Source organism: Aeromonas sp. R7-5 (assembly GCF_040908015.1).
GTDB classification, from domain to species: domain Bacteria; phylum Pseudomonadota; class Gammaproteobacteria; order Enterobacterales; family Aeromonadaceae; genus Aeromonas; species Aeromonas caviae.
The window spans coordinates 1-57192 of the sequence record NZ_JBFOCZ010000034.1; the positions used below are offsets into that span (position 1 = coordinate 1).

46 protein-coding genes, 3 tRNA genes and 1 pseudogene are annotated in these 57192 nt (G+C 65.1%); 32 read left to right on the forward strand and 18 right to left on the reverse strand.

Annotation, left to right across the window (positions count from 1 at the left end; genetic code table 11):
- Window positions 1-3224: cadherin domain-containing protein (locus AB5Y53_RS19005; protein ID WP_368182905.1), on the reverse strand; the 3224-nt coding region annotated here is incomplete at its 3' end.
- Window positions 3225-3561: 337 nt separating this feature from the next.
- On the opposite strand from AB5Y53_RS19005, the gene ppk2 reads away from it, so the two are divergent.
- The 3 genes from ppk2 (at window position 3562) to AB5Y53_RS19020 (ending at window position 5776) form a co-directional block, all read left to right on the forward strand.
- Window positions 3562-4386 (forward strand): polyphosphate kinase 2, encoded by an 825-nt coding sequence (gene ppk2 / locus AB5Y53_RS19010; protein ID WP_010673303.1) that lies wholly within the window; start codon window positions 3562-3564, stop codon window positions 4384-4386.
- Window positions 4387-4545: 159 nt separating this feature from the next.
- Window positions 4546-5604 carry a PQQ-dependent sugar dehydrogenase gene (locus AB5Y53_RS19015; RefSeq protein ID WP_368182908.1) on the forward strand — a complete coding sequence of 353 codons (1059 nt, stop codon included), beginning with the start codon at window positions 4546-4548 and terminating at the stop codon, window positions 5602-5604.
- A gap of 16 nt (window positions 5605-5620) precedes the next feature.
- The gene (locus AB5Y53_RS19020) at window positions 5621-5776 is read left to right on the forward strand and encodes an entericidin A/B family lipoprotein (RefSeq protein WP_010673301.1); all 156 of its coding nucleotides are present in this window, start codon (window positions 5621-5623) and stop codon (window positions 5774-5776) included.
- Window positions 5777-5821: 45 nt separating this feature from the next.
- Here the strand turns inward: AB5Y53_RS19020 and AB5Y53_RS19025 are convergent, their stop codons facing one another.
- Window positions 5822-6616 carry a DeoR/GlpR family DNA-binding transcription regulator gene (locus AB5Y53_RS19025; RefSeq protein ID WP_010673300.1) on the reverse strand — a complete coding sequence of 265 codons (795 nt, stop codon included), beginning with the start codon at window positions 6614-6616 and terminating at the stop codon, window positions 5822-5824.
- Window positions 6617-6872: 256 nt separating this feature from the next.
- Between AB5Y53_RS19025 and ltnD the strand changes: the two genes are divergently transcribed.
- The 10 genes from ltnD to AB5Y53_RS19075 all read left to right on the forward strand — a co-directional run bounded on the left by ltnD (window position 6873) and on the right by AB5Y53_RS19075 (window position 18912).
- On the forward strand, window positions 6873-7781 hold the full coding sequence (gene ltnD / locus AB5Y53_RS19030; RefSeq protein ID WP_368182910.1) for an L-threonate dehydrogenase: 909 nt from the start codon (window positions 6873-6875) through the stop codon (window positions 7779-7781).
- The gene (otnK, locus tag AB5Y53_RS19035; RefSeq protein ID WP_368182912.1) at window positions 7778-9028 is read left to right on the forward strand and encodes a 3-oxo-tetronate kinase; all 1251 of its coding nucleotides are present in this window, start codon (window positions 7778-7780) and stop codon (window positions 9026-9028) included. Before ltnD ends, otnK begins: the two co-directional genes overlap by 4 nt.
- Window positions 9021-9653 (forward strand): aldolase, encoded by a 633-nt coding sequence (locus AB5Y53_RS19040; RefSeq protein WP_368182914.1) that lies wholly within the window; start codon window positions 9021-9023, stop codon window positions 9651-9653. The genes otnK and AB5Y53_RS19040 overlap by 8 nt, the downstream gene beginning before the upstream one ends.
- Window positions 9650-10423: a 2-oxo-tetronate isomerase gene (gene otnI, locus AB5Y53_RS19045; protein WP_042864307.1), complete on the forward strand. Its 774-nt coding sequence runs from the start codon at window positions 9650-9652 to the stop codon at window positions 10421-10423. The genes AB5Y53_RS19040 and otnI overlap by 4 nt, the downstream gene beginning before the upstream one ends.
- A gap of 11 nt (window positions 10424-10434) precedes the next feature.
- Window positions 10435-11409, forward strand: coding sequence for a D-erythronate dehydrogenase (denD, locus tag AB5Y53_RS19050; RefSeq protein WP_368182915.1), 975 nt, complete (start codon window positions 10435-10437; stop codon window positions 11407-11409).
- Window positions 11406-12911 (forward strand): GntP family permease, encoded by a 1506-nt coding sequence (locus tag AB5Y53_RS19055; RefSeq protein WP_368182917.1) that lies wholly within the window; start codon window positions 11406-11408, stop codon window positions 12909-12911. Before denD ends, AB5Y53_RS19055 begins: the two co-directional genes overlap by 4 nt.
- 86 nt (window positions 12912-12997) lie before the next feature.
- A complete protein-coding gene (locus AB5Y53_RS19060) occupies window positions 12998-13888 on the forward strand; it encodes a DMT family transporter (RefSeq protein WP_039041063.1) in 891 nt (296 codons plus the stop codon).
- Window positions 13889-13947: 59 nt separating this feature from the next.
- Window positions 13948-15885: a methyl-accepting chemotaxis protein gene (locus tag AB5Y53_RS19065; RefSeq protein WP_368182919.1), complete on the forward strand. Its 1938-nt coding sequence runs from the start codon at window positions 13948-13950 to the stop codon at window positions 15883-15885.
- 681 nt (window positions 15886-16566) lie between these two features.
- A complete protein-coding gene (locus AB5Y53_RS19070; protein ID WP_010673291.1) occupies window positions 16567-17967 on the forward strand; it encodes an OprD family outer membrane porin in 1401 nt (466 codons plus the stop codon).
- A gap of 114 nt (window positions 17968-18081) precedes the next feature.
- Window positions 18082-18912 (forward strand): SDR family oxidoreductase, encoded by an 831-nt coding sequence (locus AB5Y53_RS19075; RefSeq protein ID WP_368182922.1) that lies wholly within the window; start codon window positions 18082-18084, stop codon window positions 18910-18912.
- A 60-nt stretch (window positions 18913-18972) separates the two neighbouring features.
- Here AB5Y53_RS19075 and AB5Y53_RS19080 read toward each other — a convergent pair whose 3' ends face one another.
- Window positions 18973-19305, reverse strand: coding sequence for a DUF1904 family protein (locus AB5Y53_RS19080; RefSeq protein WP_041214640.1), 333 nt, complete (start codon window positions 19303-19305; stop codon window positions 18973-18975).
- A gap of 70 nt (window positions 19306-19375) precedes the next feature.
- Here AB5Y53_RS19080 and AB5Y53_RS19085 point away from each other — a divergent pair, with 70 nt between their 5' ends.
- The 6 genes from AB5Y53_RS19085 (at window position 19376) to AB5Y53_RS19110 (ending at window position 24972) form a co-directional block, all read left to right on the forward strand.
- The gene (locus AB5Y53_RS19085; protein ID WP_368182923.1) at window positions 19376-20263 is read left to right on the forward strand and encodes a TraB/GumN family protein; all 888 of its coding nucleotides are present in this window, start codon (window positions 19376-19378) and stop codon (window positions 20261-20263) included.
- Between the two features lie 155 nt (window positions 20264-20418).
- Complete coding sequence (locus tag AB5Y53_RS19090) at window positions 20419-20568, forward strand: DUF3149 domain-containing protein (RefSeq protein WP_010673287.1); 150 nt, start codon at window positions 20419-20421, stop codon at window positions 20566-20568.
- A gap of 116 nt (window positions 20569-20684) precedes the next feature.
- Window positions 20685-21266, forward strand: coding sequence for a DNA endonuclease SmrA (gene smrA / locus AB5Y53_RS19095; protein WP_368182926.1), 582 nt, complete (start codon window positions 20685-20687; stop codon window positions 21264-21266).
- Window positions 21267-21372: 106 nt separating this feature from the next.
- On the forward strand, window positions 21373-22851 hold the full coding sequence (locus AB5Y53_RS19100) for a carboxypeptidase M32 (RefSeq protein ID WP_324046490.1): 1479 nt from the start codon (window positions 21373-21375) through the stop codon (window positions 22849-22851).
- Window positions 22852-22990: 139 nt separating this feature from the next.
- Window positions 22991-24499, forward strand: coding sequence for an AlkA N-terminal domain-containing protein (locus AB5Y53_RS19105; protein ID WP_368182929.1), 1509 nt, complete (start codon window positions 22991-22993; stop codon window positions 24497-24499).
- A complete protein-coding gene (locus tag AB5Y53_RS19110; protein WP_167825293.1) occupies window positions 24496-24972 on the forward strand; it encodes a methylated-DNA--[protein]-cysteine S-methyltransferase in 477 nt (158 codons plus the stop codon). The genes AB5Y53_RS19105 and AB5Y53_RS19110 overlap by 4 nt, the downstream gene beginning before the upstream one ends.
- A 22-nt stretch (window positions 24973-24994) precedes the next feature.
- Here the strand turns inward: AB5Y53_RS19110 and AB5Y53_RS19115 are convergent, their stop codons facing one another.
- The 6 genes from AB5Y53_RS19115 to AB5Y53_RS19140 all read right to left on the reverse strand — a co-directional run bounded on the left by AB5Y53_RS19115 (window position 24995) and on the right by AB5Y53_RS19140 (window position 30255).
- Window positions 24995-25660: a class I SAM-dependent methyltransferase gene (locus tag AB5Y53_RS19115; RefSeq protein ID WP_368182931.1), complete on the reverse strand. Its 666-nt coding sequence runs from the start codon at window positions 25658-25660 to the stop codon at window positions 24995-24997.
- A gap of 111 nt (window positions 25661-25771) precedes the next feature.
- Complete coding sequence (locus AB5Y53_RS19120) at window positions 25772-26029, reverse strand: DUF1272 domain-containing protein (RefSeq protein WP_368182934.1); 258 nt, start codon at window positions 26027-26029, stop codon at window positions 25772-25774.
- A 44-nt stretch (window positions 26030-26073) separates the two neighbouring features.
- Complete coding sequence (locus tag AB5Y53_RS19125) at window positions 26074-26403, reverse strand: DHCW motif cupin fold protein (RefSeq protein ID WP_039041054.1); 330 nt, start codon at window positions 26401-26403, stop codon at window positions 26074-26076.
- A 117-nt stretch (window positions 26404-26520) separates the two neighbouring features.
- Window positions 26521-28383: a U32 family peptidase gene (locus tag AB5Y53_RS19130; RefSeq protein ID WP_368182935.1), complete on the reverse strand. Its 1863-nt coding sequence runs from the start codon at window positions 28381-28383 to the stop codon at window positions 26521-26523.
- Window positions 28384-28561: 178 nt separating this feature from the next.
- Complete coding sequence (locus AB5Y53_RS19135) at window positions 28562-29173, reverse strand: LysE family translocator (protein ID WP_039041052.1); 612 nt, start codon at window positions 29171-29173, stop codon at window positions 28562-28564.
- Between the two features lie 128 nt (window positions 29174-29301).
- A complete protein-coding gene (locus tag AB5Y53_RS19140; protein WP_103260722.1) occupies window positions 29302-30255 on the reverse strand; it encodes a LysR family transcriptional regulator in 954 nt (317 codons plus the stop codon).
- A gap of 200 nt (window positions 30256-30455) precedes the next feature.
- Between AB5Y53_RS19140 and AB5Y53_RS19145 the strand changes: the two genes are divergently transcribed.
- From AB5Y53_RS19145 to AB5Y53_RS19175, 7 genes and pseudogenes are all read left to right on the forward strand, one after another.
- Window positions 30456-31544, forward strand: a complete 1089-nt coding sequence (locus AB5Y53_RS19145; RefSeq protein WP_210600426.1) for a ketoacyl-ACP synthase III — start codon at window positions 30456-30458, stop codon at window positions 31542-31544.
- A gap of 223 nt (window positions 31545-31767) precedes the next feature.
- Window positions 31768-31852: transfer RNA gene (locus tag AB5Y53_RS19150), tRNA-Tyr, on the forward strand.
- 42 nt (window positions 31853-31894) lie between these two features.
- A tRNA-Tyr gene (locus AB5Y53_RS19155) sits at window positions 31895-31979 on the forward strand.
- Window positions 31980-32010: 31 nt separating this feature from the next.
- Window positions 32011-32095 (forward strand) — tRNA-Tyr (locus tag AB5Y53_RS19160).
- Window positions 32096-32231: 136 nt separating this feature from the next.
- Window positions 32232-32504 (forward strand): hypothetical protein, encoded by a 273-nt coding sequence (locus tag AB5Y53_RS19165; RefSeq protein ID WP_049636154.1) that lies wholly within the window; start codon window positions 32232-32234, stop codon window positions 32502-32504.
- A gap of 108 nt (window positions 32505-32612) precedes the next feature.
- Window positions 32613-33344 carry an EAL domain-containing protein gene (locus tag AB5Y53_RS19170; RefSeq protein WP_368182936.1) on the forward strand — a complete coding sequence of 244 codons (732 nt, stop codon included), beginning with the start codon at window positions 32613-32615 and terminating at the stop codon, window positions 33342-33344.
- An 82-nt stretch (window positions 33345-33426) separates the two neighbouring features.
- Window positions 33427-34732: pseudogene (locus tag AB5Y53_RS19175) on the forward strand (endonuclease/exonuclease/phosphatase family protein).
- A 56-nt stretch (window positions 34733-34788) separates the two neighbouring features.
- Here the strand turns inward: AB5Y53_RS19175 and AB5Y53_RS19180 are convergent.
- Genes AB5Y53_RS19180 through dsrO form a run of 3 tightly spaced genes read right to left on the reverse strand, consistent with a single transcriptional unit; the run spans window position 34789 to window position 39780 of the window.
- Complete coding sequence (locus AB5Y53_RS19180) at window positions 34789-37896, reverse strand: tetrathionate reductase subunit A (RefSeq protein WP_368182939.1); 3108 nt, start codon at window positions 37894-37896, stop codon at window positions 34789-34791.
- A complete protein-coding gene (nrfD, locus tag AB5Y53_RS19185; protein WP_368182940.1) occupies window positions 37896-39002 on the reverse strand; it encodes an NrfD/PsrC family molybdoenzyme membrane anchor subunit in 1107 nt (368 codons plus the stop codon). The genes AB5Y53_RS19180 and nrfD overlap by 1 nt, the downstream gene beginning before the upstream one ends.
- Window positions 38992-39780, reverse strand: coding sequence for a sulfate reduction electron transfer complex DsrMKJOP subunit DsrO (gene dsrO, locus AB5Y53_RS19190; RefSeq protein ID WP_103260727.1), 789 nt, complete (start codon window positions 39778-39780; stop codon window positions 38992-38994). The genes nrfD and dsrO overlap by 11 nt, the downstream gene beginning before the upstream one ends.
- A gap of 259 nt (window positions 39781-40039) precedes the next feature.
- Here dsrO and AB5Y53_RS19195 point away from each other — a divergent pair, with 259 nt between their 5' ends.
- From AB5Y53_RS19195 to pepE, 3 genes are all read left to right on the forward strand, one after another.
- Window positions 40040-41947 carry a PhnD/SsuA/transferrin family substrate-binding protein gene (locus AB5Y53_RS19195; protein ID WP_368183001.1) on the forward strand — a complete coding sequence of 636 codons (1908 nt, stop codon included), beginning with the start codon at window positions 40040-40042 and terminating at the stop codon, window positions 41945-41947.
- Window position 41948: 1 nt separating this feature from the next.
- Entirely contained in the window at window positions 41949-42560 is a 612-nt protein-coding gene (locus AB5Y53_RS19200; protein WP_368182941.1) for a response regulator transcription factor, read from the forward strand.
- Window positions 42561-42680: 120 nt separating this feature from the next.
- Entirely contained in the window at window positions 42681-43409 is a 729-nt protein-coding gene (gene pepE / locus AB5Y53_RS19205) for a dipeptidase PepE (protein ID WP_069651801.1), read from the forward strand.
- A gap of 66 nt (window positions 43410-43475) precedes the next feature.
- On the opposite strand, the gene AB5Y53_RS19210 is transcribed toward pepE, so the two are convergent.
- From AB5Y53_RS19210 to AB5Y53_RS19220, 3 genes are read right to left on the reverse strand one after another with little or no spacing between them, the layout of a single operon-like run.
- The gene (locus AB5Y53_RS19210) at window positions 43476-45014 is read right to left on the reverse strand and encodes a DHA2 family efflux MFS transporter permease subunit (protein ID WP_368182942.1); all 1539 of its coding nucleotides are present in this window, start codon (window positions 45012-45014) and stop codon (window positions 43476-43478) included.
- Between the two features lies 1 nt (window position 45015).
- Window positions 45016-46083, reverse strand: coding sequence for an efflux RND transporter periplasmic adaptor subunit (locus AB5Y53_RS19215; RefSeq protein WP_368182943.1), 1068 nt, complete (start codon window positions 46081-46083; stop codon window positions 45016-45018).
- 37 nt (window positions 46084-46120) lie between these two features.
- Window positions 46121-46549: a MarR family winged helix-turn-helix transcriptional regulator gene (locus tag AB5Y53_RS19220; protein WP_010673264.1), complete on the reverse strand. Its 429-nt coding sequence runs from the start codon at window positions 46547-46549 to the stop codon at window positions 46121-46123.
- A 122-nt stretch (window positions 46550-46671) separates the two neighbouring features.
- On the opposite strand from AB5Y53_RS19220, the gene fumC reads away from it, so the two are divergent.
- On the forward strand, window positions 46672-48063 hold the full coding sequence (gene fumC / locus AB5Y53_RS19225; protein ID WP_368182945.1) for a class II fumarate hydratase: 1392 nt from the start codon (window positions 46672-46674) through the stop codon (window positions 48061-48063).
- A gap of 126 nt (window positions 48064-48189) precedes the next feature.
- Here fumC and AB5Y53_RS19230 read toward each other — a convergent pair whose 3' ends face one another.
- Window positions 48190-48627, reverse strand: a complete 438-nt coding sequence (locus tag AB5Y53_RS19230) for a VOC family protein (protein WP_041211205.1) — start codon at window positions 48625-48627, stop codon at window positions 48190-48192.
- Between the two features lie 398 nt (window positions 48628-49025).
- Between AB5Y53_RS19230 and putA the strand changes: the two genes are divergently transcribed.
- Window positions 49026-52973, forward strand: coding sequence for a trifunctional transcriptional regulator/proline dehydrogenase/L-glutamate gamma-semialdehyde dehydrogenase (gene putA / locus AB5Y53_RS19235; protein ID WP_368182947.1), 3948 nt, complete (start codon window positions 49026-49028; stop codon window positions 52971-52973).
- Between the two features lie 157 nt (window positions 52974-53130).
- On the opposite strand, the gene alr is transcribed toward putA, so the two are convergent.
- Window positions 53131-54204: an alanine racemase gene (gene alr, locus AB5Y53_RS19240; protein WP_368182948.1), complete on the reverse strand. Its 1074-nt coding sequence runs from the start codon at window positions 54202-54204 to the stop codon at window positions 53131-53133.
- Between the two features lie 138 nt (window positions 54205-54342).
- Window positions 54343-55737, reverse strand: coding sequence for a replicative DNA helicase (gene dnaB, locus AB5Y53_RS19245; protein WP_039040054.1), 1395 nt, complete (start codon window positions 55735-55737; stop codon window positions 54343-54345).
- A gap of 421 nt (window positions 55738-56158) precedes the next feature.
- Here dnaB and AB5Y53_RS19250 point away from each other — a divergent pair, with 421 nt between their 5' ends.
- A complete protein-coding gene (locus tag AB5Y53_RS19250; RefSeq protein ID WP_010673257.1) occupies window positions 56159-57013 on the forward strand; it encodes a Tim44 domain-containing protein in 855 nt (284 codons plus the stop codon).
- Window positions 57014-57192 lie beyond the last annotated feature (179 nt).

A 57192-nucleotide genomic window follows, 5' to 3' on the forward strand; every position in this document is an offset into this window, starting at 1 on the left:
CCCGTGGCGGCATCGATGCTGAACAGCGCCGCGTCCGCTCCCGCCTTCAGGCTGTAGCTGGTGCTGCCGGTCGAGACGTCGCCGCTGTCGGTGCTGGTGACGGTATAGACCACCTGCCCGGCACCGCTGTTCTCATCGATGGCGCTGGCCGTGGTCCCCGAGGTAATGGTCGGCGCCACTTCGTCCAGGTTATTGATGCCCAAGGTGATCACCTGCTCGCTGGCGTTGCCCGCCGCATCGGTGGCCACCACGGTGAAGCTGTAGCTGGCCTTGGTCTCGTAGTCCGGGTTGCCCGTCAGGGTCACGGCACCCGTGGCAGCATTGATGCTGAACAGCGCCGCGTCCGCTCCCGCCTTCAGGCTGTAGCTGGTGCTGCCGGTCGAGATGTCGCCGCTGTCGGTGCTGGTCACGGTGTAAACCACCTGCCCGGCGCCGCTGTTTTCATCGATGGCGCTGGCCGTGGTCCCCGAGGTGATGGTCGGGGCCACTTCGTCCAGGTTGTTGACCCCCAAGGTGACCACCTGCTCGCTGGCGTTGCCTGCCGCATCGGTGGCCACCACGGTGAAGCTGTAGCTTCCCTTGGTCTCGTAGTCCGGGTTTCCAATCAGGGTCACCGCGCCCGTGGTGGCATTGATGCTGAACAGCGCCGCGTCCGCTCCCGCCTTCAGGCTGTAGCTGGTACTGCCGGTCGAGACGTCGCCGCTGTCGGTGCTGGTGACGGTGTAAACGACTTGGCCTGCACCACTGTTCTCGCTGATAGCTGTTGCGGTAGCAGCGGAGGTAATGGTCGGGGCTGTGTCATCCAGGTTGTTGATACCCAAGGTGACCACCTGCTCGCTGGCATTGCCCGCAGCATCGGTCGCCACCACGGTGAAGCTGTAGCTGGCCTTGGTCTCGTAGTCCGGGTTGCCCGTCAGGGTCACCGCACCTGTGGTGGCATCGATGCTGAACAGCGCCGCGTCCGCTCCCGCCTTCAGGCTGTAGCTGGTGCTACCGGTCGAGACGTCGCCGCTGTCGGTGCTGGTCACGGTATAGACCACCTGCCCGGCACCGCTGTTCTCATCGATGGCGCTGGCCGTGGTTCCCGAGGTGATGGTCGGGGCCACTTCGTCCAGGTTGTTGACCCCCAAGGTGATCACCTGCTCGCTGGCATTGCCCGCCGCATCGGTGGCCACCACGGTGAAGCTGTAGCTTCCCTTGGTCTCGTAGTCCGGGTTGCCCGTCAAGGTCACCGCGCCCGTGGTGGCATTGATGCTGAACAGCGCTGCGTCCGCTCCCGCCTTCAGGCTGTAGCTGGTACTGCCGGTCGCGATGTCGCCGCTGTCGGTGCTCGTCACGGTGTAAACCACCCGCCCGGCACCGCTGTTTTCATTGATGGCACTGGCCGTGGTCCCCGAGGTGATGGTCGGCGCCACTTCGTCCAGGTTGTTGATGCCCAAGGTGACCACCTGCTCGCTGGCATTGCCCGCCGCATCGGTGGCCACCACGGTGAAGCTGTAGCTTCCCTTGGTCTCGGAGTCCGGATTGCCAATCAGGGTCACGGCGCCCGTGGCGGCATCGATGCTGAACAGCGCTGCGTCCGCTCCCGCCTTCAGGCTGTAGCTGGTGCTACCGGTCGCGATGTCGCCGCTGTCAGTGCTGGTCACGGTGTAAACCACCTGCCCGGCACCGCTGTTCTCATCGATGGCGCTGGCCGTGGTCCCCGAGGTGATGGTCGGGGCCACTTCGTCCAGGTTGTTGATGCCCAAGGTAACCACCTGCTCGCTGGCGTTGCCCGCCGCATCGGTGGCCACCACGGTGAAGCTGTAGCTCCCCTTGACTTCGTAATCAGGATTGCCAATCAGGGTCACAACCCCCGTCACGGGGTTGATGCTGAAGGCTGCGTGATCACCTACCACCTTGAGGCTGTAAGTGACATCGCCCGCATCGCTTGCGACAGCGGTATACACGGTCTGCAAAGCACCGCTATTTTCCAAAATGGCAGCAGCCGTCGCGCTTGAGCTGAATTTGGGTGCGAAGGTATCAACCACCCCGGCAACGGCATCCGTCAAATTCTGCCCCGTTTGCGCTGACGTATATTCCCCGCCCTGGACGACAATGCCCTGCGCACTTTCTGTCAACGTCGCCTTGCCGTTGCTGACCTGCAACCCGGCAAGCAGATCCTCGATGGTTTTCTGGCTATTGCCACCGTTCTGACTATCGGCACCGGATAGTGCTGCCAGTACGGCTCCATATATTTCGCCTGCGCTCAGGCCGTTGGCGCTATCAAAGGCGCCGCCATTGGTCGGCACTACCGTGGTGCCATGCAAACTCGGCAGACCAAACAGGTCGGCCACGGCATTGTTGATGTCGTTGACCATGGATTCGGCGGGCAAACTACCGGCAGCCGCATCTTGCACCTTGTGATAAGCCAGGGTGCTCAGGACGTTGAGATTGACGGTAACGGTAGAATTAGGCTGCGACACCACTTCCATCGCAAACAGCTCTGCATTCAGGTCTTTGCCTGCCTGGGTCGCCTCATCGAGATAGTCGGCACTGGAGCCGGTGTTAACGACCCGGGCGATGACCACGCCAAGATAGCTGCCAACCGCGATTGAGAAGGTGCCATCCGGATTGACCTGCGCCTCTCCCAGCAGAGTGACACCGTCAGCCTGGTAAACCTCGACCCGCAGATCATTGCCAGCGACAACCGGGCCGCCCACTATGGTCCCCGCAACTCTGTTGGCGACGCTGGCATCGGTACCACCATCACTATCACTGCCTCCACTACTGCCAGCAGCCAGCGCGATCCCGCCAAGACCAAGTGCCCCCAGCCCGACCGTGATGGGGGTGAAGAAATCACTATCAGAACTCCCCTGCCAGATGAGTTGCTCACCATTGGCAGCCGTCTCTATTACCGGGCTCTCACTCGTCACCGCGGCACCGTTCAAGGCCGAGCCATCCAGCTCCGCCTGGGGAATAAACGCAGTATCTGGTTCATCATAAAAATCGGTGAGTTCCACCAGAACGCCATCGTCACTGGATTCGATGATCAGCGAGCCGCCCTTGCGTTTGACGAACAAGCCATCTGGGGATTTGCCGGTCGAGGTGTCGATTAACGCGTACTTGGCGCCAGATTGAGCCGGAATGATGACAGCATCGGTAAGAGGTATTTGCCGCAGTGAGCCGTCAGCAAGGCGCTCTACAAGTTGCAATGACTGTTTAACGCCTGTTTTTGAAGCCATGTAGATCTCCCTATCCACTTGTATTTAAATGATATATTTATTAGGAATGACGGCCTGCGACAAAAGGCGACGGAGTCGATACTAGCAGACAAGTTGCAGTCGAAGATAGCTGACACTGACCGGCCCGCTACGACTCAATCCAACCAGGTGCATACGCCAAAAGACGGTGATGCCCCCCCCTCTGACCATACCTTGGGGCCAGCACCACTCCCCTGAACCTGATGTCTAACATCCCCCTGTCGTTGCCACTCCCGGTGGCGGCACACCGTCATCTACCCTTGAAGGGCGCCGTCCGGCAGGACGGCCCTCCATTCGCCGAGACACAGAGAAGGACATCATGGGCAGCAAACGAAAATCCAGAACGGAAGAACCGGTCGTGGCCGAGGCGCAAAAGCCCCTTGGCAACAAGGCATACGAAAAGGCGCTGCGCCTCTTGCACGTGGAACTGGTCAGGCTGCAGCAGTGGGTGGTGCACAAGGGGCTCAAGGTCTGCATCGTCTTCGAGGGGCGCGACGGGGCCGGCAAGGGGGGCACCATCAAGGCGATCACCGAGCGGGTCAGCCCCCGGGTCTTTCGGGTCGTCGCACTGCCCGCCCCCACGGAGCGGGAGAAGAGCCAGCTCTACTTCCAGCGCTACATCCCCCATCTGCCGGCGGCGGGAGAGATCGTCATCTTCGATCGCAGCTGGTACAACCGGGCCGGGGTGGAGCGCATCATGGGCTTTTGCAGCGAGGAGGCGAGCGACAAATTCCTGGCTGGCACCCCCATGGTGGAAAAAGCCCTGGTGGACTCTGGCATCATTCTGCTGAAGTACTGGCTGGAGGTGACCCCACAAGAGCAGGAGCGGCGGCTGCGTGATCGCATCGACGATGGCCGCAAGATCTGGAAGCTCTCCCCCATGGACATCAAGTCCTTCGATCGCTGGGATGACTACACCCGGGCGCGGGATGCCATGTTCATCGCCACCGACACCGCCTGGGCCCCCTGGTTCGTGGCCCACTCCGAGGACAAGAAACGGGTGCGCCTCAACATCATCTCCCACCTGCTGGCGCACATCCCCTACGAGGCGCTGCCGGCGGAGCCGGTGAAGTTGCCCAAGCGCAAGATAGGCAAAGTCAAACCATCGGATCACCCGCTTCGCATCGTGCCAGCCCTCTTCTAGCCAGAGGGGGTGAGCCCTGGCTCACCCCCCTTTCCCTTCCTGCCCCAAGGGCAACCGGCGCTGCCGGTATCACCCAATGGCTTGTTGTTGCTCACGTTTTCCCGTTTGCCTCCCCTATACTTCAGCGACATTCAGGTCTGGCCGAGCGAGGAGGCCCCCATGTTGCGACTGTTTGCCCTGCTGCTTGTCTGCCTGGTGCTCCCGGTGCGGGCGCTGACCCTGACCCCGGTGGCGGGGGAGCTGCGCCACCCCTGGGGGCTCGCCTTCCTGCCGGATGGCGGCTACCTCGTCAGCGAGCGCCCTGGGCGCCTGCTGCGCATCGACGCGGGTGGCAACCGCCATGTGGTCTCCGGCCTGCCGCCCCTCGCCGCCACGGGTCAGGGGGGGCTGCTCGATCTCGCCCTGGACGGCGATGGCTGGCTCTATCTCAGCTACAGCGAGCCGGGGGACGTAGGCGCCGGCACCGCCGTGGCCCGGGCCCGACTGCAAAAAGACGCCCTCGTCGACTGGCAACTGCTGTTTCGCCAAGAGCCCAAGGTGGCCGGCGGCGCCCATTTCGGCTCCCGCCTGGTGCTGACGGATGACCACCTCTTCATCACCCTGGGGGATCGCTACAGCGAGCGGGAGCGGGCCCAGACGCTGGACAACCACCTCGGCAAGACGGTGCGCCTGCACAAGGATGGCCGGGTCCCCGCCGACAACCCCTTCGTCAAGACGCCGGGGGCCCTGCCGGAGATCTGGAGCCTGGGCCATCGCAACATGCAGGGGGCGGCCCTGCGCCCGGGCAGCCAGCAGTTCTGGGCTCACGAGCACGGTCCCCAGGGCGGGGACGAGGTGAACCTCATCCTGCCAGGCCACAACTACGGCTGGCCCAGAGTGACCTTTGGCGAGGAGTACGGAGGCGGCAAGATTGGCGTGGGCCAGAGCGCGCCGGGCATGACGGCACCGCGCTGGATCTGGGTGCCCTCCATCGCCCCCTCGGGCATGGCCTTTTATCAGGGGAACCTGTTCAGGGAGTGGCAGGGGGATCTGTTCGTCGGCTCCCTACGCGGTCAGGCCTTGTTGCGCCTGCACCTCGACGGAGACAAGATAGTGTCTGCAGAGCGGCTGCTGACCGATCTGGGGGAGCGGATCCGTACCGTCAAGGAGGGCCCCGACGGCGCCCTCTACCTGTTGACGGATTCAGGCCAGGGGCGCCTGCTCAAACTGACCCCTTAGCATGAAAGGAGCAAGGATGAAGACGAATCGCATGCTGCTGGTGCTGTGCACCAGCCTCTGGTTGCTGGGCTGCAACACCATCCACGGGATGGGACGGGACATCGAGAAGGCGGGGGAGGTGATCCAGGGCTCCGCCAAGCTGACGGACGCACCGGCCGCAGAGGGTCGCTGATCCCGGCCGGGTGGCGCTGTGGTTCGCCGCCTGTCGCCCCTTTCCTTACCCCTGTTCGGCGCTGGCCACCAGACTGGCCAGCGGCGCCATGGTCACCCTGACCCCGTGCTGTGCCAATGCCTCGCGGGCGCTCTGGGGCAGTTGCTCGTCGGTGATCACCTGATCGATCGCATCCCAGCTCACCACGTTGAAGGTCCCCACCTTGCCATATTTGGACGAATCGCAGATGAGGATGCGGGTCGCCGCCGACTCCACCACGGCCCGCTTCACCGGCACCTTCTGTTCGCTCGGGGTGGAGATCCCCTGACTGTCCCAGGAGGAGGCGGACAGGAAGGCGATGTCCAGATGGAGGTTGCGCAGGAAGTGGGCGGTAGCCTCCCCGGCACAGGACTGGTTCTCGCGAATGACCTGACCCCCGGTGTGATAGAGGCGGCAGCGGCCGTGCTCGATGAGGTAGGCGCAGACCATGAAGTCGTTGGTCACTATCATCAGGTCTTCCCGAAGCGCCAGCTCCCGGGCCAGCTCCAGGGAGGTGGTACCGGCATCCAGATAGACGGTGCTCCCCTCGCTCACCTGGGCGGCGGCGAGCCGCGCAATGGCCAGCTTGGCCCCCTGCATCAGGCTGCGCTTGGCGGCGTGGGAGGGCTCGCTCTTGATCCGCTGGGAGAGGCTGACCCCGCCGGAGACGGAGAGTACCCTCCCCTGCTCCTCCAGCTTCTGGATGTCGCGCCTGATGGTCATGTGGGAGACCTGCAGCCAGTCGGTCAGCTCCACTATGCTGACCACGCCGCGCTCTGCCAGCAGTTGCAGGATACGTTGCTGTCGCTCTACGGGAATCATCTTGCCTCGCGCCTCGGGAAAAGGAAGGTGCCATTCTACCCCAGCGACCTGGGAAAAAATGATAAATAACCTGAAACGGGCTCACAAATCACATTTATTCACACAAAAAACGCCAAAATTTGACTCGAAAGAATCTCAACCCTCATAAATAACAAAAATTAACACCAATTAAGTTATTTTTTGTGACGACTGCCTGATATTTCATCGCCGCAAGCCTCTACTATCTGCTCATCAGTCGTAATCGAGGAATCACGAGATGAGCACTCCCTATCATGTTGCGGTCATCGGCCTGGGCGCCATGGGCATGGGCGCCGCCCGTTCCTGCCTGCGGGCCGGGCTCACCACCTATGGCATCGACCTCAGCGAACAGGCCCGCGGCCAGTTGCAGCAGGCCGGTGCCGCCGCCGTCATGGCCGATGCCAGGCCTCTGGCCGAGACACTCGATGCCGTGCTGTTGCTGGTGGTCAACGCCACCCAGGTGCGCCGCATCCTGCTCGGCGAAGCGGGGCTGGCTCGCCACCTCAAACCGGGCACCGCCATCATGGTCTCTTCCACCATCGCTGCCGAAGAGGCGAGCGCCCTGGCCGCCGAGCTGGTGCAGATGGGGTTGCCGATGCTGGATGCGCCGGTTTCCGGTGGTGCCATCAAGGCCGATGCCGGCGAGATGACGGTGATGGCCGCAGGCTCCGACGCCGCCTTCGACAAGCTGGCCCCGGTGCTGGATGCGGTGGCCGGCAAGGTCTACCGGGTCGGCAGCGAGCCGGGCCAGGGCAGCACGGTCAAGATCATCCACCAGCTGCTGGCCGGGGTGCACATCGCGGTGGCCGCCGAGGCCATGGCGCTGGCCAGCCGGGCAGGCGTGTCCCTGGATCTCATGTATGACGTGGTGACCCATGCCGCCGGCAACTCCTGGATGTTTGAAAACCGCATGCCCCGGGTGCTGGCCGGTGACTACCAGGCCCGCTCCGCAGTGGACATCTTCGTCAAGGATCTCACCCTGGTGGCGGACACCGCCAAGGCGCTGCGCTTCCCGCTGCCGCTCGCGAGCACGGCGCTGAACATGTTCCTCGGCGCCAGCAACGCGGGCCACGGCCAGGAAGATGACAGCGCCGTCATCAAGATCTTCTCAGGCATCACCCTGCCGGGTCAGGAGGAGCAAGCATGAAACTCGGAGTCCTCGCAGACGACTTCACCGGCGCCACCGACATCGCCGGTTTCCTGGTGGAGAACGGCCTCTCCACCATCCAGTTTGCCGGCATCCCGGCAGAGGCGGATCTGACCGGGGTCGACGCCGTGGTGATCAGCCTCAAGAGCCGCTCCTGCCCGGCCGATGAGGCAGTGCGCGACTCCCTGGCGGCCCTCGACTGGCTCAAGGCCCGCGGCTGCCCGCGCATCTACCAGAAGTACTGCTCCACCTTCGACAGCACGGCGGCGGGCAACATCGGCCCCGTCACCGACGCCCTGCTGGCGGCGCTGGAGAGCACGTTCACCCTGATCTGTCCGGCCCTGCCGGTAAACGGTCGCACCGTCTATCAGGGCAACCTCTTCGTCGGCGCCCAGCCGCTGGCCGAGTCCGGCATGCGCCATCACCCCATCACCCCCATGACCGACAGCAACCTGCTGCGGCTGATGGAGGGGCAAGCCCAGGGCCGTGCCGGTCTGGTGCCGTTCAATACCATCGCACAGGGTCCCGGCGCCATTGCCGACGCCTTTGAGCAGCTAACGCAAGCTGGCGTGCGCTACGCCGTGGTCGACACCCTGACCGAGCAGCACCTGCTGGACATCGCCACCGCCGCCCTCGACATGCCCCTGGTGACCGGCGGATCCGGCCTCGCCATCGGCCTGGCCCGTCAGCTTGGCAGCGGCGATCAGCAGGGTGCCCGCGAAGCGGGCTGGCCCAGAGGCACCCGCGCTGCGGTGCTGTCGGGCTCCTGCTCCGAGATGACCAACCGTCAGGTGGCCCGCTATCGCCAGCACGCCCCTGCCCTGGCGCTGGATGTGGTGCGCTGCCTCGAGGATGCCGACTACCCGGCCGAGCTGGCGCGCTGGGTACTGGACCAGCCCCGTACCCCGGCGCCGCTGGTCTACGCCACCACCAGCCCGGTTGAGCTGGCCCGCATTCAGGAAACCCACGGCCAGCAGGCGGCCAGCGACGCGGTAGAACACTGCTTTGCCCGCCTCACCCAACTGCTGCAAGGCGCCGGGGTGGACCGCTTCATCATCGCCGGTGGCGAGACCTCGAGCCGGGTCACCCAGGCCCTCGGCGTCAAGGCGTTCCACATAGGCCCGCAGATCGCCCCCGGTGTGCCCTGGGTGCGGGCCATCGACGCCCCCCTGTCGCTGGCCCTCAAGTCCGGCAATTTCGGGAGCGACGACTTCTTCGACAAGGCTCAGGAGTACTTCCATGACTGAACAGGCACTGCGCGACACCATGGTGATGCTGGGGGCTTCTCTCTTCCAGCGCGGTTATGCCACCGGGGGCGCCGGCAACCTCTCCGCCCTGCTACCGGACGGCACCCTGATCGCCACCCCGACCGGCTCCTGCCTGGGACGGCTCAGCGCCGACAGGCTCTCTCACGTCAACCTGCAGGGGGAACACCTGGGGGGAGATCGCCCCTCCAAGGAGGTGGCCTTCCACCTTGCCATCTACCACAACAATCCGGACTGCCGGGCCGTGGTGCACCTGCACTGCACCCACCTGACCGCCCTCTCCTGTCTGGAGGGGCTGGATCCGGCCAACGTCATCCGCCCCTTCACCCCCTACTACGTGATGCGGGTCGGCCAGTTGCCGCTCATCCCCTACTACAAACCGGGGGATGCCCGCATCGCCGAGGAGCTGGGGCGCCACGCTCCCGAAGGCAACGCCTTCCTGCTTGCCAACCACGGCCCAGTGGTGACGGGCAAGGATCTGGTGGATGCGGTCAACAACATGGAAGAGCTGGAGGAGACGGCGCGCCTGGCACTGATGCTTCATGGCCACTCCATCCGCTACCTGAGCGAACCCGAAATTGATGAATTGAGGAGGATGAAACCATGAGCAAGTTTGCCGCCAATCTCACCATGCTGTTTACCGAGGTGCCGTTCCTGGAGCGCTTCGCCGCCGCCCGCGACGCAGGCTTCGAGGCGGTGGAGTTCCTCTTCCCCTACGAGTGGCCGGCCGCAGAGCTGGGCCGCCGCTTGCGCGAGCAGGGGCTCTCCCAGGCCCTGTTCAACATGCCGCCGGGCAACTGGGGCGCGGGGGAGCGCGGCATGGCTGCCATCCCGGGGCGGGAAGCGGAGTTTCGCGCCCACCTGCCAAGCGTGCGTGACTATGCCCTGGCGCTCGGCTGCACCAAGGTACACGCCATGAGCGGCATCGTGGACCCTGCTCATAGCCTCTCGGCCCACCGCCAGACCCTGATCGACAACATCCGCTTCGCCGCCGACTTCCTGGCCGAAGACGGCATCAAGGTACTGCTCGAGCCCCTCAACGATCGGGATGTCCCCGGCTACTTCCTGGCCCACCAGCTCGACGCCCTGGCCCTGGTGCAGGAGATAGACAGACCCAACGTGGGGGTGCAGCTCGACCTCTATCACGCCCAGATCATGGACGGGGATCTCACCCGTCTCATCGGCAAGCTGGGCCCGGCCATCGGCCACGTCCAGATCGCCTCGGTGCCGGATCGCCACGAGCCTGACGAGGGGGAGATCGCTTACCCCCACCTGTTCAAGGTGCTGGCGCAGGCGGGCTACCACGACTGGATTGGCTGCGAGTACAACCCCAGAGCCGGCACCCGGGAAGGGCTGGGCTGGCTGACACAACAATAACGACCCTGAACATGAACGAGTCTGAGGATAACAAGATGCAGATCATCATCACCGGCGGCGGTGGCTTCCTGGGCCAGAAACTGGCCCGGGCCCTGCTGCAAGGCCCCCACCCCTTCACCGAGCTGCTGCTGGTGGACATCCAGCAGCCGCAATCCCCCCTGCCGGACCCCAGGGTTCGCTGTCTGCGGGCCGACCTCACCGAAGCCGGTGTCGCCGAGTCCCTCATCAGCGAGCGGACCGCCGTGGTCTACCACCTGGCCGCCATCGTCAGCAGCCACGCGGAGCAGGACTTCGATCTGGGCTGGCAGGTCAACCTGGACACCACCCGCACCCTGCTGGAGGCGTGCCGCCATGCCCGGCCGGGCATCCGCTTCGTCTTCACCAGCTCGCTCGCCGTCTATGGCGGCCCGCTGCCGGAGCTGGTGAATGACGGCACGGCGCTCACCCCCACCTCCTCCTACGGCGCCCAGAAGGCCATGGGAGAGCTGCTGGTCAACGACTACAGCCGCAAGGGCTTCGTCGACGGTCTGGTATTGCGCCTGCCCACCATCTGCGTGCGGCCGGGCAAGCCGAACCGCGCCGCCTCCTCCTTTGTCAGCAGCATCATCCGCGAGCCGCTGCAAGGGGAGAGCGCCCTCTGCCCGGTGAGCCCGGATCTGCGCCTCTGGCTCTCGAGCCCCTCCACCGTGGTCGCGAACTTCCTGCTGGCGGCCAGACTTCCCGCCACCGGTGACGCCCGCAGCATCAACCTGCCCGGCATCAGCGTGACCGTCGGCGAAATGCTGGAGGCCCTCGCACGGGTCGGTGGCCAGGCGGCCCGGGATCGGGTGCAGTTTGCCGCCGATCCGGCCATCGAGCGCATCGTGACGAGCTGGCCGGGACGCATCGACAACCAGCGGGCCAGCGCCCTCGGTTTCGCGGCAGACAGGACGTTTGCCGACATCATCGACAGTTTCATCACCCATGACATGCAGGAGGCATCATGAGCGACATCCCAACCCCCATCATCGGCCTGGTCATCGCGGTCTTCGTGCTGGTGTTCCTGGTCATCCGCACCCGGGTGCACGCCCTGATCGCCATGCTGGCGGCGGCCTGCATCGCCGGGATCACCGGTGGCATGAGCATCGACAAGACCCTCACCGTGATCACCCAGGGCTTTGGCTCCACCCTCGGCAGCATCGGCATCGTCATCGGCCTCGGGGTCATGATGGGTCGCCTGCTTGAGGTCTCCGGCGCCGCCGAACAGATCGCCTACAGCTTCATCAAGTGGCTCGGCAAGCGCCGCGAGGAGTGGGCCCTGGCCATCACGGGCTACATCGTCAGCATCCCCATCTTCGTGGATTCCGCCTTCGTCATCCTCTATCCGGTGGCCAAGGCGCTGGCGAAAAGCGGCAAGCGCTCCCTGCTCACCCTGGGGGTGGCGCTCGCGGGCGGCCTGGTGGTAACCCACCATACCGTGCCGCCGACCCCGGGCCCGCTGGGAGTTGCCGGCCTGTTTGGCGTGGACATCGGCGCCATGCTGCTGACCGGCATGGCCCTGGCCATCCCCTGCGTGCTCGGCATCGTCTTCTACGCCCAGTGGCTCGACAAGAAGTACCCCGAGTTCGGTGCCCAGGCCGCCCAGACCCCGGACGAGCTGCAAGCCACCTATGAGCAGTACCTCAAGGAGAAGGAGGGCAAGACCCTGCCGAGCCTGACCCTGTCGCTGCTGCCGATCCTGGTGCCCATCGTGCTCATCTTCGTCAAGGCCATCTTCACCACTCTGGCCACCCTGGAGGGGATGGACGGCCTGATGGCGAACCCCCTGGTGCAGGGCATCAACTTCATCGGCACCCCCATCATCGCGCTGGCCATCAGCGTGCTGCTGGCGGTCTATACCCTGGTCCCGCACATGGACAGGCACGCCACCGCCGCCCGCCTGGAAGAGGGACTGCAATCCGCCGGCATCATCCTGCTGGTGACCGGTGCCGGCGGGGCGCTGGGGGCCGTGCTGCGCGACAGTGGCGCGGGTCAGCAACTGGCCGAGCAGATCGCCCAATTGCCCATCTCCCCCATCCTGATCCCCTTCATCGTGGCGACCCTGGTGCGCCTCATCCAGGGGTCCGGCACCGTGGCCATGGTGACGGCGGCCTCCATCTCCGCCCCCATCCTGGCGCAGATCCCCGGGGTCAACATGCTGCTGGCCGCCCAGGCCGCCACCATGGGGTCGCTCTTCTTCGGTTACTTCAACGACAGCCTGTTCTGGGTGGTCAACCGCATGATGGGCATCTCCGACGTCAAGCAGCAGATGATCGTCTGGTCCATCCCGACCACCATCGCCTGGGCCATCGGCGGCACCGGCGTCGCCCTGCTGAACCTGCTGTTCGGCTCCGGCGGCACCTGGTTCGACCCCGTGCTGCCGCTGCTGGTGCTGGCCCTCATCGTCTGGTACGTCAAGGGGCAGTCCCTGGCTCCGGCGGCAGGGGCCGTCCCGAGCCGGGAGTCATAACTCGCGCCGTCACGGCAACGCTGTGTGACGAGGGCCAGTCTGCTAGACTGGCCCTCTTTTTCGTTCATCTTGCAAAGGAGTGTTGGATGCCTGCGTCTTCCTGGTGGGACAAGTCCACCGGTTTTGCCCTGCTCACCATCTTGCTGTGGGCCTCCCTCGCCGCGCTCACCTCCCGGATCACCAGCGTCTCGCCACTGGTGCTGGTGGGGCTGGTGCTGCTGTTCTGCGGGGCGGGCACCCTGCCATTCTGGCGCCAGTGGCGCGCCAGCCCCCTCACCTGGCTGGTGACCATCACCGCCCTGCTGCTCTATCACCTGCTGCTGTTCACAAGCTTTCGCCACGCCCCCGTGCTGGAGGCAAACCTCATCAACTACCTCTGGCCGCTGTGCATCATCCTGTTCACTCCCTTGCTGCTGCCGGGTCATCCCTTGAGCCTGCACCATCTGCTGGCCGGGGCCCTGGGTCTCGCGGGATCGGTGCTGGTGATGGTCGATGGTCACCTGCAGTTGCAACAGGCCCATCTGCCCGGCTACCTGCTGGCCCTCGGCGCTGCCATCGTCTGGGGCGCCTATTCCGTGCTATCCCGCCGCCTGCCTCCCGCTCCCGCCGTGGTCACGGCCGCCGCCTGCCTGCCCGCCGGGCTCCTGGCCCTGCTGCTGGCATGGATGCTGGAAGGCCCCTTGCCATTCGCCCGGATCCCCCAGGGGGACTGGCTGCTCATCGCCGGGCTCGCCCTCGGCCCCATGGGGGCGGCCTTCGTCACCTGGTATCTGGCGCTGCGGGACGGGGATCCACGCCGCATCGGCGCGCTCGCCTACCTCACTCCCTTGCTGAGCACCCTGCTGCTGGTCTGGCTCAACGGCGAGGCGCTCACCCCGCGCCATCTGCTGGCGGGGGGGCTCATCATGGGCGGCGCCCTGCTCGGCCTGCTGGTGAAAAGCCCAAGTCAACGGGAGCTGGCACGGCCACTGTCATAAAAACGCCATCAGACCTGATTAAGCTCGCGCCCATTGCGTGATTCAAGCAGGAATCTGATGTGAAAATTGCCCATTTTGCCTCCCTCTCTTCCCTCGTCTTGCTGCTGGTGGCCGGTGTCCAGGCCACCGCGCTCTATCATGGCTGGCAACAATTCAACCACTCGGCCCAGGCCCAGCGTCTTCAGGAGCGCCTGCAACAGCAACTGAGCGGTCCGTTGCAGGGGGCGCTTCGCGACTATCTCGGCAGCGGGGATCCCCTGCTGCTGGCCCAGGCCCAGGGAGTGCGCCAGCAGGCGCTGGCCCTGCTGTCCCGCCTGGAGGATCCCCAGACCCAGCCGCTAAACGCCCGGCTTGAGCAGATGAAAACCCGCATTGACGGCGACTATCTGGCGGCGGGCAAGCTCTCCGGCAACAGCCAGTGGTTGCTGCAAAATGCCGAGAACGAGTTGACCACCCAGGCCAAAGCCTTGCTCCGTTACGGCCAGCAGGGAGCAGCCGCCGGGCGGGATCCTGCCCTTGCCGAGCAGTATCGCCAGGGGGCGGCCGACATTCTGGCCGCCCTTCCCTCCCTCGCCCATCAGCGCCAGAACTACATGGAGCAGGCGAGTGCCAAGCGTCTCGAAGGGCTGCAATTCGAGCTGGCTGCCCTGCAAAAGCAGGCCGACTCCCTGGCCGCCCTGCCGAGCCTGGCACTTTTCGAGGAGGCACCGGCCGACGAATTCACCCTGGGAGAGCCGATACGCAAGGAGCTCGGGGATCAGCCCAAAGCCGAGCTGACCTCCCTGCTCAAGCGCTATCCCCAGGAGCTGGAAAACAGCCGCAAGGCGCTGCAACAGCAGCAGGCCGCTCGTCAGATGGTGCAGCAGGACATCACCCAGCTGCTGCAAGCGGGGGAGCAATTGGGCGAACAACTCGCCGCCGCCCGTCAGACCATGAACCGGGAGCTGGCCACCGTGCTCGGCGTGCTGGCGCTCTGCCTGGTCGTGGTGGCCCTGCTGTTCGCCCTGGTGCAGCGTCGCTGGCTGGTCAGGCCCCTGCTGCAACTGCGGGCAGCCTTTCTGCAGCTCGACGCCACGGGTCAGGCCCAGCTGCTGACCCCGGGGCGCGAGCGCAACGAACTGGCGGACATCGTCGCGAGCTACAACCGCCTGATACAGCGCCTGCAACAGGATCAGCAGCAGAAGGCGGGGCAGCTCTCCAGCGTCTCTTCCAGCCTGCAGGAGATGGTGGAGCAGGTACAAGAGATCCATCACAGCACCCGCACCACGGAGCAGGCGGTGGATGAGAGCGACACCATGATGCAGGAGCTCAACCAGCTCGCCAGCGAGGTGCACCAGGTCGCCGCCGAAATCGCCCAGCACGCCCAGCACAATGAACACTCCATGAGCCAGAGCGAGCGGCTGGTCGGGGGCATGCTGACGGCTACCGCCCAGACCGGGCTCGCCATCGACGAGAGCAGCGGCGCCCTGGCCCAGCTGACCCGCTCGGTGGAGGACGTGACCGCCATCGTCGACGTCATCGGCCACATCTCCCAGCAGACCAACCTGCTGGCCCTCAACGCCGCCATCGAGGCGGCCAGGGCCGGGGAGCAGGGACGCGGCTTCGCGGTGGTAGCCGACGAGGTGCGCCACCTCTCCGCCGACACCCAGCGCTCCCTCGGCCAGATCACCGAGATCCTGGCCAGCCTCACCCAGGCGGGGGATCAGCTCGCCACCGTGCTGGCCCGCATCACCGCAGAGGCCGCCGAGCAGCGCCAGCAGGCGGAGCAACTGCGCCAGACCACCCTGACGGTGCGGGAGATGGCGCGCAGCACCGCCGTCATCGCCCTGCAAGGCGCCGACAATGCCAAGAGTCAGGAGCACAGGCTGGCGAGCTTCGCCGCCCTCATCGGTCGCATCAGCCAGCACGCCCGCCAGGGGAGCCGCCTCTCGGTACAGGTCTCGGAGCACATCCACCACCAGGCCCAGCAGATCCCCCGTATCCTGAGCCAGACCTGATAACTCCCGGGTCTGGAGCGCACCAGACCCGGGGCGCGTTCCCTGTCTACCTGCCCGCGTCCCGACCTTGCCGCAACCCTTCCCCTGATACTCCCGTCACGTCTTCACGGGCGATGACGGGTTGCCTCATCCATTGAGTCACAGGCTCCCTCACCCCTTTCACATCTCTGGTCCCCCTGTCTGTCGGGGCAACGGCTCACGCTCACGACAGTGAGCATCCGGCCGGGTCCATCTTTTTTTGTGATACAAAATTATATGTTGCCACCGGGTTAACAAAGAAAGTTCTGCCTTGACGGCAATATCTGCGCAGGAGAACGGTGAAACCACCATGAAAGCGCTGTCATTGCCGACATGAGTGGCCTGGGAGTGCCCACACCAAGAATCATGATTATTTGCACTCGGTCATATTTTTGAAACTTGCCGGGAACTTTACATTGATATTTCGCACCGCGAACGTACTCTTGGTGATGTCAGATCGCCAAGGATCGACAGCCAAAAAATAACGACTGTAACGATGCAGATAGCCCCGACCGATGCGCCAAGGCATCAGGCACAAGGGCACGACAGAGAACCATTTTTTTGCCCTTCGGGGTGTTGATTGCAATGCCAATACCGAGCGGCGGGTGCCTACCCGGCTGCCGGATAAAAAAGCTAAGTCCATAAAATCAGGAGCAATAACAAATGGAAAAAGTGATCTTCAAGCGCGCCGCGTTGAGTGCTGCCGTGGTCGCGGCACTGGTCGCCCCCGGCATGGCGTTCGCCGCTCAAGACATGATGAGCCCGGAATACGGCAAGTCCTACAGCGCCTTCATCGACGAAGGCAAGCTCACCGGTGGCCTGTTCTACTTCCAGCGTGAGCGTGATCGCGTCCAGGCCGGTCCGGGTCAGGATGGCAAATACCACTCCAACCTGAGCCATGCCACCACCCAGGCAGCCCTGAACTTCAACTCCGGCTATGCATGGGGTGTGGTCGGCGTCGACGTGGGCGGCTTCGGTGCCTACGACCTGGCCGTTGACGAGAGCAATGGCGTCAACGAAGAGAACGAGTTCTCCTTCTGGGGCGACAAGTGGGGTTCAGGTGGTGACGGTGTTCCCGAGAACGGCTTCAGCCTCTCCAACGCCGCCCTGAAATTCAAGTTCGGTGACGCCGTCACCGCCAAGGGTGGTTACACCCAGCTCTATGTACCCGGCATCCTCGGCGTCAACTGGTCCTATCAACCCGGTACCTACCGTGGTGGCCAGATCGAAGGCACCTTCGGCGGCCTCTACCTGACCTACGCCATCGCCGACGAGTACAAGGCTCCCTGGTTCAAGAACACCACTGGCTTCTCCAAGAGCAGCCCCTATGCCAGCGATCCCTTCACCGATGCGAACAAGATCGACTACATCCACGGTCTGGCCGCTCGCTACACCTTCGAGAACGGCACTGCCGTCACCGCCGGCTTCGGTCAGTCCGAAGGCTACATGGACAGCTACCACTTCAAGCTGGCCCACAAGTTCGACGTACTGGGTGGCCTGAACACCAGCTACCAGTTCTACGGTTCCGACACCGAGAACAGCGACTATGACGGCCTGGCCTGGCAACAAGCCCTGACCGCCAGCTGGGCAGCCGGCCCCTATGGCTTCCGTCTGGAAGGCCTGTGGACCAAGGCTGAAGGGGATCTGGGCAACTACCTGCCCCGTCTGACCCGCGGCTACGGCAACTCCCAGGGCGCGAACGAAATCTGGTGGGATTCCCGCTCCGACTGGAACCACAACGACGAGAAGGCCCTGTTCTTCGGCGTGACTCGTTCCCTGGATGATCTGGTGGGTGCACCGGGCTGGGGCGTGGGTGTCTCCGGTGCCTACGGCTGGGATGCCAACAACGGCGACAAGTCCCTGGAAGGCGGCAAAGAGTGGGCAGCCAACTTCGACGTCATGTACACAGTGCAGGACGGCAAGCTGAAGGGCACCCTGTTCAAGCTGCACTACACCGACTACAACAACGAACAGGACGACAAGGGCAGCTGGTACTACCCGAACATGTTCAGCTCCGAGCATGACGTCAAGTTCCACATCATCATGCCGTTCACCATCATGTAATCAGGCATCTGACGTGACCGAAAACCGGGCCTCTGGCCCGGTTTTGTTTTTGGTGGCACCACGCTACCATGCCAGCTTCGGGCCACCTGCCGGCCGTCAATCAGGACCATGCTCATGCCCCATCCCTTCGTGCTCGTCACCGGCTGCTCCAGCGGCATCGGCCTCGCCGCCGCAAGAAAGCTCGGCGCCCGGGGCTTCACCGTCATCGCTTCCGCCCGCAAGGCCGAGGATGTGGCCCTGCTACAGCAGCAGGGTCTGTTGGCGGTCCAACTGGATCTGGCGGACAGCGCCAGCATAGAGCGAGGGGCGGCAGAGGCGCTGGCGCTGGCAGAAGGGCGCCTCTACGGCCTCTTCAACAACGGCGCCTACGGCCAGCCCGGTGCGCTGGAAGATTTGCCCACCGAGGCGCTGCGCGAGCAGTTCGAGACCAACCTCTTTGGCTGGCATCACCTCATTCGCCAGATATTGCCCCCCATGCTGGCGGCAGGCGAGGGGCGCATCGTACAGAACAGCTCGGTGCTTGGCCTGGTGGCCATGAAGTATCGTGGCGCCTACAACGCCAGCAAGTTCGCGCTGGAAGGCTATACCGATACCCTGCGCCTGGAACTCGCGGGCAGCGGCGTGCACGTCAGCCTGATCGAACCCGGCCCCATCGACACCCGGTTTCGCGCCAATGCCCGGGAGGCCTTCCTGCGCCACATAGACCCCGCCACCAGCCGCCATCAGGACGCCTATGCCCAGACGCTGGCCAGGCTGGAGCGTGAAGGGGGTGCCCGGGGCTATACCCTGCCAAGCGAGGCCTGCATCCCGCCGTTACTGCATGCGCTCACGAGCAAGCGTCCCAGGCACCGCTACCCGGTCACCTTCCCGACCAAATTGTTTACCGTGCTGCGCCGCCTGCTGCCAAGCCGCTGGCTTGACAAGCTGCTGATCAAATCCGCCTGATAAAAGGGGCCCTCGGCGGCCCTCCTCTTGACATGCACCGGTCTCAGCAACGACGCCCGCTCAATAGTGCTGGCCGTTGCTGTAGTAGTGACTCTTGACGATGGGCAGCACCTGCACCACCACATAGGTCTGCTCCCCCAGCACCCCTTTCAGGTGGCGGGTGATGAGGGCTGCGGCGGCATCCTGCATCTCCTGCGGTCGCTCGAACCAGACCAGCTCCACGAAGGGGAAACCGGCTTCGGGCTGGCCATCTCGTACCCACTGGCTCGGCACGCACTCCAGGGTGACGAACTCCGGCTTGCCACCGGTCAGGGCACAGAGATCCGCCATCAGGGGGGCGCTTATCCGCTGCAGGGTGTCGACAGAAACTGCCCGAAAACGAAGGTGGGGCATGGGAAACCTCTTGGCTGTGACAAATGAGGACTTATCATAGAGCACTCATCCCGCTCACATAAGGTGCCTCATGAGATTCCATCCCACGCTGCTCTCCTTCCTGCTCTGCCTGCTGCTGCCGCTCCATGCCATGGCCGATCCGGCCTTCTACCGCATCAACAAGGGCAACGAACAGCACTGGCTGCTGGGGTCCATCCACGCGGGCAAACCCTCTCTCTATCCCCTGCCGGACCCGGTGGAGCGCGCCTGGCAGCAGAGCCGCGCCCTGGTGATGGAGGTGGACATGACCCACATCAGCCAGGAGCAGTGGCAGGAGATGGGCGCTATCACCCGGCTCGTCGACGGCAAGACCCTCAAGGATCACCTGCCCATCGACCTCTACCGTCGCACCCTCATCGCTGCGGGCCAGAACGGTCTGAACGAGAGCATGCTGGCCCCGCTGCGTCCCTGGTTTGCGGCCATCACCCTGACCCAGGCGGCCCTGGAGCGCACCGGCTATCGCGGTGAATACGGTATCGACCAACACTTCGCCAAGCGGGCGAACGACGGCGGCAAGCCCATCGTCGGGCTGGAGACCCTGCTGGAGCAACTCGGCTATCTCGCGAGCGTCGGCGACAAACAGACCCTGATGCTGGAGAGCACCCTGGACGAGCTGCCCGACATCCAGCAGGGGTTCGACGCCGTGATGACCGCCTGGCAGAACGGGGATCAGGACACCCTCATCAATCTGCTCAGGGAGGAGATGGCGCCGCCCAAGCTGCAAGCCTGGCTGGAACAGACCCTGCTGGCAGAGCGCAACCGCAACTGGGTCAAGAAGTGGCCCAGCCTGCCGAATGAGAGCTTTATCGTGGTAGGGGCACTGCATCTTTACGGCGAGCACGGGCTGCTCGCCCTGCTGGAGCAGCAGGGCTGGCGCATCACGCCCCTCACCGAACCGACCCTGGAGAAAGCAAAATAGCGTCCAGTCCGGCGACCTGACGCGCCGGATGCGCGTCGGCTCACAGAATTTGCTGCCGATTAAATAACCAGAGAGGGAGTTGATCGAGATCATCCCCTCCCTCATGAAGAGGTATCTATCATGCCTGTCACCGCCCAGTGACAGGAGTGAACGAGATGGAATTCTGGATGAACCTGATGTTCGGCAACAGCGTGGGGCTGATGTCCATGCTGGTGATTTTCGGCACCTTCCTGCTCATCAGCGCCTATGCGGTCTATTTCATCTACAAGGTGATGCACGCAGAGCCGCCCAAAGAGGGGCAATAACCAGGCTCGCTCAGACCGCCTTACCCGGCAGGGGCCGGGGCCTGCGAGCGTTGCCATTCTAAGGCCCACCAAGGCCCGCTATACTGGCTCCCTCATTTTCATGCGGGGAGCCTGCCGTGTCTCATAACGACGAACTCTCACTGTTCCTGCAGGAAGTGGCCGACGTGCGGCCCCTTCGCAGCGACCATATCGCCCCCGTTGCGGGCAACAGCCAGCCCACCGAGGCGCAACTCGCGCGCCGGGAAGCCGCCACCGCCGAACAACTCACCCAGGATCACCTTGGCACGGAAGCAGTCGAGATGCTGGACCCCCATGCCATCGTCGGCTTCAAGCGTGACGGCGTGCAGGAGGGGGTCTACAAGAAGCTGCGCCTTGGCAAATACGAGCTGCAAGGCTCCCTCGACCTGCACCACAAGACGCTCAACGAGGCCCGTATCGCCCTGGTGCAGTTCATTGCCGAATGCGAAGTGCGGGATATCCGCTGCCTGCTGATCCTGCACGGCAAGGGGGAGCGCAGCACCCCGCGTGCCCTGCTCAAGAGCCATGTCAGCGCCTGGCTGCCACAGTTGCCTTCGGTAATGGCCATGCACAGCGCCGAGCACCGCCACGGCGGCAGCGGTGCGCTCTACGTATTGCTGCGCAAGAGCGAGCGCAAGAAGGCGGAAAACCGCGAACGGCACCAGAAGCGCCTCGGCTGACTGCCTGAGGGTGGCACCAGAGTGGATGGCAGTGCTAGCATCGGGCGGCCCCGATCATGCCAGGTACGGGGTGCATACCATCAGGGACGATAACAAGGACAATCCCATGTCATACCAGAAACTCGAACAACATCAGCAACAACTGCACCGCCTCTCCCACCTCTCCGCCATCTGCGGCTGGGATCAGGCCGCCATGATGCCGGAGGGGGGCAACGAGGCCCGCGCCGAGGCGATGGCGGAGCTTGGCGTGCTGATCCACGGCAAGCGCACCGCCCCCGAGCTTGGGGAGTGGATAGCCAAGGCAGAGAGCGAACCGCTGGACGAGCACCAGCGTGCGAACCTGCGGGAGATCAAGCGCCAGTGGCAGGATGCAAGCCTGCTGCCGGGGGCGCTGGTGGAGGCGCTGTCGCTCGCCGGCAGCAAATGCGAGCACGCCTGGCGTCGCCAGCGCAAGGAGAACGACTGGGCAGGTTTTGCCCCGAACCTCGAGGAGGTGGTGCGCCTGTCGCGGGAGGTGGCTCGTCTGCGCGCCGACGCGCTCGGGGTGCGCCCCTATGACGCCATGCTGGCGCTGTACGAGCCCGGCATGACGAGCGCGAGGCTGGATCAGATCTTCGGCGATCTGACGAGCTGGCTGCCCGGCCTCATCCAGACCGTGAGCGAGCGGCAGAAAATCGAGACCATCCTCACCCCGCAAGGCCCCTTCCCGATCCCAACGCAGCAGGCGCTCGGTCAGGAGGTGATGGGACTGCTCGGCTTTGATTTCGCGCACGGCAGGCTCGACGTGAGCAGCCACCCGTTCTGCGGCGGCGTGCCGACGGACGTGCGCATCACCACGCGCTACAACGAGCAGGAGTTCGTCTCCAGCCTGATGGGCATCGTCCACGAGACGGGCCACGCACGCTACGAGCAGGGCCTGCCGCGCGCGCTGCTCGGCCAGCCGGTGGCCGAGGCGCGTTCCATGGGCATTCACGAGAGCCAGAGCCTGTTCTGCGAGATGCAACTCGGCCATCACCCCGCGTTCCTCGCGCTGATTGCACCGCGCATCCGCGCACACTTCGGCGAACAGGCCGCGCTCGCACCGGCGAACCTCGAGAAGCTGTACAACAGGGTCGAGCCCGGCTTTATCCGCGTCGATGCGGACGAAGTCACCTACCCGGCCCACGTCATCCTGCGCTACGAGCTGGAGCGGGACCTGATGGAAGGGCGCATCGAGGTCGCGGACATCCCCGAGCTGTGGGACGCGAAGATGCAGCAGTGGCTCGGCTTGTCCACGAAGGGCAATTACCAGAACGGCTGCATGCAGGACATCCACTGGACGGACGGCTCGTTTGGCTACTTCCCGAGCTACACGCTCGGCGCCATGTACGCGGCGCAGCTGCGCTTTGCACTCGAGCGTGAGCTCGGCGACATGGGCACGCTCGTAGAGTCCGGCCGCCTGCCGGAGATCTTTGGCTGGCTCGGTCGCCATATCTGGTCCCAGGGCAGCCTGCACGGTACGGACGAGCTCATTCGCCGCGCGACCGGTGAAGCGCTCAATCCCCAGTGGCTGCGCAAACACCTCGAACAGCGCTATCTGAAATAACCGCTCCCGGGCGCGCCTCTCGTCGCGCCCGTTTTTCCCCTGCCCGACTATTTTTGCTATTCCTGTCCGTTTTTGGCTAGTCACCCCTCTCGCCCCCGCTTAGTCTCTGGGACATGCCCACAGCAACCCGAGCCATGCCATGACCACAGAGCCCCCGCATTCATCCCAACGGGACGAGATCATCCCGGGTCTCACCCGGGAGCAGTGCCACGCCGCACGCCTCGCGCGAGACGCGCGTTTCGATGGCCGCTTCTTCACCGGGGTGCTCTCCACCGGCATCTATTGCCGCCCCGTGTGTCCGGCGCGGGCACCGCACGAGCACAATGTGCGCTATTTTCGCTTCGCGGCGGCGGCGGAGCAGCACGGGCTGCGCCCCTGCCTGCGCTGTCGCCCCGAGCTCGCACCGGCCCAGAGCGGCGATCTGCCACCGCTCGTCGCCCAGGTGCTGGCGCGCATCGAGCGCGGCGAGCTGGCGGAGCACAGCCTGGGCTCCCTTGCAACGCAGGCCGGGATCACGGAGCGCACCCTGAGGCGTCAGTTCGAGCAACACCTCGGCGCCTCGCCGAAACAGGTGGAGCAGACGCGCCGCCTGCTGCTTGCGAAGCGGCTGTTGACGGAGACGCGCCTGCCCATCACGGACGTGGCGTTTGCCGCAGGCTTTGCAAGCATTCGCCGCTTCAACGACGCCTGGCTGCAGGCGTATGGCATGACACCGGGCGCCCTGCGCAAGCAGGAAGGGGGGGCTGGCGAGGCGGCGCCGCAATCGAGCCTGCAACTGCACCTGCTGTATCGCCCGCCGTTCGACGTCCAGGCCATGCTCGCGTTCTACCGGTTGCGCGCCATTCCGGGGCTGGAGCGGGTGGATGAGCACGGTTACGAGCGGCGTCACCGGGTCGGCGAGCAGGAGGGGCTCATCCGCATCGAGCCCGTCGAGGGGGAGAGGCTCAGACTCACGGTGCGGGATCTGCCGCCGGGTGCGCTGCCGGACATCCTGTACCGCGTGCGCCGCATGTGGGATCTCGACGCCGACATGAGCCGCATCGGCGAACACCTGGGGCAGGATCCGCTGCTCGCCGGCATCCAGGGACGATGGCCCGGGGTGCGGCTGCCGGGGGGGTGGGATGAATACGAGGTGATGCTGCGCGCCATCGTCGGCCAGCAGGTGTCGGTCAAGGGTGCCATCACCATCATGGGGCGCCTGGTGGCGCGCACCCTGGCGCAGTTCGGCACGGCGCAGCTGCCCACCCCGCCCCAGTTATGCGAGCTGGATCTCGACGGCATCGGCATGCCGGGCAGCCGCATCCGCACCCTGCAAGGGCTGGCCTCGGCGCTAGCAAGCGGCGCACTCACCCTCGCCACGGCAAGCGACGAGCAACTGCTCGCGCTGCCGGGCATAGGTCCCTGGACGGTCGCTTACTGGCGGCTGCGCTGCGGGCTCGACACGAATGCCTTCCCCGCCTCGGATCTCGTGCTGCAAAAGGCGCTGGGGGGCGGTGACAAGCTGCCGGTGAAAGAGGTGACAGCGCGCAGCGCCCCCTGGCAGCCGTGGCGCGCCTATGCCGCAAGCTGGCTGTGGCACGCCATGAGTGAACAACCGGCGCTGCTCACCCGGCCAACACAGGTACAAGACGAGGAGAAGAGCCCATGATCCGCTATGACATGATGCCCACCGACCAGGGCGAACTGCTGGTCGCCATTGACGAACGCGGTCTGGTCCACGTGGACTTCCTGGCCGGGCTGCGGCCGCTCCCCGACATGCAGGACTGGCAGCAGGACGGCGAGGCGCTCGCCCCCTTCCTCGCCGAGTTTCGGGACTACTTCGCGGGCCGGTTGCAGCGCTTCACCCTGCCGCTCGCCCCCAGGGGCACGGCGTTTCAGCAAGCGGTGTGGCTGGCGCTGTGCGACATCCCCTACGGGGAGACCCGCAGCTACGGCGACATCGCCCGCGCCATCGGCAAGCCAAATGCGGTGCGGGCGGTGGGTGCCGCGAACGGCCGCAATCCGCTCTCCATCATCATCCCCTGCCACCGGGTGATCGGCCAGAATGGCAGCCTCACCGGCTATGCGGGAGGCCTGCCCATCAAGCAGGCACTGCTGACGCTGGAGCGGGCCTCTCGTTGATCCGGCGCCACCCGGCCAGGGCTCACTGCCGCTGCGCCAGCCAGCCGTGAAACCCCAGCGCCTGAAAGAAGCGGTGCGCCGCCGCGAAACCGGCCCCTTGCAAGAGGCGCCGGGTCTGCACCTCGTCCAGGGAGGTGAAATCCTCCCCGAGGCGGCGCACCATCTGCTCGCAGGCAGGAAGCGGCAAACCGGCGAGGGCCGCTTGCAACCCCATCGCCTTTCGCTCGAGCGGGTCCGTGGGCGCCATCAGATCCGCCAGCAGCAGGGGAGCGCCAGGATTGATCTGGCGATAAATATCACCCAATAACGCGGCTTTGGCATCTTGCGCCAGAAAATGCAGCACCAGCAGACAGAGTGCGCCATCGCAAGGCTTATCCACCACAGGCAATGCGCCCAGGTGCCAGCACACCCTCTCCCCCATTCCCGCCTGCTCGGCCCGCATCCTGGCCAGGGCCAGCATGTCCGCCGAGATATCCTGGGCCACAAAGGTCCAGTGGGGGCAGAGACGGCCAAGCAGCAGCAACTCGCTGCCCGTGCCCACCCCCACCAGCAGCACCCGGGCCTCCTGGCCCAGCGCGGCCATCAGCCGGGAGGCACAAAGCTGGTGCAGCAGCTCGTAGCCTGGCACCAGCAGGGGGATGCGGCTGTCATAGACCTTCGCCCCTTCTCCTTCGAATCGCTCCGTCATCTTTTGCTCCTTTGGTGTGAGCCCCCTTGATAGGGGCTGCCGCCGGGAGAAGGTCAAGAGCCACAGGGACGAGCCAGTTGCCAGCCCAGCCCTTCCCATGAAGGGAGGGCCCTAGCCCCCCTTGCCCAGCGCCGCTTTCAGAGCCGGATTGCAGACACGCTTGAGGGAGGCGGGATTGTTCACCAGCTTGGCCGCCGGGCGGCGCGGGCGCCTGACCAGCTCGCCGCCACAGTTGGGGCAGGTCAGGTGCAGATACTGATCGTTGCACTCGGCGCAGAAGGTGCACTCGAAGGAGCAGATGTAGGCCGTCGCCGTGTCGGCGGGCAGATCCCGGTCACAGCACTCGCAGTTGGGTCTGAGTTCAAGCATGGCAAGTTCCTGAAGCGCAAAGGGAAAGCGGGAAAGAGGGCAGCTCAGTCGACGATAAAGAGGCGAGCGCCCAGTTCGGTATAGGAGCGATGGGGTTCGGCGTTGTCCGCCACCTGGTAGCTCATGCCCGGCGTCAGGGTGAAGACGCGGCCATCCTGCAACTCGGTGTGCAGCTCCCCTTCGAGGCAGAGCAGCACATGGCCCTTGCTGCACCAGTGATCCGCCAGATACCCGGGGGAGTACTCCACCATTCGCACCCGCAGATCCCCGAACTGCCGGGTGTGCCAGCGGGCGACGCCGCGTTCTCCCTTGTGTTCGGTCGGCGGGACCTCGGCCCAGTTCGTGGTGCAAAACGGCAGTGCATGGATGTTCATGACGGATCCTTTGTCAGAAGAAGGCTGGGGGAAGGTGCCTCACCACGGGATATCCGTGACAAGGCCGCGCCCCATACTGCCATCAAATCCGCTCCAGCCCCATGCCCACACGGGCAATCATCCTCTTTTCAGGCTGCCCATCACCTGCATCTCGCAGCGGTGGCAGTCAAAACGCAGGCGGAAACTCTCCTTGCCCATCTTAAGCTCCAGGGGCTCGGCCTTGAGACCGGGTACCTCCTTGGGGCAGAGCTGCTGGCTGTAGCGGATGCAGTGCTTCGTTGTCATCAGCACCACTTCCCGCTCCTCCTTGTTCGCCTCATACGCGGGGGCGATGCTCCCTACCCCGTGCTCGCGAAAGAACTGCTCCGCCGCGCTGTTCAGCACGTTGCCGAGGTAGGAGAGCCGATGTTGGGGATAAACGGCGCCTCGCAGGGGAATGCGCCGCTCGGGTCGCCGGTAGGCAGCCAGACGGGCCGCCTCCAGGGCGGCAATGCCGTCCCGGCGCAATCCGTTAAGCTGTGAAGCCGCAATAAACAGCGGGCGAGTGAATGCCAACTCAATCTGGCGAGCCACAAACAGGGTGTTGCCGAGTTTGCCGAGCTGATCCCTGGCCTGTTGCAGCGCCCGTTCCGGGTTGTCCGCCGGCTGCTGGTCGCAGGGGAACGTGACGGCGGCGCCAATGCCCTGCTCGTCGGTAAGCGTGAGCCGCAGCCCCTCGTCGCACTCCGACAGCCGCATATCGACCCGGATGCGGCGATCCGCGCTCCCCTTTTCGAGCTGCTTGCTGAAGGCCTGATCGTGGTTGCGAAAGATCTCGGTGCCCACCTTGAGACCGGGCATGGGTTCCGACAGGAGTAACCGCTTGCTCTGTGCCTTCTCTTCCACTTTATTGAGGCGCATCCCCACCAGCTCGCCCCCCGGCTTGAAGAAGCCGAGGCCATCGCCGTTGTTGAGGGCAACAGCCTGGCCGTCGATCTCGATGCCATCGCGGGTCACGCTAGTGACGCGCCCGAGCGGCTCCCCGACGTATTTCGGGCTGCGCGGCGAGTCGATGCCTGGCTGTCGGCCATGGAGGAAGTAGTCGGTGCTGCCCCGGTTGAAACTCTTCTTGGGATCCGGCGTAAAGGTGTAGCTGCAACGACCGGCGGAAGCGGCCACCAGGTCGGGGCGGCGCTCCAGGATGGTGTCCAGCTTCTGGCGATACCAGGCGGTGACGTTCTTGACGTAGTCGAGCCCCTTGAGGCGCCCTTCAATCTTGAAGGAGCGGATCCCTGCGGCGATCAGCGCCTCCAGGTTGTCGGTCTGATCCATGTCTTTCAAGGAGAGCAGGTGGCTGTTTTCCACCAGCACCTCCCCCCCTGGCGTTTGCAGGGAACAGGGCAGTCGACAGAGCTGGGCGCACTCGCCGCGGTTCGCGCTGCGCCCGGTGCGGGCGTGGCTGATGTTGCACTGGCCGCTGTAGGAGACGCACAGGGCACCGTGGATGAAGAACTCCAGCTGCACGCTCGTGGCGGCGCTTATCTCGCGGATCTGCGCAAGGGAGAGCTCGCGGGCCAGCACCACCTGGGAGAAGCCCACGTCCTGCAGAAACTTTACCTTTTCCGGGGTGCGGTTGTCGGTCTGGGTGCTGGCGTGCAGCGCGATGGGGGGCAAATCGAGCGCCAGCAGCCCCATGTCCTGCACGATCAGCGCATCGGCCCCTGCCTCGTAGATCTGGTGGGTCAGGCGCCGGGCCTGCTCCAGCTCGTGGTCGTGCAGCAGGGTATTGAAGGCGACGAAGACCTGGGCGCCGAAGCGGTGGGCATGGCGCGCCAGCGCCTCGATGTCCTCGAGGCTGTTGCCTGCTGCGCTGCGGGCACCGAAGGCGGGGCCGCCCATGTAGACGGCGTCGGCGCCGTGGTTGATGGCCTCGATGCCATAGGCAAGGTTCTTGGCCGGGGCCAGCAACTCCAGGCGGTTGTGATGGTTCTGATCGCGCATAACGTCCGGTTCGAAGGGCTGCAAATGGCCGCCACTCTAACCAGACTCCCCGCCCCCCGCCTTGATCCCGCTTAAGATCACCGCAGAATGCAGGATTGACCAGGTACAAGGACATCTGGCAGCCCCCTTATTCCCCGGCCCTGACAGAATGCCGACTACGCAGGCACCCGACGCGGAGCTAGATCACGACCTTGAGGGCCAGCCCCAGCAGCACCAGGCCGCTCACCTTGTCGATCACGGTGGATTTGGCCTTGAGCCAGGCGAGTACGGGCCCGCGAGAGAGCACCAGGGCCACCAGCACATACCAGAGCGCATCGATGCCGCCTGCGGTCAGCATCATGATGCCCCCCTCACGCCAGCCGGTGTCGGCGTGCACGAACTGGCTGAACAGGGCGATAAAGAAGATGGCGAGCTGGGGGTTCAAGAAGGCCACCATAAAGCCCTCGAACGCCCCTTGACGTCCCCGTGGCGGGTGCCCCTCCTCCTTGCCTGCCTCACCCCCTGCGGGCCTGGCCAGCAACGCCTTGATCCCGAGCCAGGCGAGGAACGCCGCGCCGCCGTAGCGGATGAGATCGAACAGCAGCGGGGTCTGGGTGATCAGGATGGCGAGGCCGAGGGCCGTGATCAGCGCATAGATGCCGACTCCCAGGCCGTGTCCCAGCGCCGTGGCGACCCCGTGGCCCTGCCCTCCCTGCACCGTATTGCGGATGATCAGTGCCAGGCTCGGCCCCGGGCTGATGGCCCCCATCACGCAAATGGCGGCCAGCGCCAGCCAACTCGTCAGCTCCATACCTTCTCTTCCTTCGTGTCGATTGTTGTCACCCGGGATCAGGGTAGGGGGTGGCTCGCTATGCCAGAAGTGAAAGTTATGAATAGAGTCCATAGCCAGTGGCTATAGAGTGGCACAACCCGCTGCCATCAGCGGCCCGCCTGCGGCCCTCGGGCCAACTGCTTGCGACTCTCCCCCAGGGTGAATTGCAGGTGATCCCGCAGGAAGGGATAGGCCAGCTCGCGGAACCAGCGGTGAGCCGGATCCAGGTGGTGGCGCTGGTGCCACAGCAGATGATACTGCTGGACCCGGGTGGCGAAGGGGAGATCGCAAAAACTCAGGGCATGTTCCCGGGAGAGCTGCCAGGCGATATGGGCCGGGGTGGTCATCAGACAGTCTGTGCGCAGCAGCACCTCCACCGCCGCCTGGAAGAAGGGCACCCGGGCAAACCAGCGGCGGGAGAGCCCTCGGGGGGCCAGCACCTGCTCCACCGGGCTGTCCTTGTCCCCGCCCCCGCTCACCTGCAGGTGGGGCCAGGCGAGGTAATCCTCCAGGCTGAGCGCCATGCCAGAGAGCGGGTGATGGCGCCCCATCAGCACCACCAGCCTGTCCTCCCCCTGATGCAGGCCGCGGATCTGGTCCGGCACCAGCTCCGTGATGGTGGAGACCATGTCCAGCTCCGATTGCCAGAGCTGGGGCAACTGGCGCTTGTCCCACAGGCTGTACTCCAGCGCCGCCCGGGGGGCGGCCCTCGCCAGGGCCGCACAGATGTCCGGCAAGATGTGCTGGGCCACGTAGTCGGAGGAGGCGAGCCGAAACACCCGCTCGCAGCGCTCGGGGGCAAATTCCGGCGCCTCGTAGAGCCGCTCCAGGGCCCCGAGGGAATCGGCAAGCTGGGCCGCCAGGGCCTCGGCCCGCGGGGTCAGCAGCCAGCGCTGCCCTTCCCGCACCAGCAGCTCGTCGCCAAACTCGCTGCGAAGCTGGCCGAGCTGCTTGCTGATGGAGGGCTGGCTCAGGTTCAGCAGCTCCGCCGCCCGGCTAATGTTGCGGGTCTCCAGCAGCACCTTGAGGGTGGGCAAGAGATTGAGATTCGCTTTGTGCACAGGAGTCACCTCGGGAAGGGGTCGCCGGGATCGGGCCTTCATCTTACGGCAAGGAGAAGCGGAAATTTAAGCAAAATCACGGTCTTGCTCCCGCCACTCCCCTTACACTGGGGGGACCGCAGGATGACAGTGAACGCCCCGTGCGGCATAATTTCGCCACTTTCCGCCTCAGGGCGGCCATCACGACAAGCGACGACAAGATGACATACGCCACTATCACCGGGTGGGGAAAATGCCTGCCCCCCGCCTCGCTGACCAACGATGACCTCGGCACCATCATGGATACCTCGGACGAGTGGATCTACCCGCGCACCGGCATCAAGGCCCGCCGGGTCTCCCATGTCAGCACCCAGGCGCTCGCCACCCTGGCCGCCCGTCGCGCCCTGGCGTGCGCAGGCCTGGACGCCGCCGCCCTCGATGGCATCATCCTGGCGACCGCCACCCCGGGCACGCTGGTCCCCAATGGCGCCTCCGCCGTGCAGCAGGCCCTCGGCGCCCACAAGGCGGCGGTGTTCGATCTCAACGCCGCCTGCACCGGCTTCGTCTATGCCCTCTCGGTCGCCACCTCCCTGGTGCAGACCGGCATGATGCAAAGGGTGCTGGTGATCGGTGCCGAGCGATTGACCCAGTTGCTGGACTGGGCCAAGCGCGACACCGCCGTGCTGTTCGGGGATGGCGCCGGCGCCGTCATCATCGAGGCGAGCGAGCAGGAGAGCGGCCTGATTGCCAGCAAGCTCGGCTGTGACAGCGAAGCGCGGGAGATACTGCACGTGCCGAACTTCGGTACGGATCGGGTGCGTTTCGCCGACATTGACGGCCTCTTCACCTTCAACTTCGAGGGGCAGGAGATCTTCAAGCGCGCCGTGCGCGGCATGGGCGAAGCCACCGGCACCGTACTGGCCCAGGCGGGCATCGCCCCCGAGCAGGTCGACCTCATCGTGCCGCACCAGGCGAACGTGCGCATCATCGAGACCCTGGCCAAGCGGATGAATGCCCCCATGGAGAAGGTGATGGTCAACATAGAGCAGTACGGCAACACCTCCGCCGCCACTGTACCCATCGCCCTGTGCGAGGCGCTGGAGCAGGGTCGGGTCAAGCCGAACAGCTACCTGCTGACCGCCGCCTTCGGGGCCGGGCTGACCTGGGGCGCCGCCCTCATCAAATGGGGAGATCGCGTCACCCCGATCGCGAATTGCGACGAGGTGCTGCCCCCCTGCGAGCAGAGCGCCCTCGAACTCATCGCCCATGCGGTGCAGGGTTGCCAGCAGGCCCGCCCCGCCGACGCCTGAGCGAACGCCAGCGCCCCATGATCCGCCAGGAGCCCCGTGGCTCCTGGCTGCCAGCCCCCCTACGTCCCCTCGCCGTTTCGGCAGCGACATAAAAGTCATTGAAAAGTGTGAATTTTGAGCGAAACATATCAAAAAATGACCACTTGACACTTTTTTGTCGTCAGAATGCGGCCAAGGGGTTCACAACCTTGCCGGATCTGGTAGTATGCGGCCTCGCACTTGGGGAGGGGTTCCCGAGCGGCCAAAGGGATCAGACTGTAAATCTGACGGCTCTGCCTTCGAAGGTTCGAATCCTTCTCCCTCCACCATTCAAGTGCGTCAAGTAAGTAAAAATCAGGAAAATACCCCGTGGAGGGGTTCCCGAGCGGCCAAAGGGATCAGACTGTAAATCTGACGGCTCTGCCTTCGAAGGTTCGAATCCTTCTCCCTCCACCATCTTCCTGAACACAATATGCAATGCCCCTGTGGAGGGGTTCCCGAGCGGCCAAAGGGATCAGACTGTAAATCTGACGGCTCTGCCTTCGAAGGTTCGAATCCTTCTCCCTCCACCATCCTTCAGACAACCCGGCCTCGTGCCGGGTTTTCGCTTTTCTGGATAGAATCCACATGGCGCTGTCAGATCTGACAATTGCCCTCCCCGCACTTTTTAGAAACAGTGGAGCCTCATGTCGCAAGGAGTGCACACAGATGTTTGAAATCTGGGATGAAACGGGTCGCGAGCACGGGCTGACACTGCCCGAGCTGCAACTGCGGCTGCGGGATTACCAGGGAGACGTGATGGTGCGCTACCTCAACCGCCTCGGCCTGCCGAGCACCCTCTTCCTGACCATCCGTCAGGGATGCGCCTATCAGCGCTTCAAGGCGGGCTCCCCCATGCTCGACTGGTCCTGGCTTGCCCAGGCCATGCACGCAGCCCCCCTGGCTGGCACCGCACCTGCACAGGGCCATGCCCTTCCCTGATCCCTTCCTGCCCACGCCCAAGCAGGGCCCATTATCAGACTCTTCCTACAGCCTCCCTTTAGACCCTCCCTGTATGATGCGCAGCCATGTTCCCGTCAGGTGAGAGCCATGTTTGCGTTCAAAGAAGAGTATCCCGTGAGTGCCATGGTCAACATGGCGGATATCGTCGTCCCCTTTTATCAGCCCATCATCGGCCAGGATCGTCAGGTCAAGGGGTATGAGGTGCTGGCCAGGCGCAGGGATGCCGGCAGCCAGGGTTATCAGGGCATCGATTTTGCCGCCCTCGGCGAAGATGACGCTCTGCACCTGGATATCGTCATGCTCAGGGCCATCATGCGCGATCTGCCCGTGCTCGCCCAAAAAGGCCCCTATGCGCTCTCCATCAACCTCAATCCGGCGCTCTCCAGCCCCACCTACCGCAATCTGCTGTTGCTGGTGCTGCTCCAGGCCCGCAAGCTGGGGATCGCCATCTGGTTCGAGGTGCTGGAACACGTCAGGATCAAGCACCAGCACAGGGAGATGATCGAGGTGTTGCGAGCCCATGGCGCCCACATCGCCTGTGACGACTTCGGCTCCCTGGCGTGCAACTTCCAGCGCCTGATGATGCTCCCCTACGAGATCGTGAAACTGGATCGTTCCCTGCTGCTCCAGGCTGTACGCAGCACCCACGCCCTCAACATGCTGACGGGGCTGGTGAAATACCTGCAACGACTCGGCATGGCCGTGGTGTGCGAGGGAGTGGAGACCCAGGCCCATATCGAGGTGGCGAACCGGCTGGGCTGCGACTACCAGCAGGGCTACGCCTACGCCATTCCCTCCCCTCTCTCCCGCTGGGCCTGAGCCGAGCGCTTGCGTGTCACGGGGGAAACCCGGGCACCTTTCCCATGAAATTCGGCAGGGTGCTGCCATTTTCCTGCCAAAGATGGCAGGCTGTCCCGGCCACACTGACGCCGAGGCCCGCCATGGTTCGCTTTGCCACCTTCAATCTCGCCTTCGATCGCACTGCACCCGGCATGCTGGGGGAAGAGCTCGCCCTGACCCGCACCGAGCAGGACGCCCTGCTGGCCCGCCTCGCCGACGGCACCTTGAGCGGCGCCGAGAAGACCAAGGCCCTCGACGTGCAGCAGATCCGCAACATCGCCGAAATCATCCAGCGCACCCGGCCGGACGTGTTGCTGCTGAGCGAATTCGACAATGACGGCAAGGGCAGCGACACCACGGACCTCAACGCCTTCAACGACAACTACCTGGCCCACGCCCAGCACGACGAGGTGACCGCCATCAGCTATCCGGTGCTGCAGAACTTCGCCACCAACACCGGTCTGATGAGCGGCCATGACCTCAACCTGGACGGCAAGGTCAACAACGGGCCGGACGACGCCTGGGGCTTTGGCAACTATCACGGCCAGTACGCCTTCGCCGTGATGTCCCAGTATCCCATCGATACCAAGCAGATCCGCACCTTCCAGAAATTCAAGTGGAAGGAGATGCCGGGCGAAGCGAACCCCGTCATCGACGACTGCAACAATGCCAAGGCGCCGATCCCGAGCGGCCGCCAGTGTGGCGATGCCTGGTATGACGACGCAGCCTGGCAGGCCTTCCCGCTCTCGTCCAAGAACCACGCCGACGTGCCGGTGCGCATCAGGCAGGGAGACAGGGAGGAGGTGCTCCACTTCCTCATCTCCCACCCGACCCCGCCCATCTTCGGCAACGCGGCGCGCCACAACGTCAAACGCAACCGTGCGGAGATAGCCTTTTGGCAGGACTATGTGGCAGGGGCTGGCTACATGGTGGATGACGCCGGCAAGGCCGGTGGCTTGGCCGAGGGCGCCAAGTTCGTCATCGCCGGCGATCTCAACGCCGATCCCCAGATTGGCGATGGCGACCTGACCGCCATTCAGGATCTGCACAACCATGTGCTGGTCAATCAGGCCGTCACCAACGGCGCCCTGATCCCGGTCAGCCAGGGCGGCCCCGAGTGCCTCGCCAGCCAGCCGGATCAGTGCAAGCGCAACAACAACCGCCCCACCCCGGAGCGCATCACCAGCAGCAGCGGCCTGCAGCTTGACCACGTGCTGCCCTCCGCCAACCTGAACGCGGTCGCCTCCGGCGTGTTCTGGCCGGCCAGCTTCGAGCCTGGCTACCACCTGGTGTATGACGCCAAGCTGGGCATCGCCAAGGGGGTCAGTTCGGATCACCGCCTGGTGTGGGTCGACTTCAAACTGTGACAGTGACGCAGAGCAGATAAGCAACGGGGCCCGCAGGCCCCGTTTTCATTGGTTTGTCATACCAGCTTCTCCACCCGGGCCGGCAGCCCCTGGCGGGCCGACGAGCCGATGGCCCAGTCCACCAGGGGGTAGCGGCCATGGCGGCTGGGATCCAATACCGCCAGATCGTTGAGGTTGACCCCGGCTCCGCGCAGCGGATTGGCAACCACTTTCTGGCCGTCTATCCAGTGCTCCCGCGCCCCCAGCTCCTTGTGGCCGAAGCCGTGTTCGATGGCGATGGCATCGGCCTGCACCCCGGCCACGCACTCGGCCACCCCGATCACGCTGCCATCCGGGGTGCTGACCCGCACCCTGTCCCCGCTCTCTATCCCCAGCTGCGCCGCCGTCTGCGCATTGAGCCGCACCCGGTTGCTGGGGTTCACCTGGCGTAGGCGATCCGAGCCGATGCTCATGGAGCTCATGGTGTGGGACTTGTAGCTGGTAAGCAGCAGCGGCCACTGGGCCGGCTTGAACGCCTCATTGAGCGGCGTGCCGTCCGCCAGCTGGGGGCGGAAGAAGCGCGGGGTGCCGCTCAAGAACTGCCCGCTCTGGCTGTGACGGCGGCTGCCCACCTCGGGGTTCCACACCATCAGCGGCTTGGGCCAGCGCTTGCTCGGCTGACCCGCTGCATCGCGCCCCTTGGCCGCCGGCTCGAAGCGCCCGCCGCGAGCGAAGAGATAGGCGGCGCGGCCCGCCTCCTCCGCACTCAAAGTGGCATTCAGCACCGGCAGGATCCGCTCCACCCCGGACCAGGCGAGATCCTCAGGCTCTATGGCAGGCACCGGCTCGCCGAGATAGGCGACGTTGGCCGCCCCGTAGAGGGAGAAGTCCGCCGCCTTGTGCAGGGCATGCAGCTTGCCGTCCGCCCCTTTGAGCGCCCCCTCGCCAAAGCCCGGCAACCCCAGCCGTTTGGCCACCGCGATAAAGAAGGACTCCATACAGACCGGATCTCCCTCGGCGGTCTTGGCGACACGGGGCTCCACGATGGGCCAGCGGCCGGTGGAGACCTTGGTCATCACCCCGTGCCAGGCGGTGGCCCAGCCCCAGGACTCGTAGGTCAGGGTATCCGGCACCAGGTAGTCCGACAGCGCCGACGACTCGTTGATGAAGCTGTCGATGCTGACAACAAGGGGCAGCACGGCAGGGTCCTTGAGCTCTTCGCCTATGGCCTTGGCGAGCCCGGCCTGACCGTAGAGGGGGTTGCCCATGTGGTTGATCCAGGCCTTGAGCCGGTAGGGATAGCCGTTCACCGCCGCGGTCAGGTGCTCGCCGAGCAAGGGGCCCGAGATCGGGAACCAGGGTTCTTGCGCCGGATAGGGGTTCTGGCCCGCCTCGCGCTTGCGCCGATATTCGGAGGTCTTCTCGTAGGGGAACTTGGAGCGCGACAGGAAGACCCCGGCGGGCTTGACCATGCCGGGGAAGCTCGCCAGATCGTAGCGCGGCCCCGCCCCGAAGGGGTCGAACTTTCCGCCGCTCGCCACGGCGCCGCCCCGGGCGTTGAGGTTACCTATCATGGCGTTGAGCATCATGATGGCCCAGGCCGAGTAGAAGCCGTTGGCGCTCATGGTACCGCCGTGGGAGACCACAGCCGCCCGGGTGCCGTGGCTGGTGAACTCCCGCGCCAGCTCGACGATGTCGTTCACCGGCACGGCGCACTCGGCGCTGTACTGCTCTAGGGTGTGCTCCCGGCACGATTCGGCCAGCAACTGGAAGCTGCTCTTGACCGCCAGCTCGCCACTTGGCGCTGGTATCCGGCGATCAACCCAGAGGCTGGCCCGCTCGCACTGGCCGGCGGGTCTCGGCTCGCCGCTGCCCGCTTCCTCTACCAGCATGGCATCCCCCTCTCCATAGGCTTCCCCCTCAAAGGGCAAACCAAGATCGCTGGCCCGCAGCATCTGACCGAAGCGCGGGTGGGTCTCATCACAGAGCACCAGGTGGCTGGCGTTGCAAAAACCGCGATAGCCGGCCCGCTCGGCGGCGGCAGCATGGGGTGCCGTCAGGAAGGGCTCGGCATAGCGTTGGTTGTCGATGATCCAGCGCAGCATGGCCATGGCCAGCGCCGAGTCGGTGGCGGGGCGGATGGGCAGCCAGCGGTTGGCGGGGGCGGACGGCATGTTCACCGTGTTGGGCAGGCTGGGGGCCACCACCACGTAGGAGAAGGGCTTGCCCTGCCGCGCCCGGTTCGCCGCCAGCTGACGGGACTGGCGCTTGAAGGGGTTGCCCGATTGCTGGGGCGAGGTGCCCATGAACAGCAGGAAGTCGCTCTCGTCCCAGTCAGGCTTGAGGTGGGCATTCTTCTCCAGATCGTCCAGCAGGGCGCCGGCCCCGACCCGGAACGACAGGCCGCAGTAAGCGCCGTGGTTGGCGAAGTTGCGGGTGCCGAAGCTGTTGAAGGTAAAGCGCTTGATGAAGTGATCCCGCCCCTCGTCCGAGGCGTTGCTCACCAGCAGCTGGTTGGCCCTGGGGCCGTACTCCGGGTTGGCCGGGTCGAGCGGCTCGGCGAGGTTGCGAATGGCCCGCAGCCCCTCGACCTGGCCCTCGCCAAACAGATCCCCCCCCTCCACCACCTCGGCCACCAGCTGCTCGAAGGGGATGCTCTGCCAGCGACCGCTGCCACGGGGCCCCACCCGCTTGAGACAGCGGGTGACTCGCTGCGGGCTGTCAAGCTGCTCGAGCATGGCGTTGCCCCGGGCGCAGGCGGTGGAGCGCCCGTCCAGCCCCCCTTCCTGGTAGCCGCTGGTTGCGAGCAGCGCCTGTTTGACCGGGGTCTTGAAGTCGATGTGGTGGTGGGCGGAGAGGGGGTGATAGGGGTTGCCCAGGATCCGCACTATCTGGTCGCGCTCGTTGTCGATGCGGGCCCGCACTCCGCACAGGGTCCAGCAGCCAAGACACATGGTGTTGGCAACCCGCTGGGCCGGGTTGGGGTGCAGTTCCCCCTGCTCATCAACCCGGTACTCCACGGCCAGCGAGTTGCCATGGATGGGATCCCGGGTCGGCTTGCCCGAGCTGCCGGTGGCGAGGCCAGTCGCCACCTGCTTGAGGGTGTCGCTGTAACCGGCAACGAACAATCCGGTGCCACCGGCGATGGCGGCGCCCTTGAGAAACTTGCGTTTGCTGTGATCCATCAGAGTGCCTCGCGTGCAAAAGTTGTGGATGCCTTGATGGCGGAGGAAGCAGAGGGGCGCACCAGCTCCGAGAGGGCCACCAGCAGGGCCAGCAGCAGACCGAAAGTGCCGAGAATGCCGAGCACACCGGCCGGCCCCCAGGCGATTTCATAGAGATAGACGCCGGCCCCGTACTTGGGGGCGAGCTGCCCCTGGATCAGCAGCAGCCAGCGCAGGCCCCACACCAGGTGCAGCCCCAGCAGCGCCAACCCCCAGAGTGCCAGGCGGGCAGAGATCCTTGGCCGCAGCAGCATCAGCAGGCCGGCCAGCCCCAGGGTCAGCAACAGCCAGTGGGCAGCCAGCCGCCAGCTCGGGTCGAGCCGATAAAGGGCCGCGGCCTCTGCCGCCGAGGCGCCGCCAAACAGGGCCCAGCCCAGCAGGGAGAGGGCCAGCAGGCCTAACGTCCAGCCGCTCTGACGCAGCAGGGTCGACTCGGTCTGGGCACGCCAGCCCGCCAGCAAGCGATTGAGCAGCAGCAGGGCACTCTGAGCCCCCAGCACGGCGCTCAGGGTCAGCAGCCAGGGCAACCAGGGGGTATGCCAGAGCGGGCGCGCCGCCACCGCCATGGTTTCGAGCCCGGTGTAGAGGGCGATGCTGAGCCCACTCAGGGCGGCCAGCAAAGAGAGGGGCCGCTGCCAGACGTGCCCTGACCAGCGTCCCAGGCAGAGCAGCCTGGCAAAGCGGGCTATCTTGTCCCCTTCTGCGCCACGCCGGGCCAGGGCTGGTCTTAGCAGCAGCCAGCCGAGCAGCATGGAGAGCAGGCTGAACAGCGGCAGCAGATAGGCGCCGTACCACATGACGGAGCCAACGCGCGTCTGGGCGTAGAAGTGCCAGGCCCGGGCCGGCTGGTGCAGATCCGCGGTCAGGGCGATGGGGGCCACCAGACCGGCCGCCACCATCAGGACCGCCGCCAGGGTCTGCAGCCGCGGATCCGGCGCCTTGCGCCACAGCTCAAACGCGCCGAGCCAGAGGGCCCCGTAAGCAAGGCCGATGAGGAAGAAATATTGCACCGCCCAGGGCAGCCAGGTGATGGGCTGAGCCGGGGCCAACAGTTCGTTAATGACCATGGGCTATCTCCTTGCCATCGTCGGTGAGCAGGGTGCGCAGGGCCGGGTTGCCGTCGACCTTGCTGACGAAGGCCTCGTCCATGCCGAGATAAAAGACCCGCGGCTGGGTATGGGCCTCCGGCTTGAGCACCTTGAGGGCCGGCTCGTGTTCGCGCAGCAAGCGGCTGATCCGGCTCTTGGGGTCGTTCAAATCGCCTATGATGCGCGCCTCGCCGACACAGCTCTCGACGCAGGCGGGCAAGAGTCCCGCCTCCAGCCGATGGGCGCAGAAGGTACACTTGTCGGCGGTGTTGGTCTCGTGGTTGATGAAGCGGGCGTCATAGGGGCAGGCCTGCACGCAGTAGCCGCAGCCGACGCACCAGTCGTTGTTGACCACGACGATACCGTCATCGCGCTGGAAGGTGGCGCCGGTGGGGCAGACATCGAGGCAGGCGGGCTCGGCGCAGTGGTTGCAGAGCCTTGGCAGCATCAAGAGGGAGGCGGGAGCCTCGAGGGCGGCCACGTCGCTCACCTCGTACTGGCTCACCGTGGTGCGAAACTGGCCGAGGGGAGGCTGATTTTCGATGGTGCAGGCCACGGTGCAGGCCTGACAGCCGACGCAGCGGCGCAGGTCGATCAGCATGCCGTAACGCTTGCGCCCGTCCCCCCGGCTGATGGCCGCCCGCCCATTGCGGGGAGCGGGAACGGACTGCGCCTGAACCTGGGTAACGGGGATCAGGGCCGCCCCTGCGGTGAGGGCGGCGATCCCGGATAACAATCGGCGCTTGCTGGGCTCCATGGCGTCTTTCCTTCTGCTGAGCTGGCTTGAAAGGGGTTGGGCCGATTGTCCTCAACGCAGGAAGTCGCCTCTATTGTGGTTTTCCACATACCGGGAGCCGGGTTGATCCAGCGCAATAAAAAATGCCCCAGCCCTGCTGAACTGTGACCGGGGCGGCGTTTGCCGCTCCTCCCGGCCCCGTTCGCGTGCAAGCGCACGTCCCGGTGATAGACTGCCCCCTTTGCACCGAGAGGAGAGCCCCCTGCACGCCCCAGTTCCCTTGCCCCTGCTCAGCCTGCTGCTCTGGCTCGCCCTGTCAGCCCTGCCGCTGCGGGTGCAGGCCGCCCCGACCCCCTCTTCGCCAGCGCCAGTGCGACAGGAATCCGCCCCATCCCAGGCCACGCCGGTGCAGACCATGGCCGAGCCGATACGCATCGGCGTGCTGGCCACCCGCGGCCCGGCCCTGGCCAGAGCCCAGTGGCAACCGCTGTTGCGCTGGCTGGCGCAGCGCGTGCCCGCCCATCGCTTCGTGCTGCATCCGCTGGGGCTCGATGAACTGGCCGAGGCCGTCGCCCGCGAGCACCTCGATTTCGTCATCACCAACCCGGGCCAGTCGGTGAGTCTGGCGCGCCAGTATCCGCTGGCCTGGCTCGCCACCCTCAAGAGTCCGGCCGGGGGGGACAACCTCGCCATCGGCGCCGCCCTGGTGGTGCCTGCCCAGGCCCCCTACCAACACTGGCGTGACCTCGAGGGGCAAGCGGTCGCAGCCGTCTCGGAGAACGCCTTCGGCGGCTACCTCGCCTATCGCTTCGAGGCAGGCGAACAGGGGGTCAGGCTGGAGCACTTCTTCTCCACCGTGCAGTTCACCGGCTTTCCGCTGGACCGGCTCATCGAGCGGCTGGCGGCAGGGGAGGTGGCCGCCGCCATCGTGCCGGTGTGTCAGCTGGAGCGCATGGAACGGGAGGGCAAGGTCGCCAGGGGAGCATTTCGGGTGCTGGACGATCAGGCGCCGGCCGGCTTTGGTTGCCAGAGCTCGACCCGGCTCTACCCCAACTGGTCCTTCGCCAAAACAGAGCGGGCCTCCCCTGCGCTGGCGCTGGCGGTGACCCGTGCGCTGTACGACCTGCCCGCTGATAGCGAGGCGGCCATCGCTGCCGATTCGGCGGGCTGGACCGTGCCCACCAGCGAGCTCGCCATCGACCGCCTGCTCAAGGCGCTGGATCGCCACCCGCTGCAGGGCCCCTGGTGGCAAGCGGCCTGGCACTGGCTGCGCCAGCATCAGCAGTGGGGCTGGGGCGCCCTGGCGCTGGTACTGCTGCTGGGGGGCCACCACCTGCTGCTGCAATACCTGTTCAACCGCAGCCAGCGCCGGCTGCTCAAAGCCCGCCACCAGCTCGAGCAGAAGGGACGCCAGCTGGCACAGGCCAGACGGCTCGCCGAACTGGGCGAGCTGGGCGCCAACGTGGCCCACGAGATCAATCAGCCCCTCAGCGCCATCGCCAACTACAGTCAGGGGGCCTTGTTGCGACTGGACAGATTGGCACAGGATCCGGCCCAGGCTGCCGCCCAGGCCTCCCTGCGTCAGGCTCTGGAGCAGATAGGGCTCCAGGTCCAGCGCATCACCCAGACCGTCAACCGGCTCAGGGCCCGGCTGCAAAAGCGCCCTCCCCGCTTCGCGCCTTGCGACCTGCCCACCCTGGTGGCGGAGCTGTGCCCCCTGCTGGAGCAGATGCTGGCGCCGCTCGACGTCGCCTTCACCCTTCACTGGCGGGGCCAGCCGCGCCAGCTGCCTCTGGATGGCACCGGGATGGAGCAGCTGCTGGTCAACCTCATCAAGAATGGCGCCGAGAGTGCGGCGAAGAGGGCGCGCCTTCCTACGCCAACAGCGGCACAGGAGCCTGCCCGGGTCGAGCTGCTGATCACCTTCGAGGCGCAAACCCTGCTGCTGGAGATCCGCGACAACGGCGCCGGCCTGAAGGTCCCCGCCACCGAACTGCAGCAGGCGTTTTACAGCGACAAGCCGGACGGCATGGGGCTGGGGCTGGCCATCTGCCGGGAGGTGGTCGAGAGCCATCGCGGCCAATTCAGCCTGGAGAACCTGAGCCCCCACGGCTGTCTGGCCCGGGTCACCCTGCCCGTGCCGCCCCCCGAAACCCTCCCTTCATCCACCGACATGCCGAGGAATTGAGATGACGTTTCCCTCCCGCCCCCCCCTCTATCTGGTCGATGACGACGAGGCCGTGCTCGACTCCCTGCGATTCATGCTGGAGAGCTGCGACGAGCGGCAGCTGTTCAGCTTTTCCGATGGCGAGCGCTTCCTGGCCGAGGTCGACCTGCACCAGCCCGCCTGCCTCATTCTCGACTGCCGCATGCCGGGGCTCTCTGGCCCCGAGGTCCAGCAGCGGCTGAAGGCGGCCCAGAGCCCCATCGCCATCCTGTTTCTCACCGGCCACGGCGAGGTGCCACTGGCGGTGGAGTCCCTCAAGCTGGGGGCGGTGGATTTCTTGCAAAAGCCGGTGCAGCTGGCCCCCCTGCTCGCCGCCATCGAGCGGGCCGAGCAGGCGACGCAGGCGGCGGCGACCCGCCTCGCCCAGCTGGCCGCCTTTGAGCGCCTCACCCCGCGCGAACGCCAGTTGTTGCAGCTCATCGCCCGGGGCCACAAGAACCAGCAGATAGCGCAGAATCTCTGCATTTCGGTGCGCACCGTCGAGGTGTGCCGCGCCAGCCTGATGAAACGCCTGGCGGTGAACTCCCTCGCCGAGATGCTGCTGCGCTACGCGCAGGTGAGCGAACAACCCTGAGTGGCCTGCAACCGTACAAAACGGGCAGGGATCACACATTTGGCGCTTCGATGGCGGTAGAGTGCCCTCTTCTCTTCACCAGGATCGCCCGGGTCCTGCGCCTTGTTTCGAGGACACATCATGGAACTGCTTCTGCTCAGCAACGGTAAAACCACAGAACACCCCGGCCTGCTCGGCTGGGCCCGCGACCGGGTGCAAACCCTGCTCGCTCGCAACCAGGTCAAGCGCATCCTGCTCATCCCCTACGCGGTGATCCGCAGCGACTGGGATGCCCGCGCCCGGGAGCTCACCGAGAGTCTGGGGGTGGACGCCATCAGCATCCATCACTTCGACGATCCGGTGGATGCCATCAACCGGGCCGACGCCATCTTCATCAGCGGCGGCAATACCTGGCTCCTGAACCAGCGGCTGCACGAGTATGGTCTGGTGGTCCCCATCCAGCGTGCGGTGCGCGAGCGGGGCGTGCCCTATGTGGGCTGGAGCGCCGGCTGCAACGTGGCCACCCCCAGCATCCGCACCACCAACGACATGCCGGTGTGCAGCGCCGTCGTGCTGCCTGCGCTGGGGCTCTTCCCCGTGCAGATCAACCCCCACTATCTGGACGCCAGCATCAGCGGCCACATGGGGGAGACCCGGGACGAGCGTCTGGCCGAATTCTGCGCCATCAACCCGAGCGAATCCGTGGTGGCCCTGCGTGAGGCGAGCCTGTTGCAGATCGGCGGCAATCACATCGAGTACTGGAGTGCCCGGGGCGAGACCTTCAAGATCTTCAAGCACGGCGAGCCCGTCCGGGAATACGGGGACGCTGCGCCTCTGGCAGCGCTCACCCCCTTCACTCCGGCACGCTGATCCTGCCAAACGACAGAGGGATGGCCTGCGCCATCCCTCTTGCTTTGTTGCTCGCCCCTTCGTGATTCATTCCAGAATGGCCATCTCCTCCCGAGAGCCGCTGCGACCGGGAGCCCTCAGCAACACCACCAGCGGCACGGCGCACAGGCTGACCCACATCATCAGGCGAAAATCCTGCAGGTAGGCGAGCAGGCTGGCCTGCCGGGTCACCTCGCCGTTGATCATGGCCAGCCCCTTCGGCGTCATCAGCTCCGCCATGCCCCCGCCCTGATGCAGGTTGACATTGAACGGGGTGATGTAGGCGGCGAACGCCTCGTGGTTCATCTGGGATCGCTGGGCCAGATAGGTGATCACCACCGAGATGCCGATGCTGCTGCCGATGTTGCGCACCAGGCTGAACAGCGCCGTCCCCTCGTTGCGATAGCGCGGCGCCAGGGTCGCAAAGGTGATGGTGGAGAGTGGCACGAAGATGAAGCCGAGTCCCAGCCCCTGGATGATGCCGGTGCGCACTATGTCCCAGCTGCCGATGTCCGTGTTGAACAGGGTCATCTCCCACATGGAGAAGCTGGTGAGCAGCAGCCCTGACAGGATGAGGTAACGGGCATCCACCCGGCCCGACAGCCTGCCCACCAGCATCATGGCAACCATGGTGCCCACCCCGCGCGGGGCGAGCAGGTAACCCACGTCGATCACCGGGTAACCCATCAGCCCCTGCATGAAGGGAGGCAGCAGCGTCATGGTCGCCAGCAAGATGATGCCGACGATGAAGATGAAGAGCAGACCGACGCTGAAGTTGCGATCCCGGAACAGGGCCGGTTCTATGTAGGGGTGCGGGTGGGTGAAGATATGCACCACGAAGAGGTAGAACGCCATCACCATCAGGGCGGTCTCGATGACGATCTCCCGGCTGGCGAACCAGTTCTGGGACTCTCCCCTGTCCAGCGCCATCTGCAACGCCCCGATGCCGAGACTCAGCAGGGCGAACCCCAGCAGATCGAAGCGGCGGCTGGCATCGATATTCGTCTCCTCGATGAAGGCGGCAAGCCCGAACCAGGCCAGCAGGCCGAACGGCAGATTGATGTAGAAGACCCAGCGCCAGTTGTAGTACTCGGTGAGCCAGCCCCCCAGCGACGGCCCCAGAATGGGGCCCACCATGACCCCTATCCCCCAGAGCGCCATGGCAGAGCCGTGCTTCTCAGGCGGATAGGTGTCCAGCAGCACCGCCTGTGAGAGGGGCACCAGGCTGGCCCCGAAGATCCCCTGAAGCAGGCGGAACAGCACTATCTGATCCAGGCTCTGAGCCGCGCCACACAGCATGGAGGCGACGGTAAAGCCCGCCACCGACCACATGAACAGCCTTTTGCGGCCAATTCTTGCCGAGATGAAACCGGTCAGCGGCATGAAGATGGCGGCCGCCACTATGTAGGAGGTGAGCACCCAGGAGATCTGATCCTGGGTCGCCCCCATCGCCCCCTGCATGTGGGGGAGGGCCACGTTGGCGATGGTGGTGTCCAGCGCCTGCATGATGGTCGCCACCATCACCGACAAGGTGATGAAGGTGCGACGGGAAGCCTGGTCTGCCTGCCCTGTGGCTGCGCTCGTCATATCAACCTCGACCTGACAGGCCAGGCAGGGTGCGCTGATGGCCGGTGTCTATCTCGGCAGTAGCACTCAGACCCGCCCTCAGGGTGGGCAGATCCGCTCCCGAATCCAGCTTGATCCGCACTGCCACCCGCTGGGCGATCTTGACCCAGTTGCCGGTGGCGTTCTGGGCCGGGATCACCGAAAACTCGGAGCCTGTGGCCGGGCTCAGGCTCTCCACCACACCGGTCCAGTGCGCATCTGGGTAGGTATCCACACTGATGTCCACCTTCTGGCCAGGTTGCACATGGGTCAGCTCCGTCTCGGTGAAGTTCGCCTCCACCCAGGGGGTATCGGTCTCCACCAGCATCATGGCGGTCATGCCCACCAGATTGTACTGGCCGGGCTTGGGCAACTGGCTAGCGATGCCGCTGGCGGGGGCATAGATGGTGGTGCGAGCCAGATCCAGCCTGGCCTTGGCCAACTCGGCCGCGGCCTCCTGATAGGCGGGCTGCTGCTCCACCGGCAGGTTCACGTCCCCGCTGAGGGAGGCTTCAATCTTCTTGAGCCCCTCCTCCAGCGCTACCTGCTGCTGGGCGGTCTGTATGGTGAGCTGGCGGGCATCGTCGTAATTGGCGGTGGAGGTGAAGTGCCTGGTCACCAGATCCGCCTGGCGATGCTCCTCCTTCAGGGCATAGGCATGGCGGGTGCGGGCCACGGCGATCTCCGCCTGCTGGCCGCGATAACTGGTCTGCAACGCCACCAGATCGGTGCGCACCTTGGCAAGTTCCGCCTCGGCCTTGGCCACAGCGACCCGGAAGGACTCCTGATCCAGCTCGAACAGCGGCTGGCCTGCCCGGACCTGCTGGTTTTCCTCGACGAACACCTTGGCCACCCGGCCCAGCACCTCGGTGCTGATGGGGACCTTGTCCGCCTTCACATAGGCGTTGTCCGTCTCCACATAGCGCCCGCCCTGCAGGTAGATAACGCCCGCCCCGATCAGGGCCAGTGCCGGCACCATCACCAGCAACAGCAGGCGGGTGCGGCGCCGGTTGGCGGCGGGACGGGAGGAAGAGGGGGAATCAGTGGTCATGATATGGCTCCACGTTGGTTGGCATCACAGGAAAGCATCAGAGGTGGCCGAGGTTGGCACGCAGGATCTTGAGGGAGCGGCACAGCGCCTCTGTCGCCTCCTCCCCCAGCTCGCCGATGGCCCTCTGATGCACCAGATCGGACGCCTGTTTGATCATCGCCAGATAGGGGGTGGCCCCTTCGGTCAGATGGAGCTGATAGGCACGCCTGTCATGGGGGTCGCTGCGCCGCTCCACCAGGCCGCTCTCCGCCAGCTGATCGAGCTGACGGGCCAGGGTGATGGGCTGGATGTCGAGCCGCTCCGCCAGATCCACCTGGCGGATCCCTTCGCTGCGTGCAATGTGCACCAGAGCTCTGGCCTGGGCCAGGGTGAGGCAGCTTCCCTCCAGCTGCTGCTGGAACTGGCGGCGCATCAGACGCTGGACGTCGCCGATGAGAAAGCCAAGGGTGTCCGGTTGTTTGTTCATGATATGCAACCCATATAGTAAGCTTTACTTATTATATGCAAAGCGTATCCATGTGCAAGCTGGCCCCGGCCGCCGTTTGGGTTCATGCTGGGTGCCACCACCTCAACGGCAGGAGACACGTCATGGATATCAGGATGGAGCGGGACAGCCTGGGGGAGATAGCCGTCCCGGCGGACAGGCTCTGGGGGGCCCAGACCCAGCGCTCCCTGCATCACTTCAACATCTCGGGAGAGCGCCAGCCCATGGAGATCATCCATGCCCTGGCCCGCATCAAGTCCGCCTGCGCCCGGGTCAACCACGCCCTGGGGCTGCTCCCCGCCCGCAAGGCCCAGGCCATCATGGCCGCCGCCGACGAAATCCTGCGCAGCCTGCACGACGCCGAGTTTCCCCTGATGGTGTGGCAGACCGGCTCCGGCACCCAGACCAACATGAACCTCAACGAGGTGCTGGCAAACCGGGCCAGCGAACTGCTCGGCGGCCCCCGGGGGGAAGCGCGGCTGGTGCATCCCAACGACGAGGTAAACAAGAGCCAGTCCAGCAACGATGTCTTCCCGAGCGCCATGAACCTGGCGGCAGTCACCGCCATCACGCAGCGGTTGCTGCCGGCCCTCGCTGCCCTGAAGCAGACCCTGGCAGGCAAGGCCGCCGCCTTCGACCACATCGTCAAGATTGGCCGCACCCATTTGCAGGATGCCACTCCCCTCACCCTGGGCCAGGAGATCTCCGGCTGGGTCGCCCAGCTCGAACAGGGGGAGCGCCATCTACGGGCCGCCCTGCCCCATCTGTGCGAGCTGGCGCTCGGCGGCACAGCCGTGGGCACCGGCCTCAACTGCCCTCCCGGCTTTGCCGAGGCGGTGGCCAGGACCCTGGCCGAGCAGACCGGCCTGCCGCTGGTGAGCGCCCCCAACAAGTTCGAGGCCCTGGCGGCGAGTGACGCCCAGGTTCACGCCCACGGCGCCCTCAAGACGCTGGCAGCCTCCCTCATGAAGATCGCCAACGACGTGCGCTGGCTGGCGAGCGGCCCCCGCAGCGGGCTGGGGGAGCTGCTCATCCCCGAGAACGAGCCCGGATCCTCCATCATGCCCGGCAAGGTCAACCCGACCCAGAGCGAGGCCCTCACCATGCTCTGCGCCCAGGTGATGGGCAACGATGTGGCCATCAACATCGGCGGCGCCAGCGGCAACTTCGAGCTCAACGTGTTCAGGCCCATGATCGCCTACAACGTCCTGCAGAGCGTGCGGCTGCTGGCGGACGGCATGCAGAGCTTCCACGACCACTGCGCCGTCGGCATCACCCCGAACCAGGCCAGGATCGACGATCTGCTCTCCCGCTCCCTGATGCTGGTGACAGCCCTCAACCCCCATATCGGCTATGACAAGGCGGCCGAGATCGCCAAGCGGGCGCACCATCAGGGGCTCAGCCTGCGGGAGGCGGCCATTGCCTCGGGCCACCTCAGCGCGGAGCAGTTTGATGCCTGGGTGATCCCCGCTGACATGGTGGGTCGCACGCCATAAGGCAGCGCACTGCAATCCCATGCTCGGGGCATACCAGCGCAGGTGGCAGGCGCAGCAAATAGGGACAGTGATGGGCAATAAAGATGAAAAGGGCGCCATGGCGCCCTTTTCATTGCAGATCTGCCGTCAGGTCTTGCTCTGGCAGTTGAACATCCAGTGGGTGCCGAACTTGTCCACCAGGGATCCGAAATAGTCACCCCAGAACATCTCCGCCAGCGGCATCTCCACCTTGCCTCCCTCGGCCAGGGCTGCGAACAGGCGATCGGTCTCGCCCCGGCTGTCCGGCTCCAGGTTGAGGTAGCTGTTGTTGCCCTGCACCAGGGTGAACCCCATGCTGGCCGGAGCATCCGTGCCCATCAGCACGTGACCCCCAAGGATGGGCAGGGCCACATGCATAACCAGCTCCCCGTCTTCCTCCGACAGAGGGGGCTGGCCCGGGCAACCCGGGGACTCCTTGAACCTGTGGATGGGGCCGCTGAAGTCACCGCCGAACACTTCGCGATAGAAGAGGAAGGCAGCCTCCGTCTCCCGGGCAAAATTGAGATAGGTACTGACACGCGCCATGGGTTTCTCCTTGTCACCGATAGCTGGCCCCTGTGGCCAGCTAACAGCATAGAAGAGCACGGGGCTCTGTCAGGTGGCGCTCCGCTCCCTTCTGCGCACGGGGGAGCCGCACTCACAACCCAGGTTCGGTCGAACACGCAAAAGTGCAACCCGATTTGCAGTGGGTTGCACCTCATATAGGCATTCATAAGATGCATTGCCAACCCATTAATAATGCTGTGAAAAGCGGACAAGCGGCGGGCTTGAAAGGAGCCTGATGGAGACCGGATTCATGGAAAAATTCAACAATGTAACCAATACATTAAAATTTCTTGCTTGAAGGTTGCACCTGGTTGCACCATCATCGGCGAAATTTAACCGTCCGGTAATATTGTTACCTTCTAGACACAGGAAGTCCCATGGCCACTACCACCCTCGGCGTCAAACTCGATGAAGCGACCCGCGACCGCCTCAAACAGGCTGCGCAGACCCTGGATCGCACTCCCCACTGGCTGATCAAGCAAGCCATCTTCACCTATCTGGAGCAACTGGATCGCGGTCTGACCCCGCCCGAGCACTCCGGGCTGGCTGCCGCCGCCGGGGAAGAGGCCGTCGAGACCCTGACCGAGCAGGGCATCCAGGTCTTCCTCGAGTTTGCCGAGAGCATTCTGCCCCAGTCCGTGCTGCGGGCCGCCATCACGGGGGCTTATCGCCGCCCCGAGACCGAAGCCGTCCCCATGCTGCTGGAGCAGGCCCGTCTGCCCAAGGAGAAGGCTGACGCGACCCAGAAGCTGGCCATGGGCATCGCCGAGAAGCTGCGCAACCAGAAGAGCGCCAGCGGCCGTCAGGGCCTGGTGCAGGGGCTGCTTCAGGAGTTCTCCCTCTCCTCCCAGGAAGGGGTGGCCCTGATGTGCCTGGCGGAGGCGCTGCTGCGCATCCCCGACAAGGCGACCCGGGATGCCCTCATCCGCGACAAGATAAGCGGCGGCAACTGGAGCCAGCACCTGGGCCAGAGCACCTCATTGTTCGTCAACGCGGCCTCCTGGGGTCTGCTCATCACCGGCAAGCTGGTGGCCACCCACAACGAAGCGGGCATGAACAACTCCCTCAAGGGACTCATCGGCAAGGGGGGTGAGCCGCTCATCCGCAAGGGCGTCGACATGGCGATGCGCCTGATGGGTGAGCAGTTCGTCACCGGCGAGACCATCGCCGAGGCGCTGGCGAACGCAGGCGGCATGGAGAGCAAGGGGTTCCGCTACTCCTACGACATGCTGGGGGAAGCGGCCCTGACCGAGGAGGACGCCAAACGCTATCTGGCCTCCTACGAGCAGGCCATCCACGCCATCGGCAAGGCCTCCCACGGTCGCGGCATCTACGAGGGGCCGGGTATCTCCATCAAGCTCTCCGCCCTGCATCCGCGCTACAGCCGCGCCCAGTACGATCGCGTCATGGAGGAGCTCTACCCCACCTTGCTGGGCCTGACCCAGCTCGCCAGGCAGTATGACATCGGCATCAACATCGACGCCGAGGAGGCCGATCGCCTGGAGATCTCCCTCGATCTGCTGGAGAAGCTCTGCTTCGATCCGTCCCTCGCCGACTGGAACGGCATCGGCTTCGTCATCCAGGCCTACCAGAAGCGCTGCCCCTATGTGATCGACTACGTCATCGATCTCGCCAAGCGCAGCCGTCACCGCCTGATGATCCGTCTGGTGAAGGGCGCCTACTGGGACAGCGAGATCAAGCGCGCCCAGCAGGAAGGGCTGGAAGGCTACCCGGTCTATACCCGCAAGCCCTACACGGACGTCTCCTACCTCGCCTGCGCGCGCAAGCTGCTGGCGGTGCCCGAGGCCATCTATCCCCAGTTCGCCACCCACAACGCCCACTCCCTGTCTGCCATCTATCAGCTGGCGGGTCAGAACTACTACCCGGGCCAGTACGAGTTCCAGTGCCTGCACGGCATGGGTGAACCGCTCTACGAACAGGTGGTCGGCAAGGTGGCCGACGGCAAGCTGGGTCGCCCCTGCCGCATCTATGCTCCGGTGGGCAGCCACGAGACCCTGCTCGCCTACCTGGTGCGCCGCCTGCTGGAGAACGGGGCCAACACCTCCTTCGTCAACCGCATCGCGGACAACAACATCTCCCTCTCGGACCTGGTGCAGGATCCGGTGCAGCAGATCGAGCAGATGGCCGCCCGTGAAGGGACTCTGGGTCTGCCCCATCCGCGCATCCCCCTGCCCCGGGATCTCTACGGCGAGGCGCGCCCGAACTCCGCAGGTCTGGATCTCGCGAACGAGCACCGCCTGGGGTCACTCTCCGCCGCCCTGCTCGCCAGCACCAACACCGCCTATCAGGCCGTGCCCATGCTGGGTTGCGACACCGAGGCGCCGACCCAGTTCCAGCCCGTGCTCAACCCGGCGGATCACCGCGATGTCGTCGGTCAGGTGAGCGAAGCCACGGTAGCGCTGGTGGACAAGGCGCTCGCCTGCTCCCTCACGAGCGGCCAGATCTGGCAGTCCACCCCGCCAGCCGAGCGGGCCGCCGTGCTGGACAGGGCAGCCGATCTGATGGAATCCGAACTGCAACCCCTGATGGGCCTGCTGGTTCGCGAATCCGGCAAGACCTTCGCCAACGCCATCGCCGAGGTGCGCGAAGCGGTGGACTTCCTGCGCTACTACGCCGCCCAGGCGCGCAACCACTTCGCCAACGACACCCACAGGCCGCTCGGCCCCGTGGTCTGCATCAGCCCCTGGAACTTCCCGCTGGCCATCTTCAGCGGCCAGGTGTGCGCGGCCCTGGCCGCCGGCAATACGGTGCTGGCCAAGCCTGCCGAGCAGACCCCCCTCATCGCGGCACAAGCGGTGCGCATCCTGCTGGAAGCGGGGGTACCCGCCGGTGCGGTGCAACTGCTGCCGGGCCGTGGTGAGACCGTGGGTGCGGCGCTCATCGCGGACGAACGGGTGCGCGGCGTCATGTTCACCGGCTCCACCGAGGTGGCGGGCATCATCTCCCGCAACCTGGCCGGTCGCCTCGACGCCCAGGGTCGCACCATTCCCCTCATCGCCGAGACCGGCGGCCAAAACGCCATGATCGTCGACTCTTCCGCCTTGACCGAACAGGTGGTGATGGATGTCATCTCCTCGGCGTTCGACAGCGCCGGTCAGCGCTGCTCCGCCCTGCGAGTGCTGTGCGTGCAGGATGACGTGGCGGATCGGGTGATCCGGATGCTCAAGGGCGCCATGGCCGAGTACAAGGTCGGCAGCCCCGAGCACCTCTCCACCGACATCGGCCCCGTCATCGACGCCGAGGCCAAGGCCAACATCGAGCGCCACATCAAGGCCATGGGCGACAAGGGGCGCAAGGTGCACCAGATCGCTCGCACCCAGGGGGATGCCTGCAGCCGCGGCACCTTCGTGCTGCCGACCCTGATCGAGCTCGACAGCCTGGACGAACTGGGACGCGAAGTGTTCGGCCCTGTGCTGCACCTGGTCCGCTACCCGCGCACCCGGCTCGGGGAGTTGCTCGAGCAGATCAACGGCAGCGGCTACGGCCTGACCCTGGGTGTTCATACCCGCATCGACGAGACCATCGCCCAGGTGGTGAACGTGGCCAAGGTGGGCAACCTCTACGTCAACCGCAACATCGTGGGCGCCGTGGTCGGGGTGCAACCCTTCGGTGGAGAAGGGCTTTCCGGCACCGGTCCCAAGGCCGGTGGCCCGCTCTACATGTATCGCCTGCTCGGCGCCCGTCCCCAGGAGGCGGTGGCCAACCAGCTGCACCAGGAGTCCGGTGCCCTGCATGCCGAGGCGAAAGCCCCCCTCGTGGCCCTGCGCGACTGGGCAAGAAAGCAGGATCCGGCCCTCGCCTCCCTGTGCGATCACTACGCCGCGCTCTCCCAGAGCGGCCGTACCCAGCTGCTGACCGGCCCCACCGGCGAGCGCAACAGCTACAGCCTGCTGCCCCGGGAACGGGTGCTCTGTCTTGCCCAGGAGAAGGCCGACCTGCTGGCCCAGCTGGCCGCCTGTCTGGCGGTCGGCAGCCAGGTGCTGCTGCCGGACGATGCCCAGACACGCTCCCTGCTCTCTTCCCTGCCGACCGAGGCGCGGGATCCCATCGCGCTGGTGGCGGACTGGGCCACGGGGGAGACGGACTTCGATGCCCTGCTGCACCACGGCGACTCGGATCAGTTGCGGGAGGTGAGCAAGCTCGCCGCCGCGCGCCAGGCAGCCCGTAACGGCGCCATCATCGGTGTGCACGGCCTGCATCGCGGCGAGACCGACATCCCGCTGGAGCGCCTGCTCATCGAGCACGCCCTCTCGGTCAACACCGCCGCCGCCGGTGGCAACGCCAGCCTGATGACCATAGGCTAAGCGCCACATAGTGACGGTGACTCAAGCCCCGCCGATGCGGGGCTTGTTCTTTCGTCTCTGGGACACGCCCATGAAAAAGGCCGCCCTTGTCGGGGCGGCCTTTTTGTTCTCCCCTCTCCCCTCGCGGGAGAAGGGTTGGGGATGAGGGGCGGCTCGCCTACACGTACTCCATAAAGACGCGGGAGGTGAGTTTGGTGATGAGCTCATAGGGAATGGTGCCGATCTGGTCGGCCACCCGCTCCACCGGCAGCCCTTCCCCCCAGAGCACCGCCTCGTCACCGGCCTTGTCGGTGGCGCCGGGACCGAGATCCACCGTCGTCATGTCCATGGAGACGCGCCCCACCAGAGGCACGATGCGGCCATTGACCAGCACTGGCGTACCATTGGGGGCCATGCGCGGATAACCGTCGCCATAGCCGATGGCAATCACCCCGAGCCGGGTATCGCGATCCGACACCCAGTTGGCGCCATAGCCTACCGGCTCGCCCGCCTTGTGATCGCGCACCGCGATCAGTTGTGTCTTGAGGGTCATCACCGGCTGCAGGTCGTAATCCGCCGCCACCGTATTGGGGAACGGCGACACGCCGTAGAGGATGACGCCGGGGCGGATCCAGTCGCAGTGGGCATCCGGCCACGCCAGGATGCCTGCCGAGTTGGCCATGGCGCGCTCGCCCGACAGCGGCGCAGTCAGCTGGCTGAACAGGTCGATCTGTTCGCGGGTGGTGGGTTGCTCCAGCTCATCGGAGCGGCTGAAGTGGGTCATGACGTTGAACGGCTGCACCACGTTCTTGCACTTGCCGAGGCGCTCGATAAAGACGGGCATCTCCTCGGCCCGTACCCCGAGGCGGTGCATGCCGGTGTCGAGCTTGAGCCAGGCCACCACGGGGGCAGGCAGCTCCGCCTGCTCCAGCGCTTCGAGCTGCTCCCAGGTGTGCACCGCGGTCTGCAGGTTGTTGGCCGCCAGCACCGGCAGGTCGGCGGCGCTGAAGAAGCCCTCCAGCAGCACGATGGGCTTGACCACGGCGCAGGAGCGCAGCATCAGCGCCTCTTCGATGCGGGCCACCGCGTAGGCGTCCGCATCCACCAGGGTGCGGGCGACCGGCAGCAGGCCGTGGCCGTAGGCGTTGGCCTTGACCACGGCAATGATCTTGCATTGGGGGGCGTGGCGTTTGACCACGGCGAGGTTGTGGCGCAGGGCCGCTGTATTGATCTGGGCGATAGCCGCTTTCATCTGTTTTCCCTTACGAGGGCATGATAATCAGGCACCGGGTGGTGTCAGCCCTCAAATCTCATCGTCTAAGGCCGGACCGGCAGAATTGTCGAACCGGGAAAACTGTTTATGGATGCCGGGAGCAGGCTCCCGGCTTACTTAGTAGTCATCATCAAACGCCGGGCCGGCGTAGTTGTCAAAGCGCGAGAACTGACCCTGGAAGGTGAGCCGCACTCGTCCTATGGGGCCGTTACGCTGCTTGCCGATGATGATCTCGGCGATCCCCTTGTCGGGACTGTCGTCGTGATAGACCTCGTCGCGGTAGATGAACATGATCAAGTCCGCATCCTGCTCGATGGAGCCGGATTCCCGCAGATCCGAGTTGACCGGGCGCTTGTCGGCCCGCTGTTCCAGGCTTCGGTTCAGCTGGGAGAGCGCCACCACGGGGCACTGCAGCTCTTTCGCCAGCGCCTTGAGGGAGCGGGAGATTTCACCGATTTCCAGAGTTCGGTTGTCAGACAGCGCCGGCACCCGCATCAGTTGCAGGTAGTCCACCATGATCATGCTGATGCCGCCGTTGTCCCGCGCCACCCGGCGGGCACGGGAGCGCACTTCGGTCGGGGTGAGGCCGGAGGAGTCGTCGATGTACATCTTCCCCTTCTCCAGCAGCAGCCCCATGGTGGAGGAGAGCCGCGCCCAATCCTCGTCGTCGAGCTGGCCGGTCCGCACCTTGGTCTGGTCGATGCGCCCCACGGAGGCGAGCATACGCATGATGATCTGCTCGGAGGGCATCTCGAGGGAGAAGATCAACACCGGCTTGTCGGCGGTGAGGGCCGCGTGCTCGCACAGGTTCATGGCAAAGGTGGTCTTGCCCATGGAAGGACGGGCGGCGACGATGACCAGATCCGAACGCTGCAGGCCGGCGGTCATCTTGTCCAGATCGTTGTAGCCGGACGATACGCCGGTCACCCCGTTGTGGGGGGTCTTGAACAGCTCTTCAATCTTGTCGACGGTCTGCTCGAGGATGAGCTTGAGCGGCTGGGGGCCCTCGTTGGCGCTGGTGCGCTGCTCGGCGATCTGGAACACCTTGCTCTCGGCCAAGTCCAGCAGATCGTTGGAGGTACGCCCCTGGGGCTCGTAGCCCGCTTCGACTATCTCGTTGGCGACCGAGATCATCTCCCGCACCACCGCCCGCTCACGCACGATCTCGGCGTAGGCACTGATGTTGGCGGCACTCGGGGTGTTCTTGGCGATCTCCACCAGATAGGCGAAGCCACCGGCCTCTTCCAGTTGCTCGGAGCGCTCGAGCTCCTCCTGCAGAGTGATAAGGTCGATGGGGTTGCCCGCATTGGAGAGGCGGGTCATGGCCTGGAAGATCAGGCGGTGCGGACGGCTGTAGAAATCCTTGTCGATCACCCGTTCGGCGACCCGATCCCAGGCCTCGTTGTCCAGCATCAGGCCGCCCAGTACGGACTGTTCAGCCTCAAAAGAGTGGGGAGGTACTTTCAGCTGTTGTGTCTTGGCGTCTTTTTTCGCCGTCACTTGCTCTGCCATACACATAAAAACCGCAGCGGGAAGGGGACGGGAATTTTACAAAAGAAACCCCGCCATCGCGAGTGCTAATACGTCCCGTCATCGCATCCGGCGACAAGACGGGACCCAGGCCTCGTCAGCGTCATCCACTTGTGCGCCGCAGACATGCCTCACAGTACGAGAAAGGGCCAGACCAGGGTCTGATCTTTCGTTCTTGCTCTTTGTTTGTTGCGCAGCCTGCGCACCGAGCGACTCGGCCGTCTGTGTTTCATGGGCGCCTCCCCTGTCGGACGACTCAATCTGTTCATGAATAATTCATGCCATCCGTGATAATCATACCCGCAAGCTGCAACACAAAAAGGGACTGGCAGCCTGCCATGCGCCTCGCTGAGCTTGCACAAGCAGAGCATGCCCCCACCTACATGAGAGTGAAAGAGTCAAAATGAAAAAGATGCTGACCCTGTTTGCCCTGATCCTGGCCATTGGCCTTGGGGCACCCATCGCCGAGGCCAAGAAACTTGGTGGCGGCAAATCCTTTGGCAAGAGCTACAAGACGGCTCCGGCCCAACCTGCAGCCAAGCCGGTCGACACCAAGAACCCGACCGTGGGCGCCCAGGCACCCAAGAAAGGCGGCATGATGGGCGGCCTGCTGGGTGGTCTGCTGGCCGGCGGCCTGTTCGCCTACCTGCTGGGCAGCGGCGCCTTCGAAGGTCTGCAAGGGATGGACTTCCTGCTGATCGCCCTGCTGGCACTGGGCGGTGTCTTCCTGTTCCGAGCCCTGCGCAGGAACAAGGCGGCAGCGGCCCAGCCACAGACGGCCTATGCGGGCTATCAACCGCCCCAGAGCGCGGCCCCCCAGCAGTTCGAGCAAAGCCACAGCGCCCCGCAGGCCACCGGTTTTGCCGACAGCGACGTGCCCTTCCGTCTGCCCCCGGGCTTTGACATGAACGGCTTCCTGGCCGGTGCCCGCGATCACTACCGCACCCTGCAAGAGGCCTGGAACAAGAACGACCTGGAGAAGATCCGCGAGTACGTGAGCCCCGAGCTGTTCGAGCACCTCAAGGCCGAACGCGCCGAGCTCTCCGGTGAGCAGCACACCGAGGTGATGTACGTGGACACCCAGCTGGTCCGTGCCGACTACGGCAGCGACTGGGCCCAGGTGAGCGTGCGCTTCAGCGGCCGCTACATGGACCGTCAGGAGCAGGTCGAGGAGGACATCAAGGAGGTGTGGCACCTCGAGCGTGATCTCGCCAAGGACAATGCCCCCTGGCATATCGTCGGCATCGAGCAGCTCTAAGGCTCAACCGACCCATTTCATCAAGGCGACCTCAGGGTCGCCTTTTTATTGCCATCAGATCGTGTCATGCCCTATTTCGGGGCAGCTTCCCGTGGCCGGATATATTTCCCGAGAGACACTGCTGATGATATTGAAAATAAAAAGAGAGGCAGCCATGGCTGCCTCTCTTTTTTATTGGC

Coding starts and splice junctions, on each gene's coding strand:
- ltnD (WP_368182910.1), top strand. CDS start 6,873: ATGAGCACTCCCTATCATGTTGCGGTCATCGGCCTGGGCGCCATGGGC.
- nrfD (WP_368182940.1), bottom strand. CDS start 39,002: ATGGTCATTAACGAACTGTTGGCCCCGGCTCAGCCCATCACCTGGCTG.
- dnaB (WP_039040054.1), bottom strand. CDS start 55,737: ATGGCAGAGCAAGTGACGGCGAAAAAAGACGCCAAGACACAACAGCTG.
- AB5Y53_RS19055 (WP_368182917.1), top strand. CDS start 11,406: ATGAGCGACATCCCAACCCCCATCATCGGCCTGGTCATCGCGGTCTTC.
- AB5Y53_RS19040 (WP_368182914.1), top strand. CDS start 9,021: ATGACTGAACAGGCACTGCGCGACACCATGGTGATGCTGGGGGCTTCT.
- AB5Y53_RS19135 (WP_039041052.1), bottom strand. CDS start 29,173: ATGGAGCTGACGAGTTGGCTGGCGCTGGCCGCCATTTGCGTGATGGGG.
- AB5Y53_RS19080 (WP_041214640.1), bottom strand. CDS start 19,305: ATGCCCCACCTTCGTTTTCGGGCAGTTTCTGTCGACACCCTGCAGCGG.
- AB5Y53_RS19210 (WP_368182942.1), bottom strand. CDS start 45,014: ATGACGAGCGCAGCCACAGGGCAGGCAGACCAGGCTTCCCGTCGCACC.
- denD (WP_368182915.1), top strand. CDS start 10,435: ATGAACGAGTCTGAGGATAACAAGATGCAGATCATCATCACCGGCGGC.
- AB5Y53_RS19105 (WP_368182929.1), top strand. CDS start 22,991: ATGACCACAGAGCCCCCGCATTCATCCCAACGGGACGAGATCATCCCG.
- dsrO (WP_103260727.1), bottom strand. CDS start 39,780: ATGGAGCCCAGCAAGCGCCGATTGTTATCCGGGATCGCCGCCCTCACC.
- AB5Y53_RS19075 (WP_368182922.1), top strand. CDS start 18,082: ATGCCCCATCCCTTCGTGCTCGTCACCGGCTGCTCCAGCGGCATCGGC.
- AB5Y53_RS19170 (WP_368182936.1), top strand. CDS start 32,613: ATGTTTGCGTTCAAAGAAGAGTATCCCGTGAGTGCCATGGTCAACATG.
- ppk2 (WP_010673303.1), top strand. CDS start 3,562: ATGGGCAGCAAACGAAAATCCAGAACGGAAGAACCGGTCGTGGCCGAG.
- AB5Y53_RS19100 (WP_324046490.1), top strand. CDS start 21,373: ATGTCATACCAGAAACTCGAACAACATCAGCAACAACTGCACCGCCTC.
- AB5Y53_RS19090 (WP_010673287.1), top strand. CDS start 20,419: ATGGAATTCTGGATGAACCTGATGTTCGGCAACAGCGTGGGGCTGATG.
- AB5Y53_RS19145 (WP_210600426.1), top strand. CDS start 30,456: ATGACATACGCCACTATCACCGGGTGGGGAAAATGCCTGCCCCCCGCC.
- AB5Y53_RS19060 (WP_039041063.1), top strand. CDS start 12,998: ATGCCTGCGTCTTCCTGGTGGGACAAGTCCACCGGTTTTGCCCTGCTC.
- otnK (WP_368182912.1), top strand. CDS start 7,778: ATGAAACTCGGAGTCCTCGCAGACGACTTCACCGGCGCCACCGACATC.
- pepE (WP_069651801.1), top strand. CDS start 42,681: ATGGAACTGCTTCTGCTCAGCAACGGTAAAACCACAGAACACCCCGGC.
- otnI (WP_042864307.1), top strand. CDS start 9,650: ATGAGCAAGTTTGCCGCCAATCTCACCATGCTGTTTACCGAGGTGCCG.
- AB5Y53_RS19215 (WP_368182943.1), bottom strand. CDS start 46,083: ATGACCACTGATTCCCCCTCTTCCTCCCGTCCCGCCGCCAACCGGCGC.
- AB5Y53_RS19200 (WP_368182941.1), top strand. CDS start 41,949: ATGACGTTTCCCTCCCGCCCCCCCCTCTATCTGGTCGATGACGACGAG.
- AB5Y53_RS19070 (WP_010673291.1), top strand. CDS start 16,567: ATGGAAAAAGTGATCTTCAAGCGCGCCGCGTTGAGTGCTGCCGTGGTC.
- AB5Y53_RS19130 (WP_368182935.1), bottom strand. CDS start 28,383: ATGCGCGATCAGAACCATCACAACCGCCTGGAGTTGCTGGCCCCGGCC.
- putA (WP_368182947.1), top strand. CDS start 49,026: ATGGCCACTACCACCCTCGGCGTCAAACTCGATGAAGCGACCCGCGAC.
- fumC (WP_368182945.1), top strand. CDS start 46,672: ATGGATATCAGGATGGAGCGGGACAGCCTGGGGGAGATAGCCGTCCCG.
- AB5Y53_RS19115 (WP_368182931.1), bottom strand. CDS start 25,660: ATGACGGAGCGATTCGAAGGAGAAGGGGCGAAGGTCTATGACAGCCGC.
- AB5Y53_RS19120 (WP_368182934.1), bottom strand. CDS start 26,029: ATGCTTGAACTCAGACCCAACTGCGAGTGCTGTGACCGGGATCTGCCC.
- AB5Y53_RS19015 (WP_368182908.1), top strand. CDS start 4,546: ATGTTGCGACTGTTTGCCCTGCTGCTTGTCTGCCTGGTGCTCCCGGTG.
- AB5Y53_RS19125 (WP_039041054.1), bottom strand. CDS start 26,403: ATGAACATCCATGCACTGCCGTTTTGCACCACGAACTGGGCCGAGGTC.
- AB5Y53_RS19220 (WP_010673264.1), bottom strand. CDS start 46,549: ATGAACAAACAACCGGACACCCTTGGCTTTCTCATCGGCGACGTCCAG.
- AB5Y53_RS19165 (WP_049636154.1), top strand. CDS start 32,232: ATGTTTGAAATCTGGGATGAAACGGGTCGCGAGCACGGGCTGACACTG.
- AB5Y53_RS19180 (WP_368182939.1), bottom strand. CDS start 37,896: ATGGATCACAGCAAACGCAAGTTTCTCAAGGGCGCCGCCATCGCCGGT.
- AB5Y53_RS19250 (WP_010673257.1), top strand. CDS start 56,159: ATGAAAAAGATGCTGACCCTGTTTGCCCTGATCCTGGCCATTGGCCTT.
- AB5Y53_RS19085 (WP_368182923.1), top strand. CDS start 19,376: ATGAGATTCCATCCCACGCTGCTCTCCTTCCTGCTCTGCCTGCTGCTG.
- alr (WP_368182948.1), bottom strand. CDS start 54,204: ATGAAAGCGGCTATCGCCCAGATCAATACAGCGGCCCTGCGCCACAAC.
- AB5Y53_RS19230 (WP_041211205.1), bottom strand. CDS start 48,627: ATGGCGCGTGTCAGTACCTATCTCAATTTTGCCCGGGAGACGGAGGCT.
- AB5Y53_RS19110 (WP_167825293.1), top strand. CDS start 24,496: ATGATCCGCTATGACATGATGCCCACCGACCAGGGCGAACTGCTGGTC.
- AB5Y53_RS19025 (WP_010673300.1), bottom strand. CDS start 6,616: ATGATTCCCGTAGAGCGACAGCAACGTATCCTGCAACTGCTGGCAGAG.
- AB5Y53_RS19020 (WP_010673301.1), top strand. CDS start 5,621: ATGAAGACGAATCGCATGCTGCTGGTGCTGTGCACCAGCCTCTGGTTG.